This is a genomic window from Neobacillus sp. KR4-4 (assembly GCF_042136325.1).
In the GTDB taxonomy this organism is placed as follows: Bacteria; Bacillota; Bacilli; order Bacillales; family Cytobacillaceae; genus Neobacillus.
In genome coordinates this window covers 57,672-115,342 of sequence record NZ_JBHHJU010000015.1, presented here as the reverse complement: position 1 = coordinate 115,342, position 57,671 = coordinate 57,672, and the positions used below count along the sequence as shown (strand labels likewise).

General features: G+C 40.0%; 51 protein-coding genes (1 of these 51 only partly in view). 37 read left to right on the top strand and 14 right to left on the bottom strand.

The genetic code is table 11. The features are described from left to right. Window positions 1-234 precede the first annotated feature (234 nt). A complete protein-coding gene (locus ACE198_RS16430) occupies window positions 235-1,866 on the top strand; it encodes a M4 family metallopeptidase (protein ID WP_375376268.1) in 1,632 nt (543 codons plus the stop codon). Window positions 1,867-2,324: 458 nt separating this feature from the next. Then, on the top strand, window positions 2,325-2,546 hold the full coding sequence (locus ACE198_RS16425; RefSeq protein WP_098575855.1) for a hypothetical protein: 222 nt from the start codon (window positions 2,325-2,327) through the stop codon (window positions 2,544-2,546). Between the two features lie 57 nt (window positions 2,547-2,603). Here the strand turns inward: ACE198_RS16425 and ACE198_RS16420 are convergent, their stop codons facing one another. Beyond that, window positions 2,604-3,113, bottom strand: a complete 510-nt coding sequence (locus ACE198_RS16420) for a DoxX family membrane protein (protein WP_375376267.1) — start codon at window positions 3,111-3,113, stop codon at window positions 2,604-2,606. A 294-nt stretch (window positions 3,114-3,407) separates the two neighbouring features. Here ACE198_RS16420 and ACE198_RS16415 point away from each other — a divergent pair, with 294 nt between their 5' ends. The 3 genes from ACE198_RS16415 (at window position 3,408) to ACE198_RS16405 (ending at window position 5,481) form a co-directional block, all read left to right on the top strand. Beyond that, window positions 3,408-4,115 carry an MBL fold metallo-hydrolase gene (locus ACE198_RS16415; protein WP_375376266.1) on the top strand — a complete coding sequence of 236 codons (708 nt, stop codon included), beginning with the start codon at window positions 3,408-3,410 and terminating at the stop codon, window positions 4,113-4,115. A gap of 12 nt (window positions 4,116-4,127) precedes the next feature. Beyond that, window positions 4,128-4,700 carry a TetR/AcrR family transcriptional regulator gene (locus tag ACE198_RS16410; RefSeq protein WP_375376265.1) on the top strand — a complete coding sequence of 191 codons (573 nt, stop codon included), beginning with the start codon at window positions 4,128-4,130 and terminating at the stop codon, window positions 4,698-4,700. Window positions 4,701-4,875: 175 nt separating this feature from the next. Continuing rightward, window positions 4,876-5,481, top strand: coding sequence for an exonuclease domain-containing protein (locus ACE198_RS16405; protein ID WP_251461012.1), 606 nt, complete (start codon window positions 4,876-4,878; stop codon window positions 5,479-5,481). A 102-nt stretch (window positions 5,482-5,583) separates the two neighbouring features. Here the strand turns inward: ACE198_RS16405 and ACE198_RS16400 are convergent, their stop codons facing one another. Both ACE198_RS16400 and ACE198_RS16395 read right to left on the bottom strand, forming a co-directional pair. Next, on the bottom strand, window positions 5,584-6,009 hold the full coding sequence (locus tag ACE198_RS16400; RefSeq protein ID WP_375376264.1) for a VOC family protein: 426 nt from the start codon (window positions 6,007-6,009) through the stop codon (window positions 5,584-5,586). A gap of 201 nt (window positions 6,010-6,210) precedes the next feature. Further along, complete coding sequence (locus ACE198_RS16395; protein ID WP_375376263.1) at window positions 6,211-6,735, bottom strand: DinB family protein; 525 nt, start codon at window positions 6,733-6,735, stop codon at window positions 6,211-6,213. 248 nt (window positions 6,736-6,983) lie between these two features. On the opposite strand from ACE198_RS16395, the gene ACE198_RS16390 reads away from it, so the two are divergent. From ACE198_RS16390 to ACE198_RS16375, 4 genes are all read left to right on the top strand, one after another. Continuing rightward, window positions 6,984-7,472, top strand: coding sequence for a hypothetical protein (locus tag ACE198_RS16390; protein ID WP_375376262.1), 489 nt, complete (start codon window positions 6,984-6,986; stop codon window positions 7,470-7,472). 207 nt (window positions 7,473-7,679) lie between these two features. Further along, window positions 7,680-9,080, top strand: a complete 1,401-nt coding sequence (locus ACE198_RS16385) for a hypothetical protein (protein ID WP_375376261.1) — start codon at window positions 7,680-7,682, stop codon at window positions 9,078-9,080. Window positions 9,081-9,101: 21 nt separating this feature from the next. Continuing rightward, window positions 9,102-9,488 (top strand): VOC family protein, encoded by a 387-nt coding sequence (locus ACE198_RS16380; protein ID WP_375376260.1) that lies wholly within the window; start codon window positions 9,102-9,104, stop codon window positions 9,486-9,488. Window positions 9,489-9,632: 144 nt separating this feature from the next. After that, window positions 9,633-10,025 (top strand): globin domain-containing protein, encoded by a 393-nt coding sequence (locus ACE198_RS16375; protein WP_251459401.1) that lies wholly within the window; start codon window positions 9,633-9,635, stop codon window positions 10,023-10,025. Window positions 10,026-10,070: 45 nt separating this feature from the next. Here the strand turns inward: ACE198_RS16375 and ACE198_RS16370 are convergent, their stop codons facing one another. The 3 genes from ACE198_RS16370 to ACE198_RS16360 form a co-directional block, all read right to left on the bottom strand. Beyond that, a complete protein-coding gene (locus ACE198_RS16370) occupies window positions 10,071-11,366 on the bottom strand; it encodes an ABC transporter substrate-binding protein (protein WP_375376259.1) in 1,296 nt (431 codons plus the stop codon). 90 nt (window positions 11,367-11,456) lie between these two features. Beyond that, complete coding sequence (locus tag ACE198_RS16365; protein WP_098575844.1) at window positions 11,457-12,284, bottom strand: carbohydrate ABC transporter permease; 828 nt, start codon at window positions 12,282-12,284, stop codon at window positions 11,457-11,459. Then, a complete protein-coding gene (locus ACE198_RS16360) occupies window positions 12,284-13,252 on the bottom strand; it encodes a carbohydrate ABC transporter permease (protein WP_098575843.1) in 969 nt (322 codons plus the stop codon). Before ACE198_RS16360 ends, ACE198_RS16365 begins: the two co-directional genes overlap by 1 nt. A gap of 198 nt (window positions 13,253-13,450) precedes the next feature. On the opposite strand from ACE198_RS16360, the gene ACE198_RS16355 reads away from it, so the two are divergent. The 6 genes from ACE198_RS16355 to ACE198_RS16330 all read left to right on the top strand — a co-directional run bounded on the left by ACE198_RS16355 (window position 13,451) and on the right by ACE198_RS16330 (window position 22,370). Continuing rightward, window positions 13,451-15,277 (top strand): sensor histidine kinase, encoded by a 1,827-nt coding sequence (locus tag ACE198_RS16355; RefSeq protein ID WP_375376258.1) that lies wholly within the window; start codon window positions 13,451-13,453, stop codon window positions 15,275-15,277. Next, the gene (locus ACE198_RS16350) at window positions 15,274-16,863 is read left to right on the top strand and encodes a response regulator transcription factor (RefSeq protein ID WP_375376257.1); all 1,590 of its coding nucleotides are present in this window, start codon (window positions 15,274-15,276) and stop codon (window positions 16,861-16,863) included. The genes ACE198_RS16355 and ACE198_RS16350 overlap by 4 nt, the downstream gene beginning before the upstream one ends. Before the next feature lie 155 nt (window positions 16,864-17,018). Then, window positions 17,019-18,815 carry a sensor histidine kinase gene (locus ACE198_RS16345; protein ID WP_098575840.1) on the top strand — a complete coding sequence of 599 codons (1,797 nt, stop codon included), beginning with the start codon at window positions 17,019-17,021 and terminating at the stop codon, window positions 18,813-18,815. Continuing rightward, window positions 18,793-20,373: a response regulator transcription factor gene (locus ACE198_RS16340; protein WP_098575839.1), complete on the top strand. Its 1,581-nt coding sequence runs from the start codon at window positions 18,793-18,795 to the stop codon at window positions 20,371-20,373. The genes ACE198_RS16345 and ACE198_RS16340 overlap by 23 nt, the downstream gene beginning before the upstream one ends. 26 nt (window positions 20,374-20,399) lie before the next feature. Next, window positions 20,400-21,725, top strand: a complete 1,326-nt coding sequence (locus ACE198_RS16335) for an ABC transporter substrate-binding protein (protein ID WP_375376256.1) — start codon at window positions 20,400-20,402, stop codon at window positions 21,723-21,725. 108 nt (window positions 21,726-21,833) lie between these two features. Then, window positions 21,834-22,370: a hypothetical protein gene (locus ACE198_RS16330; RefSeq protein ID WP_375376255.1), complete on the top strand. Its 537-nt coding sequence runs from the start codon at window positions 21,834-21,836 to the stop codon at window positions 22,368-22,370. A 38-nt stretch (window positions 22,371-22,408) separates the two neighbouring features. On the opposite strand, the gene ACE198_RS16325 is transcribed toward ACE198_RS16330, so the two are convergent. After that, window positions 22,409-23,314, bottom strand: coding sequence for a nuclease-related domain-containing protein (locus ACE198_RS16325; RefSeq protein ID WP_375376254.1), 906 nt, complete (start codon window positions 23,312-23,314; stop codon window positions 22,409-22,411). A 262-nt stretch (window positions 23,315-23,576) separates the two neighbouring features. Between ACE198_RS16325 and ACE198_RS16320 the strand changes: the two genes are divergently transcribed. The 5 genes from ACE198_RS16320 (at window position 23,577) to ACE198_RS16300 (ending at window position 29,736) form a co-directional block, all read left to right on the top strand. After that, window positions 23,577-24,512: an ABC transporter permease gene (locus ACE198_RS16320; RefSeq protein ID WP_375376283.1), complete on the top strand. Its 936-nt coding sequence runs from the start codon at window positions 23,577-23,579 to the stop codon at window positions 24,510-24,512. An 18-nt stretch (window positions 24,513-24,530) separates the two neighbouring features. Continuing rightward, on the top strand, window positions 24,531-25,412 hold the full coding sequence (locus tag ACE198_RS16315; RefSeq protein WP_098575834.1) for a carbohydrate ABC transporter permease: 882 nt from the start codon (window positions 24,531-24,533) through the stop codon (window positions 25,410-25,412). Between the two features lie 61 nt (window positions 25,413-25,473). Further along, window positions 25,474-27,090 carry an ABC transporter substrate-binding protein gene (locus ACE198_RS16310; RefSeq protein ID WP_375376253.1) on the top strand — a complete coding sequence of 539 codons (1,617 nt, stop codon included), beginning with the start codon at window positions 25,474-25,476 and terminating at the stop codon, window positions 27,088-27,090. Between the two features lie 85 nt (window positions 27,091-27,175). Then, the gene (locus ACE198_RS16305) at window positions 27,176-28,654 is read left to right on the top strand and encodes a glycoside hydrolase family 32 protein (RefSeq protein WP_375376252.1); all 1,479 of its coding nucleotides are present in this window, start codon (window positions 27,176-27,178) and stop codon (window positions 28,652-28,654) included. A 95-nt stretch (window positions 28,655-28,749) separates the two neighbouring features. Beyond that, window positions 28,750-29,736 (top strand): carbohydrate kinase family protein, encoded by a 987-nt coding sequence (locus ACE198_RS16300; protein ID WP_098575831.1) that lies wholly within the window; start codon window positions 28,750-28,752, stop codon window positions 29,734-29,736. A gap of 75 nt (window positions 29,737-29,811) precedes the next feature. On the opposite strand, the gene ACE198_RS16295 is transcribed toward ACE198_RS16300, so the two are convergent. Beyond that, the gene (locus ACE198_RS16295) at window positions 29,812-34,236 is read right to left on the bottom strand and encodes a pullulanase X25 domain-containing protein (RefSeq protein ID WP_375376251.1); all 4,425 of its coding nucleotides are present in this window, start codon (window positions 34,234-34,236) and stop codon (window positions 29,812-29,814) included. A 375-nt stretch (window positions 34,237-34,611) separates the two neighbouring features. Between ACE198_RS16295 and ACE198_RS16290 the strand changes: the two genes are divergently transcribed. Beyond that, the gene (locus ACE198_RS16290) at window positions 34,612-35,679 is read left to right on the top strand and encodes a LacI family DNA-binding transcriptional regulator (protein WP_375376250.1); all 1,068 of its coding nucleotides are present in this window, start codon (window positions 34,612-34,614) and stop codon (window positions 35,677-35,679) included. Between the two features lie 72 nt (window positions 35,680-35,751). On the opposite strand, the gene ACE198_RS16285 is transcribed toward ACE198_RS16290, so the two are convergent. After that, a complete protein-coding gene (locus ACE198_RS16285; RefSeq protein ID WP_098575828.1) occupies window positions 35,752-36,528 on the bottom strand; it encodes an AraC family transcriptional regulator in 777 nt (258 codons plus the stop codon). Between the two features lie 266 nt (window positions 36,529-36,794). On the opposite strand from ACE198_RS16285, the gene ACE198_RS16280 reads away from it, so the two are divergent. The 6 genes from ACE198_RS16280 (at window position 36,795) to ACE198_RS16255 (ending at window position 43,373) form a co-directional block, all read left to right on the top strand. Continuing rightward, complete coding sequence (locus tag ACE198_RS16280) at window positions 36,795-37,520, top strand: ThuA domain-containing protein (RefSeq protein ID WP_098575827.1); 726 nt, start codon at window positions 36,795-36,797, stop codon at window positions 37,518-37,520. Between the two features lie 2 nt (window positions 37,521-37,522). Then, complete coding sequence (locus ACE198_RS16275) at window positions 37,523-38,557, top strand: Gfo/Idh/MocA family protein (RefSeq protein WP_098575826.1); 1,035 nt, start codon at window positions 37,523-37,525, stop codon at window positions 38,555-38,557. Beyond that, a complete protein-coding gene (locus ACE198_RS16270; protein WP_375376249.1) occupies window positions 38,554-39,573 on the top strand; it encodes a Gfo/Idh/MocA family protein in 1,020 nt (339 codons plus the stop codon). The genes ACE198_RS16275 and ACE198_RS16270 overlap by 4 nt, the downstream gene beginning before the upstream one ends. After that, entirely contained in the window at window positions 39,570-40,538 is a 969-nt protein-coding gene (locus ACE198_RS16265) for a sugar phosphate isomerase/epimerase family protein (RefSeq protein ID WP_098575824.1), read from the top strand. Before ACE198_RS16270 ends, ACE198_RS16265 begins: the two co-directional genes overlap by 4 nt. A gap of 64 nt (window positions 40,539-40,602) precedes the next feature. Beyond that, on the top strand, window positions 40,603-42,273 hold the full coding sequence (locus ACE198_RS16260) for a glycoside hydrolase family 13 protein (RefSeq protein ID WP_375376248.1): 1,671 nt from the start codon (window positions 40,603-40,605) through the stop codon (window positions 42,271-42,273). Between the two features lie 272 nt (window positions 42,274-42,545). Further along, entirely contained in the window at window positions 42,546-43,373 is an 828-nt protein-coding gene (locus tag ACE198_RS16255) for a glycerophosphodiester phosphodiesterase (RefSeq protein WP_375376247.1), read from the top strand. 83 nt (window positions 43,374-43,456) lie between these two features. Here ACE198_RS16255 and ACE198_RS28040 read toward each other — a convergent pair whose 3' ends face one another. The 3 genes from ACE198_RS28040 to ACE198_RS16240 all read right to left on the bottom strand — a co-directional run bounded on the left by ACE198_RS28040 (window position 43,457) and on the right by ACE198_RS16240 (window position 45,955). Further along, the gene (locus tag ACE198_RS28040) at window positions 43,457-43,846 is read right to left on the bottom strand and encodes a YuzC family spore coat inner layer protein (protein ID WP_483870352.1); all 390 of its coding nucleotides are present in this window, start codon (window positions 43,844-43,846) and stop codon (window positions 43,457-43,459) included. Between the two features lie 123 nt (window positions 43,847-43,969). Continuing rightward, complete coding sequence (liaG, locus tag ACE198_RS16245; protein ID WP_375376245.1) at window positions 43,970-44,839, bottom strand: LiaG family protein; 870 nt, start codon at window positions 44,837-44,839, stop codon at window positions 43,970-43,972. A gap of 153 nt (window positions 44,840-44,992) precedes the next feature. Further along, window positions 44,993-45,955 (bottom strand): DMT family transporter, encoded by a 963-nt coding sequence (locus tag ACE198_RS16240; RefSeq protein WP_375376244.1) that lies wholly within the window; start codon window positions 45,953-45,955, stop codon window positions 44,993-44,995. Between the two features lie 228 nt (window positions 45,956-46,183). On the opposite strand from ACE198_RS16240, the gene ACE198_RS16235 reads away from it, so the two are divergent. Continuing rightward, window positions 46,184-47,152 (top strand): bile acid:sodium symporter family protein, encoded by a 969-nt coding sequence (locus ACE198_RS16235; protein ID WP_375376243.1) that lies wholly within the window; start codon window positions 46,184-46,186, stop codon window positions 47,150-47,152. A 53-nt stretch (window positions 47,153-47,205) separates the two neighbouring features. Here the strand turns inward: ACE198_RS16235 and ade are convergent, their stop codons facing one another. Together ade and ACE198_RS16225 are read right to left on the bottom strand one after the other, a co-directional pair. After that, complete coding sequence (gene ade / locus ACE198_RS16230) at window positions 47,206-48,951, bottom strand: adenine deaminase (protein WP_375376242.1); 1,746 nt, start codon at window positions 48,949-48,951, stop codon at window positions 47,206-47,208. Between the two features lie 23 nt (window positions 48,952-48,974). Further along, window positions 48,975-49,445, bottom strand: a complete 471-nt coding sequence (locus tag ACE198_RS16225) for a nucleoside deaminase (protein ID WP_375376241.1) — start codon at window positions 49,443-49,445, stop codon at window positions 48,975-48,977. A 429-nt stretch (window positions 49,446-49,874) separates the two neighbouring features. On the opposite strand from ACE198_RS16225, the gene ACE198_RS16220 reads away from it, so the two are divergent. The 9 genes in view from ACE198_RS16220 to ureC are tightly spaced (at most 56 nt apart) and all read left to right on the top strand, a layout consistent with a single transcriptional unit that may run on beyond the window. Then, on the top strand, window positions 49,875-50,933 hold the full coding sequence (locus tag ACE198_RS16220; RefSeq protein WP_375376240.1) for an XdhC family protein: 1,059 nt from the start codon (window positions 49,875-49,877) through the stop codon (window positions 50,931-50,933). A gap of 56 nt (window positions 50,934-50,989) precedes the next feature. Next, window positions 50,990-51,499 carry a 2-oxo-4-hydroxy-4-carboxy-5-ureidoimidazoline decarboxylase gene (gene uraD, locus ACE198_RS16215; RefSeq protein ID WP_375376239.1) on the top strand — a complete coding sequence of 170 codons (510 nt, stop codon included), beginning with the start codon at window positions 50,990-50,992 and terminating at the stop codon, window positions 51,497-51,499. Between the two features lie 13 nt (window positions 51,500-51,512). After that, on the top strand, window positions 51,513-52,466 hold the full coding sequence (pucL, locus tag ACE198_RS16210; protein ID WP_375376238.1) for a factor-independent urate hydroxylase: 954 nt from the start codon (window positions 51,513-51,515) through the stop codon (window positions 52,464-52,466). Next, window positions 52,463-52,822, top strand: a complete 360-nt coding sequence (uraH, locus tag ACE198_RS16205; RefSeq protein WP_375376237.1) for a hydroxyisourate hydrolase — start codon at window positions 52,463-52,465, stop codon at window positions 52,820-52,822. The genes pucL and uraH overlap by 4 nt, the downstream gene beginning before the upstream one ends. 11 nt (window positions 52,823-52,833) lie before the next feature. Then, a complete protein-coding gene (gene allB / locus ACE198_RS16200; protein ID WP_375376236.1) occupies window positions 52,834-54,192 on the top strand; it encodes an allantoinase AllB in 1,359 nt (452 codons plus the stop codon). 17 nt (window positions 54,193-54,209) lie between these two features. Further along, window positions 54,210-55,484, top strand: a complete 1,275-nt coding sequence (locus tag ACE198_RS16195; RefSeq protein ID WP_251459360.1) for an ArgE/DapE family deacylase — start codon at window positions 54,210-54,212, stop codon at window positions 55,482-55,484. Continuing rightward, a complete protein-coding gene (locus tag ACE198_RS16190) occupies window positions 55,465-55,767 on the top strand; it encodes an urease subunit gamma (RefSeq protein WP_251459358.1) in 303 nt (100 codons plus the stop codon). The genes ACE198_RS16195 and ACE198_RS16190 overlap by 20 nt, the downstream gene beginning before the upstream one ends. 32 nt (window positions 55,768-55,799) lie before the next feature. After that, window positions 55,800-56,129: an urease subunit beta gene (locus ACE198_RS16185; protein WP_251459356.1), complete on the top strand. Its 330-nt coding sequence runs from the start codon at window positions 55,800-55,802 to the stop codon at window positions 56,127-56,129. Continuing rightward, window positions 56,126-57,671, top strand: partial view of an urease subunit alpha gene (ureC, locus tag ACE198_RS16180; RefSeq protein WP_251459352.1) — the 5' portion only. The gene runs 167 nt beyond the window's last position; only the first 1,546 of its 1,713 coding nucleotides appear in the window; it begins with the start codon at window positions 56,126-56,128; its stop codon lies off the right edge, out of view. The genes ACE198_RS16185 and ureC overlap by 4 nt, the downstream gene beginning before the upstream one ends.

Genomic DNA, 57,671 nt, shown 5'->3' with positions numbered 1-57,671 from the left:
GGTACAAAAAATAAAATAAAAGTTTAGACCCCCGAAAAAATAAATAATAAAATTTTCCCAACGCTTTTGAGAACCTAGCGTTGGGATTTTTAATAGAATAGGTTATTTTTCGTTAGTACTTTCGTTAGTGCCTGACACCATGTCCCCTATTTTTTCCCAATTATCCTAATAGATTCATCGTGTTATGATTATTTTGAAAATTCTATACAAAGAGAAATTAGGAGGCGGTTGGCGATGAAAAAGAGAACATCACTAGTATTAGCATTGGGATTAACAGTGGGGTCTGTGCTGCCAATAACGGCTGCAGCAAAAACTGAACTGTATAATGTTACGGTTCAGAAAGATGCAATGCAGTTTGGTCAGGATGCAAAGGTTCATTGGAAACAAGGTCAAAAGGTACCATCCTTTGTTCATGGAAAGTTATCTACCAAAGCCTATAAAGATAAAGATGCCATTAAGCAATTTTTAAAAGAAAATAAAGAGCTATATCAATTAGATACAGCTAAAGATTTAACTTTACTAGATGTTCAGACGGACGAACTTGGCAGCAAGCACTATAATTTTGTTCAATCGGTTCAGGGGATTCCGGTGGATGGAGCACAGTTTAAGGTCCATACCGATAAAAATGGAATCGTTACGGCAGTGAATGGAGATGTATTTCCAGAAGCATCTTCCTATTTCAAGGGCGCATTAAAAGCTCAGCTATCGAAGGATGCTGCTCTCGATAAGTCTTGGAAATCTATTACAGTAACAAAAGCAGAAACCCTAACCAATGCCGAGGCTGGTCCTACCGGTAAAAAGGTAGAGGATACCGTTGAAAAGGCTGAATTAGTAGTTTATAAGAATGGCGATCAATTTAATCTGGCTTACAAAACAAATCTCCAATTTATTCAGCCATACCCTGCTAATTGGGTTGTTTATGTGGATGCTGTCAACGGGAATATCTTAAAGTCCTATAATGCGGTGGCTGATGGAACAGGAGTAGGTGTCCTTGGGGATACGAAAACAATAAACACCTACTACTCAAGCGGAACTTACTATTTATATGATATTACTAAGCCGATGACGGGTGTCATTGAAACAAGAACGGCAGCAAATCAATCCCGATTACCTGGTAATTATACAGTGGATGCTGATAATAATTTCAACGCTACCGGACAGCGAGCCGATGTAGATGCACACTACTATGCTGGTGTTGTTTATGATTATTATAAGAATACATTTAATAGAAATAGTTTTGATAATAATGGAGCCACTCTTCGCTCCACTGTCCACTATGGTAGAAATTACAACAACGCCTTCTGGAATGGATCACAAATGGTTTATGGAGATGGGGATGGAAAAACCTTCCGTTCGCTGTCAGGTGCTCTTGATGTTGTAGCCCATGAATTAACCCATGCGGTTACGGAAAGAACAGCTGGGTTACAGTACCAATATCAATCGGGTGCCTTAAATGAGTCCATTTCTGACACATTCGGGGTGTTTCTTGATAAAGGTGATTATTTAATGGGGGAAGATGTTTACACGCCGAATACAGCTGGTGATGCACTTCGCAGCCTGTCCAATCCTAAACTTTATGGACAGCCAGATAATATGAGCGGATACGTAAATACAACATCTGATAATGGCGGCGTTCACACAAACAGCGGAATTCCGAATAAGGCAGCCTATTTAACGATTTCAAGTCTAGGGACAGCTGTGGCTGAAAAAATCTACTATCGTGCACTTACAGTTTATTTGACTCCAACAAGTAATTTTAGTGGGGCACGTGCAGCGCTCCTTGCTGCAACAGCTGACCTTTATGGATCAGGCAGCACACAATACAATGCCGTTAAATCCGCTTGGACACAAGTAGGAGTAAACTAAGAAAAGAAAGAGGTCAGCCATCATAAAAGGGGATGGCTGACTTTTTCTTTGAGCAAAAAAAAGGATTGGTGTCAGGCACCAATCCAATAATGGGAAGTTTTAAGAAATGAGTTCTTCAAACCATTTCCGTATTAACTTGAGTTAATCATATGAAAAACTTATGTAGAATTTAGGTGGAACTTGTGTGGAAGTTGTGAAGATTTTATATGTGCAATGTAGTTAAGATGGCATATACTTATAAAAATTTGAAATCTAAATTTCTCCCCATATTTTTACTCGATACTATTAAACTAGCGAATATTTATAAAAATTGCGCCGTTTGTTGGTGGATAAATTTTTTTCTTACCGGGTGTTGTTATTCCCTTTTTTTGCAATATAATAAAAGTAAGGTGTTCACAAAATTGTCAAAATACATTTATCGAATTTACATACAAAATAATTTTTCAGGGGGAAGACATATGATTAGGGCGGCTATTGCTGGTGTAGTGGGTTTTGTGCTTATTTTTATCGAATCGATGATTGTCATGAATCTCAAAGGCCTTGAAACCATTGAGTTTGGCGGCATAGCTCCATTCATAAATGTCTGGGCTATGAATTTCTTTTTCGTCTTTGCTATTCTTACACAGGTAACCAATTGGTACGTGAACAAGGAAAGTTTAGAAGAGGATAATAGCTATTAATAATAAAGCGACGCAATCTGGCATAATGCCCAAGATTGGCGTCGCTTTTTGTTTGGTTTAAACGTTGTGTTTTACGAATTTATTACCTCCAATAGCTGTTTTACGAATGAATGGGATTACCCAACGATCAAGACCGATGCGGCCGGCATTATAACCGGCGAATAGAATAATTGCTCCAATGAAAAGGTCAGTTGGAATATGAGATACAGTTCCTGCTAAGAAGAAAGAGAAGTTCATCACAAGACCAAAGAACATGGCAGCAGTTGTTAAGCATCCAAGAATTAGTCCAAGTCCAACTAAAAACTCGCCAAGTGGAACGATTGTGTTAAAAATATCAACGTTTGGTAATGCAAAGTGTTGTAAGAAATCAACATACCAGCCATAAACTACGCTGCCGTCAGGTCCTTTTACGGGATTAGCAATGGCTCCTTTTAAGAATCCAGAAGCATCGAAACCACCTGCTAATTTGTGGTACCCAGCTGTTAACCAAGAATAACCGATATATAGGCGGAGGACTGTTAAAATTCCTGCGGCAACTTTGTTTTCTCTTAACCAATTTACTACCATGTGAAACACTCCTTATTTATTAAGTTTGTTAATTGTTTTCTACATTGTTACTATAACAAACTTATTTCGAAATCAGGGCAAATTGTTCACTATTTCACATATTCGTAAAAAAGTTTTGAACAAGTTTTGAACGAACACTCCTTTTTCATGGAGTGCTTCGTTAGTATTTTTTGGTATAGGAGATGAATATAGCTTTAAAGTAAGAGTTGAAATTTTTACCAAAAAGGGTCTTGATAAAACTAATGGTATTAGTTATTATAAAACTAACGATATTAGTTAAAGGGGATATGCCAGTTGAGGATGATTAAAAATGGATATTTATATCAAGTCACTTTCATGGCAAGAGTTTTTCCAGTCAACTGCTATTTGGTGGAGGAAGAGGATGGGTTAACGTTAATTGATGCGGCACTAGGTTTTTGCACGAAGGGAATTATGAAGGCCGCGGAATCGATTGGAAAGCCAATTACCAAAATAGTACTGACACATGCTCATGAAGATCATGTCGGTGCGCTGGATTCAATAAAAGAAATGCTGCCAGCAGTACCGGTGTATATTTCGGTTCGCGACAATAGGCTAATGAATGGTGATCGTTCGCTTGACCCTCATGAGGCACAAACCGCGATTAAAGGCGGTGTACCGAAAAAATTAAAAACGAGACCTAGTATTTTATTGAAGGAAGGCGACTTGATTGGTTCGTTAACCGCGATTGAAACGCCAGGACATACACCCGGCTCGATGTCATTTTTAGATTTACGTACAAAGGCGTTGATTGCTGGGGACGCCTTGCAGACACGGGGTGGAATGGCGGTAGCAGGGGATATAGTCCCATGGTTTCCATTCCCAGCCTTTGGTACTTGGAGTAAAGAAACAGCCATGATTAGCGCACGGAAATTAGTGAGTTACCAACCAGAGTTACTTGCGGTCGGCCATGGGGAGATGGTGATGAATCCTAGGAAAGAAATGGAACAGGCAATCAAACATCTTGAACGAAAAATTGGATAGGGAGTCATGACTATGTCACCAAGACCAAAAATCGGTCTCGAATTATCTTTTATTATTGAAGCGGCAGGAGAACTTGCCGACCAGCAGGGGATCCAGGAAGTTACCTTAGCAAACCTAGCGAAGAAACTAGGTATCCGCTCGCCTTCTTTATATAATCATTTCGACGGACTTCCAGGATTACGAAAGAAATTGGCGATCTATGGAATCAATATGCTTTATAAAGTGATGGCAGATGCAGCAATTGGGGTGTCAGGCACCGAAGCTGTCCTCGCGGTAAGTCAGGCTTATGTAGATTTTGCCCGTAGGCATCCAGGAATTTATGAGGCTACTTTACTTGCACCGAATCCAGAAGATGTGGATGTGCAGCAAGCAGGGGCGAAAATCGTTGACCTTTCTGTCCGGATTTTGCAGGCATATCATTTAGAAGGGGAGCGTGCCCTGCATGCTGTCAGGGGCTTGCGCAGTATTTTACATGGATTTTCAGCCTTAGAGCAAAAAGGCGGGTTCAAGATGTCGTTGGATTTGAATGAAAGTCTAATAATTATTATCAAGGCATTTCTTGCGGGGATGGAAGAGGGGAATTAAGTAATGTCGATAGGAAGGTTCACAGTCCAAAGACATAGAAAAATACCTGTCATGGGCACTCTGGAGCACCTCCTCCCCATGAGTACACACATGAAGGTACATTTTGGAGATAGCAGTTCTCCATTGACCTTTGGTATAATGGGATAAAGTTTAGAATTAAGGGATGATCATGTAAATGAGATCAGAAAAATTGGGATTAGTATTAGATGTTGAGACTACCGGGTTAGGGCCAACCAAAGATGAAGTAATCGAACTTGCCTTAAAGTTATTTTCTTATCGAGCCGACACTGGCGAGGTAATCGATATTATCGAAGAAGATTCCTTTTTACGTGAGCCCCTCTCCCGTACAGCAAGGAATAATTATGACTCAGCGTATCGAGTTCATGGAATCCCATATGAAATGGTTCAAGGGAAAAGCTTTTATGATGTAAAAATAAAAACATACTTCCATCGTGCCGATTCCGTGTTTGCTCATAATGCCTCCTTCGATCGAAGCTTTCTTTATCATATGTATCCAGAAGTTAACGATCTGAAATGGTACTGTACAATGAGAAATATCCCTTGGAAAAATTACGGATTTCCCAATGGGAAATTACTCACGCTATTACAAGCACACAACATTACAGACTACCAAACACATAGAGCACTAGATGATATTACATACTTGTTGGAGCTGCTTAAGAAAACAAGTCCGAATGGAAACTATTATCTTCAAGAAGTGCTAGAAAAGTCCCCAATGAGAAAATATCAGCCAGCCGTTTCGCGATCGAAAATGGGTTAAAAAAACTAATCACGCTTGATTAGTTTTTTTGTTAGAATGGCAAAAAAACCCGGTCACATATTAGACCGGGTTCATCTTAATACAACTTGTGTATGTATGAATTTATTGTCTGCCCTCAGTGAAGATTTGGAAGGTTATACCAAATTTATCGATTACACTGCCATATGCCGGGCTGAAAAAAGTTTCTTGAAGAGGCATGGTTACTTGGCCGCCTTGTTGCAGGGCTTCAAAGAATTTATGCGCTTGGTCTGCATCGTTCGTTGAAATACAGATGGTCACTTGATTACCGCTTTGATGTGGTTGGCCAGGGAAAGTGTCGGAAAACATTAATTCTGTTTCGCCCACTTTAATCGTCGCATGACTTATACGGTCTTTCGCTTCAGCTGGTAGTGGAAAATCAGGATTTTCTGGCATCTCTCCGAAAGATTGTGAAAAAAGAACTTGTGCATCTAAAGCGTTTTCATAGAATTGTATGGCTTCCTTCGCATTTCCATCCATCACAAAATAGGGAATCAAACGTAATGTCATAATTAACCTCTCCTCAGTTAAAAAATTATTTTTTCGAGAACCTCTATCCGATAATAGCTGTTGTGGACATTTTGATTTAAGAGTTCCACTTCTTATTATTACCGATAATTCTATTATAAAACGGAGAACTTATGTTCGCAATAATAAAATTAGCGAAAATTGAGTCCGCAGGATAAATTTTCCCACGGACTCGATATTGGTCTATTTTAATAACGGCAGGTATCGGTCACTAATAATATTCAAATGATGGAGAGCGTGGCCTGCGATAATGTAGGCGATGGCACGGGCAGTGACTTCTGTGTTATTGGCAAATCCAATGTTTGTCCAGGCCTCTTCCGGCATATTTTGAATTAAAGTAAGGGTAGCTTTTCTAGTGGCAATAAAGTCTTCGAGAATACTTTTTATGGGTAATTTATGAATTTGCGAGCCTTGAACATAATCATTCTCATTAAAACCCGCCAAAGAGGTCTGGTCCCCACGTCCAACGCGGAGAAGCCGATAACTCATAATTCTTTCTGTATCCGCCATATGGCACAGTACTTCTTTGATGCTCCATTTATTTTCAGCATAACGAAAGTGGCCAACCCCCTCCGATAGTGACTCGAAAAGTTCGATTGTTTTGACCAAATGCTCCTTCAAAAGTAATAATAGATCACCATCAGGAACTAGAGTTACATACGGTTTATAATATTCTGGGTACTCATTTACTAGTGGGCGTTGTAACATTTCAATTTCTCCCTCCTAATTCTAATGACAAAATTGAATTTTCGGATAATCATCCTACATAATTTTACCATAAATCGTAAATAGTGCGTTAAATCTAAATAGGTGTACGGACAGTTTACTTGCTTTTTATACAAAAAAATAGCTACTATATGAAATTCCAATTTAAAGAAAAAAATATTTTTATAAAATCATAAATAGTTTTTTCCAATTCTGTGCATTCTAAAAAGAAAAAGGATTGGCACACATAGATGAGAAAAAATAAAATGATTTTACTCGTTATCATGATCCTGCCTTGGTTATCGATGCCGTTCATGGGGAAACGAACAATCAAGCGTTTATTTCCAGGGGCTATATTTATGTTCATCTGGGTAGCTGTTGAAAGTATTCTCGCCAAAAAAAGAATGTGGTGGCGGATTTATGAAAGGATAAATCCTAGGGTAATTGGCGAATTGCCATTCATGCTGGGGCCATTTTTTGTCGGTTCATTATGGATTTTAAAATGGACTTTTGGTAATTTTATTCGATACCTATTTTTAAATTTAATTTTTGATACTCTTTTTGCTTATCCAGGGATGTATATTTTAAAAAGACTAGGAATTGCCTCTCTTGTAAGACTAAGACCCTCCCAAATGGTTCTTTTATTTATGAGTAAATCAGTGCTCATGTACGGACTTCAGAGCACGGTGACTAGATTGCGTAAAAAACCTAAATCTCTTCTTCAAAGAATATTCTCATAGGAGACACCTTGTGAAACAGTGGGTAGATACTGTTTTCATAGGGTGTTTCCTTTTCTCGTGATGCTATGTCTTTTTAATTGAATCATAGCAAAGGGGAAAATTCTGACCGATTATAAACAAAAGTGGACCTCAGTAGAAGCGATGTTAACGGCCCGCCAAACCGAAAAATGATACAATTAGAATAAATTATTATCATGGGGGGAAATCATGAGTCCATCTAATCCGAACACTACCTCACAGTCGAGCGAAATCGATTTAATTACCGTCCTATCAAATCAAAACAAAGAAGAACTAATTAAGATTATTCTTGACCTGTCAGAAGATTACCCCGAAATTGAAAAACAGTTACTATTTAAATACACTCCTCATAAAGACGAAGTTTCATCTGCGAAAAAACTTATTTCTGCCTCAATTAATGGGGCAAAAAGAAAAGGGTTTATCGATTGGCGTCATGTTGGTCCTGCATTACAGGGTGCAGAATTGACCCTTCAAAAAGCGCGGCATAAAGTAGAAAACGGTGAATACGAGAGTGCGATTTTATTATCACTTGTTGTCATGCAGCCAGTTGTAAAAATGCTCAATTTTGCTGATGATTCAAATGGTTCGATCGGTGATGTTATGAATTGGGCGATTCGAACAATTGACGATGTGGTGATTGCCAGTCTGCCCGTGTTGAATGAAAAAGAGAAGAAAGGTCTTTTTGAGGCGATCATGAAAGAAGCCGGAAAAGTATATTATGATGGCTGGAGTGATTGGCGATATGCATTATTAAAAATTTGCACCTACTATTCTCCTATGAAAGATTTAAGAAAAAAGTTAGAAAAACAGTTGGAAATCCTCCTTGAGAAGACTGAAGCTTCTTGGAGTGACAGATATGAAAAAACACAAATAAAATTACTTCAGCTTGAAATCATTGAACGATGTGATGGGGCAGCCGCTGCGGGAGAATTTATCTATAAAAATATAAAATCTAGCGAATTCCGTGAAAAGGCAATTGTTAATGAACTAGGAAAAGGTGATTTCAAAAAAGTAATTCAACTTTGTTTGGATGGAGAAGAAGCGGATAAAGAATATCGAGGACTTGTCCATAAGTGGCGGGAATACCGATACCAAGCCTATGAATTGCTTGGAGATATTGAACAACAAAAACAATTGGCGAGCAAACTGTTATTCAAAGGTGAATTTACATATTACATAAAACTAAAAGAACTATATACAACAAGTGAATGGGAGGGCGTTTTGAAAAAAACTGTAGCTGAATTTAAAAAAATGGATTATCAGCCCTCAGCATACCTTTCTATCTTACAAGAGGAGAAATTGACTGATGAACTTTTAATTTATTGCCAAAAAAATATTCGAACTATTACAGAACTGTATCCATATATAATTAAGGATTATTTAGAAGAAGTAATTGCCTTGTTTATTAAGTACATTGAGAATGAAGCTGAAGAGGCTACGGATCGAAAAAAATATCGGAAGGTTTGTTCCATTATAAAAACCTACAAAAATGCTTGTGGAACCATTCAGTCGCATAAGCTAATTGGGGAATTAAGAGAAAAGTATATGCGCCGGCCTGCGTTCATAGAGGAGCTCGGGAAAATTAGATAAGCCGACAAGGAGATTAAAACGATGCTGCACCATATAGAAATTAATGTTTCCAATCTAAGCAAAACGATCGAATTTTGGCAGTGGTTTTTAATGGAGTTAGGATATCAACCATATCAAAAATGGGAGTCGGGTATCAGCTGGAAAGATGGAGAAACCTATCTTGTTTTTGTACAAACTGAAGAACGATTTTTGGATGTCTCGTACCATCGTTCACGAGTTGGGCTTAATCATTTAGCTTTTCATGCGGAATCAAGAAAACAAGTCGATCAAATAACAATGCAATTCAAAGAAAAAGGGGTCCATATTCTTTATCAGGATAAACATCCATTTGCCGGTGGAGATACTCATTATGCTGTTTTTTTCGAAGATCCAGATCGTATTAAAGTGGAATTGGTCGCTCCATTCTAGCAGTTTCGGTCTGACCCTGATGCATTAAGATTGGAAACTTTTGTATTTCGCTATTTATAGTGATTTACATCACAAAACACCATCCTTTTTAACATTATAATAATCAAAAACAGAGGGAAAATTAATAGTGGATGGTGACGAAAAGTGGATTACAATTTTAAGTCGATCTATGATGAAATAGGCGGGCAAGAAACAATAGATAAATTGGTCAATGCTTTTTATCCGCGTGTATATGCCGACCCAGAACTAAGACCATTGTTTGAAGGGGATATGGAAGAAATAAAGCGTAAACAGCGGATGTTTTTGCCGCAATTCTTGGGGGGTCCTGCCCTTTACAGTCAGGAGTTTGGACCGCCTGCCATGAGACATCGACATCTGCCATTTGAAGTAACGCCTAGAAGGGCAAAATGCTGGCTTCGCTGCATGAAAGAAGCATTTGAAGAAATTGGACTTGATCAACAACCTGCCGGGCTTGCGTTTTATGACCGGTTAACGCAAGTGGCTGGAATTATGGTCAATAGCCCGGATCGTGAATAATCAAAAGGCTCTTCTCAGATTGAGAGGAGCCTTTTGAATAAAATTCTATTTTTTTAACTTATCCCATGTCGCATCGAGTGCTTTCTCTGCTTCGGCTTTCGATTTTTGGCCGCCAACATACGCTTGAAGAGTCGCTCCAAATTCTTGGCCTGCACCATCCGGATATTTCATGAACTGCCAAGAGTAGGTTTTGCCTTCTTGTGAATATTTTTGAAGTTCTGCACCTAGAGGTCCAATATCTTCCGCTTTTGCTTCAATTGTTTTAAAAGCAGGGATGTACTTGAACTCCTTAACTAGAGCTGTTTTCCCTTCTTCAGAGGTAACCATCCAGTTTAAGAAATCTTTTGCTGCTTTTTTATCCGCTTCAGGAGCTTTGTTATGAACTACCCAGTTCGTTGGAACGTCAACCATTAATTTATCTGCCTGAGCAGCATCATCCGTAAGTGCCAATGGAATAAAGCCAACTTCCATGCCTGGATTTAGTTTATCAAGCATTGGTTGAATCCAGTTACCTTGCTGAATCATTGCCGTTTCACCGTTGGCAAATTGGGTTACTTCCGTGTTGTAGTCTGTTGTTAAAGGATTTTTGTTGCCATATTTGATCGTTAAGTCAACAAGCTTGAAGTAGTCATTGAAGTATTTATTGCCTTCGATTTTCGCTGACCCTTCGTTTAAACCTTGGATGTAGTTCTCGTCATCTGCTTGTTGGTAAGCAAATGGTACGTTTAGACCATGGTTTGCTAAAACCCACCATTCCGCATAGCCGACAGAGAAAGGAGTAATACCGGCAGCTTTTAATTTTTTCGATGCTGCTTCTAATTCCGTAAATGTTTTTGGCAGTTCTGTAATGCCGGCTTTTGCAAATAGTTTCTTATTGTAAGCAAAGCCATAGCCTTCCATATTAACTGGCTGTCCGTAGATTTTTCCATCAATTGTCATTGGCTTTAAGGCATTTTCATAGGCATCTTTTACCCACGGCTGATCGGATAAATCCTCGAATTTATCTTTCCATGTTTGAGCCTCTTGATAACCGCCATTGCCAAAGATATCAGGAGCCTTGTTGGAAGCAAACTTAGCTTTTAATGCTGCAGATCCATCTGCACCGCCACCGACGGTTTCAATATTAAAAGTAACGTCGGGATGTTCTTTTGTATATTGATCTGTTAACGCTTTCAATTGGTCGGCAATTTCAACCTTGCCATTAAAAAGATCGACCACTACTTTGCCGTCTTTCCCGCCACTTTTTTTATCAGTAGATGCACTGTCGCTAGAACAAGCTGTTGCTAATAGTAGTGAAGCGGATAGAACACCTGCAAGTAAAGAATACTTTTTGATCCCCATTAAAATTCCCTCCTGGTATATAAATCTATTTTATATTTGTCTCTGCTATCTGTCATGCAGACAGCAGAGGTTGTTCCTATGGTATATTTTCTACTTGATAGAGCCACTAGTAATTCCTTTAATAATGTGTTTTTGCATCGCAAAAAAGAAGATTAATAATGGAATAATGCCCATGACTAAGGCAGCTAATGCCAAATCCCATTGCTTTGTATACTGTCCAAAGAAGGAGAACGTTGCTAAAGGAATCGTTTTTAACTCCGGATCCTGAAGCACAAGTGATGGTAATAAGAAGTCATTCCAAATCCATAAGCTATTTAAAATCACAATGGTCACTGTAATTGGTTTTAATAATGGAAAGACAATTCTCCAAAACACGCCAAACCTTGAACAGCCATCGATGATAGCTGCCTCTTCAAGTTCAACTGGAATCCCTTTAATAAATCCGTGATACAAGAAAATGGTCATCCCTGAGCCAAAGCCTAGATACATGATGACAAGGCCCCATACGCTATTTAAAAGTCCAAAAGTACTGGCTGTTTTGATAAGCGGAATCATGATCGATTGAAACGGAATGATCATCGCTGCCACAAATATCATGAAAATCACATGGCTAATTTTCTTCCTTGTTCGAACCAGCATATAGGCTGCCATCGAACAAAAGATGACAAGAACTACATTACTGACAACAGTAACAATTAAAGAGTTTGAAAATACTTTAAGATAGTTCAATTTTTCGAAAGCACTCACATAGTTCTGAAGCTCCAGAACCTTCGGCAAGGCTGAGGTGTTAGATAAAATATCTGCGAAAGGTTTCAAGGAGTTTGAAATCACATAATAGAAAGGGACTAAAAAGGCTAGACCAAGCAGGATGGCAAGAATCTCCATTATAAAAGTTTTTCCTGTATACCTGTTTCCCATTAGGACTCGACCTCCTTTTTCTTCGAATACGTCACTTGAATGATGGAAATGGCTGCGACGACAAGGAAGAATATCAGTGCTTTTGCCTCGCCAATTCCGTAACGGTTATTCACAAAGGCTTCTGTATAAATGTTTAGTGCTAACATTTCAGTAGACTTAAAAGGACCGCCATTTGTCAATGACAGGTTTGCATCAAAGACTTTAAAGGATGAGGCAGTAGTTAAAAATAAACAGATAGTAACCGCCGGTGCAACGAGTGGCATGGTTATGTGGCGAAGAATCTGCCATCTATTAGCTCCGTCTATTTTCGCTGCTTCAATTAATTCTTGAGGAACGTTTTGCAGTGCAGCGATATAGATAATCATAATATAGCCTGCACCTTGCCAAACACTGACAATCACAATTCCCCAGAAGGCGGTATTCGCATCTCCTAACCAAGCCATTTCAAAAAGGGGAATCTTTGTTAACTGTCCAATCGAAGCAAAACCCTTTACAAAAATGAATTGCCAGATAAAACCTAATAAAAGGCCGCCGATCAAGTTTGGCATGAAGAAAACGGTTCGTAAGATATTTCTTGTCTTTAGCATTTGTGTGACAAGTAATGCTAATCCAAACCCAATTACATTTGTTAAAAGGATCGCAACAACCGTATATTTCGTGGTGAGTTTGAAGGAATCTTGGAATTGCTTGTCCTCGGTAAAGATGTACTTAAAGTTGTCCAAGCCCACCCATTTGACCGCTCCCGTGATCCCGTTCCAGTCTGTAAAGGCATAATAAATACCTGTAAAAAAAGGAATCAGAACAATCAGGGTAAAAGCTAGCAAAACTGGTCCCACAAATAGTGCAAATAATCCTGCATCTTTCAGTTTCTTGTGTTTATTTAAGGAAACTGACTTCGAAACCGCTGCGCTTCTGTGAACTTCTAAGACGGGGGTTTCTACTTTTTCCAACTTACTTTGGCTATTCATAACCTGCACCTCCATAATTACATTTTAGAGAATCTAGAAAATTATGAAACGGCTTACATTGACCAGTAGGGTGGAATATATTGAACAGTCCAAATAGATGACAAGTCAATAAATGCCATAGGAATGGATAGAAAATGTTGTTACAATAGAGAAAATTCATTAAGTGGAGGAAAGTTAGTTCTTTGGTAACTAACCAAGATGTCTATGCAATGGGGTATACGTAAAAAGCTGATTATATTTTTAATGCTTGTAACAGTCCTGCCTTTTGGAAGCTCAATCGCGATTACATATTATCAAACAACCACCTCTCTCAATGAACGTTTTGTTTCGACCAATCATGACCTAATTGTAAAAGGGGAGGAAGAACTTACGGTTTATCTAGAAGATGTCGCTCAGATGTCGTCCGTACTTTATCGATATACACCCTTTATGAATGTGATGAGGGATGGTCTTTCAGACAATTTAAATAACAAACAGGAAGAAGTTCGCCGTGCTCTTGCCTATTTATTTAATACCCGGCCAGAGATTGAACAAATGCATCTCTATATTGATATAGGAAAAGATTCGTATACGAATTATCATTCAAGAATAAGCGGAAGAGGTAAATATGAAAGTATTTTGTCGCATCCCTATTATTCCAAGCTAACTCGCTATGACGGCTTTTCACTCATCGAACCACCACATGAAATGTACAGCTATAACAATATTTCCGTCATACCAAACTCGGAAAAGAAAAATGTCCTTAGCTTTCATAACATCCTTCGTGACGTTCCTTCTGATAAGATGTTAGGATTTTTGTCGATTGATATTAATCTTTCAAAAATAAGTGCGATTGCTGGTCGATTATTTACAAAGAATATGGAAGACTTGTATATTATGGATGAAAATGGGGCGATTATCTATTCCTCCAATGAAACGATGATTGGCAAGGAAAATAAGGAAAAGTGGTTTGAGTTTGTAAAGAAGGAGCCTGTCTCTAGTAAAAGTACGGAATGGAAGGATCAGCAATTCAATGGTGTGATTGTCTATGATAAGTTCTCCGCTCCTTATAAGAATTGGTATATTGTTAAACGGATTCCCTACCGTGTTCTCTATCAAAGTGCTAGGGAAACAGCCCTAATTAATATTGTCATTGGGATTGTGACGCTCGTATTTGTATTCATCGCTACGATGTTTGTTTCTTTTAAGATTACAGCACCGATTAAAGTATTAATAGATAACATGAAAAAGGTTGAACAAGGTATATTTGAGGCGGACTTTGACTCGTTAGGTAACGATGAAATGGGGATGTTGGGAAGACATTTCAAATTAATGATCGCTAAAATCAATGATTTAATCGAGAGAGAATACAAACTCGCAATTGAAAACAAAGAATCACAACTGAGAGTATTACGCTCGCAGATTAACCCGCATTTCTTATATAATGCCCTTCAATCGATTGGGACCTTAGCGTTAAAATCTAAGGCTGCTCCTGTTTATTCATTACTCACTTCATTATCGAAAATCATGCGATACAGCATGGATATGAAGGAAGATATTGTCCCGGTTCATTCGGAGGTAATGCATGTAAAAGCATATTTATTATTACAAAAACAACGTTTTGATGAGCAGTTTGAATTTGATTTAACTATTTCAAAGGAAGTCCAAGAAATACACATTCCGAAAATGATCTTGCAGCCTATTGTAGAAAATTCCTTTAAGCATGGATTTGACCAGCAAATCGATAACGCATCCATTCAAATTGACGGTCAGCTGCAAGAGGACGGGATGGTTTGCATTACGGTAAGAGACAATGGAATAGGCGTAAATGGTCAACAGTTGGAAAAAATCAGGCAGGAATTATTAAATGGTGCATTAAGAGAAGGCGAGCAAAGAGAAACGATTGGGTTAAAAAATATTTATGACCGCTTACAAATTTATTACAATAATCAAGCACATATGTCGATTCATAGTATTGAAGGATGCGGATTTACGGTTACTGTTCAGTTTCCAAAGGCTATCCAAAAAGAGGTGGAGCATTCATGAAAGCATTAATCGTTGATGATGAAAAGCACGTTCGTGAAGGAATTAAGATACTGGGTGAGTGGGAACAAAATGGGATTAGTGAAATTTATGAAGCAGGAAATGGTGAGGAAGCCATCCTTCTCATCCAGAAATATAAGCCAGAGATTATTTTTTCAGATATGAAAATGCCAAAAATGGATGGCGTCTTGCTGCTAGAATGGATCAAAGAAAATCAGTCTACCAGCAAAACCATCGTTGTGACAGGTTATGATGATTATCATTACATGCGTAAAGCGATTCATTTCGGCAGTTCTGACTACCTCCTAAAGCCGATTGATCCCGAAATCTTAAATCATACCTTGGAAACCGCCGTGCATGAATGGAAAAAAGAAGCCCTAGAGCGTGCCCGAAAAGAAAGCAGCACACAATTAATCAATGAAATGAAGCCTGTTTATCGAGACCGAAAGCTTACCAAACTGATGAATAGTGATAATCTGAATGGCGATTTATATGAGGGTTTCGGAATTCAACCGTCTGAAAACTATCAAGTGGCTCTTGTCAGGATTAATGGCAAGACCATGGAGGTATTTCAAGGAGATCGTGATTTAGCGTACTATACGATTCTCAATGTCATAAATGAAATCATGCTGGAAAATGAATCAGGAATTGGATTTCGATATTTATCCAGTAAAGGCGAAGTGTTAATTATCTTCTGGAAAAAGTTTGCGGAAATTGGAAAAATATTAAATCGAATCTATAAGACTCTTAAAAGTACGATGAATATCTCTTGTCCGATTACTTTAGGGAAACTAGTGAGTAAGAACGCCAGATTAATGGATTCCTATCTTCATGCTAAACAGATATTTTCTTATTCAAATATTTTAGATAAGATAGAAAATCGAATCTATGTGAACGAAACCCCGGCTAACCATGCATTAAGGAATCTTATGGACTATTCTTCCAGTATCGATTTGGCTGTACAAGTCGGTAAAATGGAGGCATTCGATGAAGTAATTCATCAAATAACCACGGATTTTACTGAAAAAAACTATCTATCCATAAAACAGCTGCTCCATGTTGAAAATGAATATTTAGTCATCAGCAATAGATGGTTTAAATATTATCATCTTCCTAATGTAGCAATAGAGGATATCCAAAAAAGGCTGGATTTATTTTTCAATGAAAACGGTTCCTTCATGTTAGAAGAATATATAAAGAGAAAGAAACGAGAGATTGCTATCTTTTTGAAAAAGGTTAATAAAAGCACCCTTCAGAAAAATAGCAACATCATTTATGAAATTGAAAAATACCTGCAGGCAAACTTCGATCGCGAGGTAAAACTGCAAGAGATTTCCGATCATTTTTATATTAGCCGAGAGTATATCTCGAGAAAATTTAAACAAGAATTTAATGTGAATATCTCCGATTATATTGTTAAATTTCGAATGAAAAAGGCGAAATCTTTATTAAAAAACAGCCAGCTAAAAATCTATGAAATAGCGAATATGATCGGCTATCAAGACGACAAATATTTTCGAAAAGTATTTAAAAAGGTTGAGGGGATTACCCCCAATGAATATCGTGAATCCTATATAAAACAGAAATAAGCAGATCCGAATTCCGGTTTCTGCTTTTTTGTTGGAATGAAATCACCCGTGGTAAGTTGATGGGGGATATGTTAAATTGAATAAATAATAATAGCCAAATCTTATTAATTGAGAAATAGATTGTAAGGGTTTTCTTTTTTGTTTGGGGGGATAGCATGTTTTTTTCCTTACGGAATCGCTTATTCATAATATTTACGTGTTTGTTAACGATTCCCTTAATCATTTTATCGATTATTATCCCACGATGGTTTACATCTATTATTGAAGACCAGACGCAGGATCTAACCATAGAAGCGATGGATCAGTACTCGCTGTATACGGACTCGATTACAACCCAGGCGGAGGATTTAGGTAAACAGGTCCTAGTCAATCAAACCACACAGCAGTGGCTAAGGTTAGAAAAAAAAGATGAAGAGATACCACGAGAACAGAGCTTGTTACAGAAGAATCAACTGAAAATGCTGCTTTCTTCGATGATGGTGAACAATTCAAATGGGATGTCTATCTCCGTCGTTTTAAATAACGGTGAAGGAGCATGGGGAAATAATTCCAATTTACGCAACCTAGATTGGTTTCAAGACTTTACTATTAATGAACAGCGATTTGTTAAATCACATATTGATCCATATATGCCGGCACAAGGAACTAGTAATAGTTATATGTTGCCCCTCGTTGATTTAAATACAGTTGTTTCCTACGGATTTATAAAGGTTAATTTCCCTTCAACATTGCTAGAAACAGCCTTAGGTAAAATCTCGATTGGTAAAAATGGACATGCATATTTATTAGATCAACAGGGAGCAAATGTGTTAGAGGGGAAGATTGATACCCCTAAATCGGTATTGAAAAGTAGTTTAAATAAAATAAAAACTAGTCAGAAGGAAAAGGGTTTATTAGAAACGGATTATCAAGGCGAAAAATACTTTGTGTTTTTTCAAAAGTTAGCAGTAGGTGATTGGATTCTAGTCAGTGAAGTGACTAAGTCTGACTTATTCTCTAAAGTAAATATTCTGCAACGTAACCTATTTTTAATTAGCGCCCTCGTTTTTTTATTAACGATTGTGGCTTCTTTCGTGCTTTCTTCTAATATCGTCAGCCCGTTAGGAAAACTAGCAAAAGCAATGAAATTTATCGAACGTGGCGATTTTTCAGGAGCCAAACACTTTATGCCAACGATTAAATCGTCAAACGATGAAGTTGGTTACGTAGTAAAAGTGTTCGACCATACTGTCGACCAATTGAAGAATTTAATTGAAACTGAATATGAAGCGAACATTCGTAGGAAAGATGCGGAATACAAAGCTTTATTACTGCAAATCAATCCTCACTTTTTAAATAATACACTTGAAATTATTGGCGGATTAGCCGTACAAGGAAAAAGTAAAGAAGTTATGAACGTAAGTATCTACTTAGGCCGGATGATGAGGTACTCCTTGAATACACAAAATGATGTGGTGAGATTGGGTGAAGAGATCAGCTATATCCGCAGCTATACAGATATTTTAAAGGTGAGATATGAGGATGCAATTACGATTGATCTTGTAGAGGATCCGGAGACAAAAAATCTTCCTATTATTAAATTCATTCTCCAACCGCTTGTTGAAAATGCCGTTAAATATAGTTTTATAGAAAAAACTACGGCTGATATTTTTATAAAAACCGAAAAAATTAACAATCAAGTATTGATAATTTTAGAAGACAAAGGGATTGGCATGTCTGAAGAAGTGATATCTGATTTAATGAATGAAGAAATAAAGAATGGAGCAATTAGTGTCTTAGAGAGCAAAGGAAACAGTATTGGGCTAAAAAATGTGCTTGGCCGATTAAAGCTTTACTACGGTCAAGATTTCTCGTATAAGATTGAATCTGAAAAAAATGTAGGCACGAGGATTACATTGTGTATTAATTTTGACCGAGGTGATATACATGATGAAGGTCATCATAGCGGATGATGAGATTCAAATACGTAAAGGCTTGCGGATGAAAGTGGATTGGGAAGAGGAAGGGTTTCAAATCGCTGGCGAGGCTTCCAATGGGAAAGAAGCACTCGAATTGCTTGGGGAAATGGATATTGATCTAGTCCTTACAGATATGAGAATGCCCATTATGGATGGCCTTGAATTGGCTAAACGCTGTCAGCAGGAATTTCCAAACGTTAAAGTAATCGTATTATCGGGTTATTCCGATTTTGAATTGGTCCGTGGTTCCATGAAGGAAGGGGTTAAGGACTATCTATTAAAGCCCGTTGCCCCGGATGAACTAGTGGAATCCTTACAAAAAATCCGTAAAGAAATAGAGACGGAGAGGCAAAAACAGGTTGAAACGGCGCAGATGCGTCAGCTTGTTCTATCTCAACTGCAAGAAGTGCAGGAACAATACTTGCTTTATTTGGTGAAAGAGGAATGGCTGGAGCTTAATTTAGTCATCGAGAGACTACGTCAGCTTCAATTAGAGCAACTCGTCAATAAGAACGCTGTTGTCCAATTTGTTACTGTGGAAATTCGAGAGAGTTTTGGTAATCCCAATCGATTAAAAGAACTCTGGCTTCCTTTTCAAATGCTATGTAAGGAAATCTCAAAAGAGCATATAGGAACTTATTCCTTTTACGACCCAAGCTATGCTAATATGGTTCATTTTTTAATACGAATTGATTTAAATAATCCTTCTAATTTAGTTGAAAGTTTACAACGGAATGTGAAAAGGTTGTTGAATTTAGAAACAGTTATTGGAATTGGCAATGTTGTCACGGGTCTAGCAAACTTTAAGACAGGTTATATTTCCAGTTTGCTTGCTTGGAGCCAAAGTCAGCTAGGCTCCCAATCGCAGGTGATTGATGCGGCGATAACGAAAGAGGAAGCGTTTGAATTTTCACCTGATTTTGAGAGAAAGTTAACTAATGCGATTGAAAATGCTAGTTTCGAAGCGTTTAGAGAAAATATTCACTCCTTATTACAAGGAGATGGGAACCAATCGATATTATCGTTTTCGTTTGCTGCCAATCGAGTGTTATTTCTTTTAGGGTCACTTGCCAAAAAATATGATATTGAAACAAATGATATTCAAAAAAATATTTGGAATTGCCAACAAAGTATTTGGGAGCTTAATTCGCAGAGTAAAGTGCTTGAAAACCTCCTTCACTTAGCCCAATTAATAATTGAAAAGGTGCGTTTGGCACGATTTTCAAATGGGAAGTTAATCGTCGATAGTGTTCGAAATTATCTGGATCAGCATTATGCCAGTGAGATTTCACTGACCTTATTATCGGAACTATTTCATATCAATAGTGCTCATTTATCGGAAACCTTTAAGAATTATGTTGGTCAGAATTTTAGTGATTATCTGGTGAAAATACGAATGGATAAAGCCCAGCAATTTCTGAGAGACAAGCAGCTTAAAATCATTGATGTAGCAAATTTAGTTGGCTTTTCTAACTCCGGCTATTTTAGTACAGTTTTTAAAAAACATGTGGGACAAACACCGGTTGAATTTCGTAATGCTATAGATTCCTAAGTTTTCAGGAAAGAAAGGGAATGTAGATGAAGAAATGGTTCACTATTTTTGCAGTGATTCTTATGGGTATTTTAGTGTATGCATTGTCCTTTTTTGATACATTCTCAGGCAGCGGCCAAAAAGAGAAAGGGGACACGGTAAAGGATTCCGAACAAATCCAGTTGACGTTCTGGCGAAATGGCGGGAATGTGGCAGAAAATAAAGCATATGAAGAATTAGTTGCTTCTTTTGAAGCAGCTAACCCTAATATTTTGGTGAATATGAAGTCGATTCCCTATAGTGATTATGAAATCAGGTTGCGAACGGAACTTGCCGCGGGGAACCCTCCGGATATTTTGACCATTGACAGTCCTACGCTCGGTCTGTATGCAAATACGGGTTCGTTATTATCAATCGACCCTTTCATGAGAAAAGAGGGGAAGATCGATGATATCCCTGACTCTACTTTAAAAGGATTAAGTTATAAGGGACAAATTTATCTCGCCCCGATTGTCGAGTCAAGTATTGCATTATATTACAATCGACATTTACTAAAGGCGGCTGGAATCCCAGATCCACCAACAAATCCCAATAACCCTTTAACATGGGATGAGGTATTGGAGATTGCTAAGAAAGTAAATAATCCTGCTAAAGGAGTAATTGGAATAGACCCAGCTCAGGGATTTAATGATGGAGAATCTCCTGCTTATTTTAAAACACCACTCCTTTGGCAGTTTGGGGCTAATGTTTTAAGTCCTGATGGAACTACTGCAAGCAGCTTTTTAGATTCAAAAGAAGCAATAGATGCTCTGCGATTTTACCAGAACTTGTATCATAAATATGGTGTTGCTTCGATAGAAATACCTGGTGGTGCCTTTGAAGAAGGGAAGCTGGCAATGACTGTGCTTGGCTCTTGGACACTGACAGATTTGGAAAAAAATCATCCTGAGTTCAAACTGGGAGAAGATTTTGGAGTAACTCCCCTGCCAAAGGGTAAGTATCAGTTTGTTCCCAATGGCGGATGGGCGCTTGGCATCACATCAAAGTCAAAACACCCACAGGAGGCATGGAAGTTTATCAAATATGTCACTGGATATCAAGGTGTGAAAAAGTATGTAACCATTACCGGTGATATCCCTGCCCGATACTCTGTCGCAAAAGATTTCCCAGAGTTGAACGAATATCCTAAAAACATATTTGTACAGCAAAGCCAAAAATATTCAAAGAACCGCCCGGTTACTCCTGCTTATCCGGTTGTCAGTGATGCCATCAGAAGATTATTTGAGGATGTTGGAATCGGCGGAAAAGATGTAAAGGTTGCGGCGAAAGAGGCCGTTGAAAAAATCAATACAGGTCTTAAAGAAATCAAATAAATCCAGGATAATGGCAATTAGTAGTAAGAATCTCCTCTAGTTAAGGTACTAGAGGAGATTTTTTTATTATAAGATATCCCTATTGGCTCAGGTGGTTTTTAGGATCCGATGGACAAAACCACACAAGAGAACAGGAAAAATGTCTATTGGGAGGGTTCCGATGGACAAATCGGCCAAAGAGAACAGGCAAAATGTCTATCGGGAGGGGTGCGATGGACAAAACGGCCAAGAGAACAGGCAAAATATCTATCGGAAGGGGGTCCGATGGACAAAACGGGCCAAGAGAACAGGAAAAATGTCTATCGGGAGGGTTCCGATGGACAAAACCACACAAGAGAACAGGCAAAATGTCTATCGGAAGGGTTCTATGGACAAAACCACACAAGGGAACAGGCAAAATGTCTATCGGGAGGGATCCGATGGACAAAACCACACAAGAGAACAGGCAAAATGTCTATCGGAAGGATTCCGATAGACAAAACGGGCCAAGAGAACCGGCAAAATGTCTATCGGGAGGGTTCCGATGGACAAAACCACACAAGGGAACAGGCAAAAGGTCTATCGGAAGGATTCCGATGGACAAAACGGCCCAAGAGAACAGGAAAAATGTCTATCGCAAAGGGCCCGATGGACAAACCCACATAAAAAACCAGGAAATATGTCTTTCACAGAGATTCCTAGGATTACTCGTAATAAGTCCAATTACGTACCCCTACCGTTTTAAAATTTCTCTCTAGAATTCTGCTTATTCTTTTCTTAGACTTAACCACCATACACCATTCGTGCACAACCTTGGTCGTTATTTTCAGATTAGGAAAAAGGAGCTTAATTTCATTCACATTACGTAAAACAGCAGCTTCAACTATCTCTTTGCATCCACAATCATTACACACAACATTCTTTCCCAAGACAGTGATCATAAATGAACCACAATCTCTGCAAGTAATCCCCTTCTTCAGTTGCTCATAGTCATATGGAGGTACCTTAATAAATGAGGAGTCCCTTTCATGTAACGAAACTAGTTTTTCAGCTAGCTTCTTATTCTGGTTGGTTAATTTCGAAGGAGCTGTATTTAATTCTTCCATTAATGTGTCTAACTGCGTTGGATAAATGATAGGTTCGTTAAGAGGAGCTTGGTATAAGGTAAACCGGGGGTTAATAAAAACAACCTTTCCCTCAATTAATAGATTATATCCGTGCTTTTGGAGGAATTGGCGGAATAAGGATTTGCTGCGCTTCAACTGATCGAGCGGATTCTTAATTTCCTTTTCAGCGAGCGTTTCAAAGACGCCGTTGCGAAAACAATAATCGCCTTCGGAATTTTTTACATCAAAAAGGCTAATTGTCTTTTGAAAAATGATCGTGGTATCCAGTTGGAATGTTGTGTCATTAATCTTCAGCACCAAATCATTTAAAATATAACACTCACTCCTAATCTTCTCTGTTAACAAATCAAACTGAACTTCACCCGCAAAACCTTTTTCTTGGTATAAATAATACCGCTTCTCCTCGTGTGAAAGATTCATTCGGTTGTGTAAAATTCGTAGTTTGATTAAATCAACTGGGACTGTTCGGGCTTTAAAAGGCATTTCCCACATCCTCTCTCATTTTCAAAACTCCATATTCATCATACAAAAATTAACAGACGAAATGCGTGAATACTTTGTTAATTTTTCCTCTGACCTAATGCAATCGTTTTCAACTGCCGAAAATTTTAAACCTCCGTTTCCAAAGATATTAAACTCTTCCCTTTTTCAAATTTGTTAAAGTTAGAACCAGATAAACCAATATAGATAGGAGGTTAAAAGATTGCAAGAATTAGTAAATACCCAAAAAGAAACCGCTTTAAAAATCCCATCTGAAAAGAAAGCAGTATCGAAATTGAAAAGCAAAATCGATTATATCATCAAAAACTACCATCTTTATTTGCTTATCGCACCAGCTGTTATTCTAACTATCATCTTTAAATACATCCCCATGTATGGAGCCGTTATTGCCTTTAAAGATTTTAGTACGATCAAAGGGATATTAGGAAGCGATTGGGTGGGAGTAGAAAATTTCACCAAATTCTTATCTTCACCAAATTTTGCTGACATTTTTATGAATACGCTTAAACTTAGTTTTTTTGGACTAATTATAGGATTTCCAGTCCCAATCATCCTTGCGTTAATGCTAAATCAACTACGCAGGGCAGCTGTTAAAAAGAATATTCAACTTGTGCTCTATGCACCAAACTTTATTTCGGTAGTTGTAATCGTGGGTATGGTGTTCATTTTCCTATCACCAACAGGTCCCATCAATCACCTTGTTAGTTTCATAACAGGAAAACCGCTAATGTTCATGTCAAATCCAGATTACTTCCGGTCAATCTATATCATCTCTGGCATTTGGCAGGCTGCAGGCTGGTCATCGATTATCTACGTTGCCGCTTTAGCCAATGTGGACCCTGAATTGCACAATGCAGCAACAATTGATGGAGCAAATATTCTTCAAAGAATGATCCATATCGATTTGCCGACACTGAAGCCATTAATGGCCGTGACCTTTATTTTGGCAGCGGGAGGGATTATGTCGATTGGCTTTGAAAAGGCATATTTGATGCAAACCTCAATGAATTTACCTTCATCAGAAATCCTGCCTACGTATGTCTATAAGGTAGGGTTGCAGTCAGGTGATTATGCTTATTCGACAGCAGTTGGCCTATTTAATTCAGTCATAAACGTCATTCTATTATTTGTTGTAAATAAAATCGTGAAGAAATTAAACGAAGGAGAAGGTTTATATTAACGAAAAAGGAGTCTTGATATGAATATTAAGCACACCCGCATAGACCGAATCATATTAGGCTTTAATAATATCTTTCTATGCATCGCTGTATTAGTCGTGTTAGTGCCCTTGGTTTATGTCGTCCTTGCCTCATTCATGGATCCAACGGTTCTATTAAATAAAGGGATTTCATTCAATTTTTCAGAATGGAGTTTTAAAGGGTATCAGCTGATTTTATCCAATGATGCAATGGTACGAGGCTTTATCAATTCGATTCTATATTCGGTAGGATTTGCGATTGTCACTGTTGTGGTCTGCATTTTCGCGGCCTACCCGTTATCGGTAAATGGTTTTGTCGGAAAAAACTTCTTCATGACACTATTTATGATCACTATGTTTTTCGGTGGCGGGCTTATCCCTACTTACCTAGTTGTAAAAGACCTCGGGATGTTAAACACCCCCTGGGCGATTTTACTACCTGGGGCTGTTAATGTTTGGAATATTATCCTGGCAAGGACGTATTTCAAAGGAATTCCATACGAATTGCATGAAGCAGCAAAAGTGGATGGAGCCTCAGATCTATTAATTTTCTTTAAAATTGTTTTGCCGCTTTCAAAACCAATCATCTTCGTCTTGGCGATGTATGCGTTTGTTGGTCAATGGAACTCTTACTTTGATGCAATGATATATCTCGAAGATCCAAATTTACACCCATTACAATTAGTTTTGAGATCGATATTAATCCAAAATCAAGCGGGGCCGGGAATGATTAGTGATCAGCAGGCAATGGCTGAACTTAAAAAGCTCTCAGAAATGATTAAATACTCATCCATTGTCATTTCCAGTCTGCCGCTAATGGTCATGTATCCATTCTTCCAAAAATATTTTGAAAAAGGTGTAATGGCGGGCTCATTGAAATAATGAGCCAATTTAATAGATTTACTTGTAAATGCTTACACATAACATTTAGGAGGATAAGTATATGAAAAATGTAAAAAAAGTTATGGCTGCCTCACTTGCTACGATCTTACTAGTTTCGGGTTGCAGTAACAACAGCAAAAGTGAAACAGCATCATCCAAAGAATACAAACTAAAGGATATTTCTTTTCCTTTAAAGGAAAAAGTGACATTGAATTTTATGACCCAAAGCTCGCCATTAGCGCCGGCTGACCCTAATAAAAAATTGATTTATAAGCGTTTAGAAGATCAATCTGGAGTTCATATTAAGTGGAAAAACTACACCTCAGATGCTTTTATTGAAAAAAGGAACCTCGTAATGGCGAGCGGTGATTTACCGGATGCGATCTTAGATGCAGGTTTTAATGACCATGATCTATTAAAACTAGCAAAAGATGGGGCGATTATTCCAGTAGAAGATTTAATTGAGAAGTACATGCCTAACTTACAAAAGGTCCTCGAGGCTGCACCTGAATATAAGGCGATGATGACGGCTCCGGATGGACATATTTATTCCTTTCCATGGATTGAGGAGTTAGGTTCAGGGAAAGAAAGTATTCACTCCGTCGATGATTTCCCATGGATCAATGTCGAATGGTTAAACAAATTAGGTTTGAAAATGCCGACAACAACTGAAGAATTAAAGCAAGTATTGATCGCTTTTAAAACAAAAGATCCAAATGGTAATGGAAAAGCTGATGAAATCCCAATGTCGTTTATTGGTAAGCAAGCAGGCGGGGAAGATTTAGCGTTCTTATTTGGTTCATTTGGCCTTGGGGAAAACTGGGACCATACGGTTGTAAGCAATGATGGGAAAGTCACCTTTACTGCCTCAGACAAAGGCTATAAAGAGGGGATAAAATTCCTCAATGAGTTATATAAAGAAGGCCTACTCGATGTGGAAGCGTTTGAACAAGATTGGAATACGTATCTAGCAAAAGGTAAAGATAATCGTTATGGTTTATATTTTACTTGGGATAAAGCTAATATTACCGGAATGAATGACAAGTATGACTTAATGAAGCCACTGGCTGGTCCTGATGGTCATGTGAATGTAGCTAGAACCAATGGAATGGGCTTTGATCGAGGTCGAATGGTTATTACAAGTGCAGATAAAAATATTGAATTGACAGCAAAATGGATCGATCAATTATATGAACCAAAACAATCTGTACAAAACAACTGGGGAACATATGGCGATAAAACGCAGCAAAACATCTTTGAATTGGATGAAGCGGCAGGAATGCTAAAACATTTACCATTAGAAGGTTCTGCGCCAGTAGAATTAAGACAAAAAACAAATGTCGGCGGGCCATTAGCGATTTTAGATGAGTATTATGGAAAAGTTACCACGAAGCCAGATGATGCAGCATGGAGATTAGGGCTAATGAAGGATGTTATGGTACCGCATATGACTGCAGAAAATATTTATCCAAGAGTATTCTTCTCATTAGAGGATAGTGACAAACTTACTACCATTGAAACAGATATGTTTGCTTTTGTGATGAGAAAACGTGCGGAATGGATTCAAAATGGCAAAGTGGAAAAAGAGTGGGATGGATATGTGAAAGAATTAGACCGCTTGGGGTTACAAGATTGGATAAAAATCAAACAAGCAGGATACGATAGAGCAACGAAATAATAGATTAAAGTTTTGGCTGAGGCTGTACAGTGCAAGCATTCGTACAGCCTTATTCGAATGTAAAATAACAAAGGAGTGAAACCGAATGAAACAACGATATATTGAAAAACATCGGCCGCAATTTCATTTTTCACCTGAAGAAAAATGGATGAACGACCCGAACGGAATGGTCTTTTTTAATGATGAATATCACCTTTTTTACCAGTACCATCCGTTTGGTACAACTTGGGGACCCATGCACTGGGGCCATGCCGTTAGTAAGGATTTAATTCATTGGGAACAGCTGCCCATCGCACTTTATCCAGATGAGCATGGAGCTATTTTCTCAGGAAGTGCAGTCGTTGATTGGAATAACACATCAGGTTTTTTTCAGGATGAACTAGGGTTAGTTGCCATTTATACAAGTGCCGATACCTATCCAAACTCCGAACGGCCGCGTCAGCGTCAAAGTCTCGCCTATAGTGACGACAATGGCAGGACATGGACGAAATACGAAGGAAATCCAGTCCTGTCTGATGTCAACATAACCGATTACCGTGATCCAAAAGTATTTTGGCATGATGAAACGAATAAATGGGTGATGGTTTTATCAACGGGGCAAACCGTAACCATCTATACATCTGCTAACCTAAAAGAATGGGAGTTTGCTAGTGAATTTGGCCATCAGGCTGGTTCACATGATGGCGTTTGGGAATGTCCCGACCTGTTTCGTTTGCCAGTAGATGGTGACGAAAACAAGCAAAAGTGGGTCATGTTTGTCAGCATTGGTGATAACCCGGAATTTAAAGAAGGGTCAAGAACCCAGTATTTTATTGGTGATTTTGATGGTTCCACATTTGTAAATGATCATCACGATGAAACGGTCCTTTGGGTAGATTATGGGCGGGATAATTATGCTGGTGTCAGCTGGTCAGATATCCCTTCACACGATGGCAGAAGAATTTATATTGGCTGGATGAGTAACTGGCGCTATGCAAACCAAGTACCAACGGAAGAATGGCGCAGTGCGATGACTTTACCTCGTACATTATCGTTAACCGCGAGTGACGATGGGGTGCGCTTAGTTCAAAAAGTGGTTTCAGAAATTGATTCAATTCGAAAAGATTCTAAGGTTTATCAAAATCTAACGATTGAGTCAAACAAACCTATTACTTTTCATATGATGAGTTCATTATTGGAAGTGAATCTAGAGTTTGAAAAACAAACGTCTAATTCCTTTGGTCTTGTATTACAAGGTTCTGAGGACGAAAGGACAGTGATTCGTTATGATGCCGAAAAGGAACTAGTAGCAGTCGACAGAACCAGCGCGGGCGATAATACTTTTTCAGAATCATTCCCAGCTATCCAAGAAGCTCCTGTTAAAATGGAGAATAACAGACTCAATTTTCAAATCATGATCGATGCTTCATCGGTAGAGGTACTGGTCAATGATGGAAAGGTTGCTTTGACGAGCTTAATCTTTCCGAATCAACTATTTGAGCAGCTTGTTTTATTTTCAGAGGAAGGAAACACCTGGGTATCCTCATTGAAATTAACAGAACTAGAATCCATTTGGGAGAAGTAATTAAACTATTCAACAAAGCTCTAATCGAATATATCGAGTTAGAGTTTTGTTTTTGCAAGAAGAATGATTTTAGAAGAAAGGAAGAGTGAGAGGAAATGAAGACCAATACATCCGTCATTTGTATCGGCGAATTATTAATTGATTTTTTCTGCACAGATGTAGACATCGATTTAGTTACAGGGCAACATTTTGAAAAACAGGCAGGGGGAGCTCCCGCCAATGTGTGTGCAACGATTGTGAAACTAGGGGGCAGTGCCCTCTTCAGTGGGAAAGTTGGCAAAGATCCGTTCGGGTATTTTTTAAAAAATACTTTAGACGAAGTGAATGTTGATACCTCGATGCTGGTTCTCGATGATGAGCATCCAACCACGCTAGCATTTGTGTCATTAAAAGCAAATGGCGAAAGAGATTTTGTCTTTAATCGTGGGGCCGATGCCTTCTTAACGGAAAATGATCTTGATAAAAATAGAATCATGGATGCGGGTATTCTTCACTTTGGATCAGCGACTGCTTTATTAACGGATCCCTTTCAATCTACTTATCTAAGTGTTATGGAAGCGGCAAAGGAAGAAGGTAAATTTATCTCATTTGACCCTAACTATCGAATTGACCTTTGGAAAGGGGGAAGAGACCAATTTGTAGAGTTAGCGCAAAAGGGAATCGCTATCGCTGATTTTGTAAAAGTAAGCGATGAGGAATTAGAAATTATCTCTGGCATGAAAGAGTTGAGTGATGGAATCGAAGTTCTACATCAACTGGGAGCATTAGTCGTTGCGGTTACTTTAGGAAAAGAAGGAACGATGATTTCTAATGGGCAAAATATGGAGCTGGTTCCAAGTATAAAAGTAGATTCTATCGATTCTACCGGTGCGGGTGATGCATTCGTAGGCGCAACACTTTACCAGTTGGCTAGAACAACAGAACCAAAGAGAGTTTTAAAAGACTTCGAACAACTGAAACAAATCATTTTCTTTAGTAATAAAGTGGGAGCAATGGTTTGTACGAAAGTAGGCGCCATTTCTTCCATACCGACCCATGAGGAAGTAATCGGTTTTAAGGATAAGTTGATAAAAAGTTATTAAATTCGTCATGTATGTAGAAAAAGTTAATTGGAAAAAAGGTCTGCCATGATCCCGGCAAACCTTTTAAATTCCAACTTATTTGGTCTCGCTTATCGTTTTTGTAAGGACATCGATTACATAATTCTTTGTATTCTTGTTGATGGAACCGCCGTCCCCTTTAAAGATGTTGGACTTGGTTGTATCATTTGGTTCAATGTGAACAGGTACTTGTGTCTGATCTGCTTGAAGGGTAAAGGATTGAGTGAAATTCATATCATTTCCGACTGTCACTTTTTCCCCATTGATAGTGAGGTCAGCTCCCTTAATGGCATTCCCCTTTATAGTCATAGTTGATCCATTGACATCGATTTGGCTGACTGTCAGCGGCATATCAATCCAGCGCAGAATGGTATCCTGTACAACCATTTTGTTGTTCCCTTGGTTGGTGACCACAATTTTCATATCGGTTCCTTCGGCACCATAGCCGTATTTACTGATATCGTCATCCGAATGATCTGATGGCGTATGATCTGCTAACCCTTCATGATCCCAAGTATTATCCCTCGTATATTTATACGTTAGCTCAGTTCCTTCTTCAAGCTCCACTGTGTATTCCCAATCAGGTGTCACAGCGCCATTACGGCTCATAGACCAGGCACTAGTATTCCAACCATTCAAGCTGCCAGGTATATTTACCTGCGCTGCTAAAGCTGTATAATCCGGTGCATGAACCTTAAAGGTTACTTGTACCATAACAATTTCAGGGGTTACACGTACCTTGTTAGATTCTACATGGTTTCCAGCCTGGTCATAGACACGCACTTGATATTGGTAGGCAGTTCCATTTGCCACCTGATAATCACGGAAGGTGGCGGCGCTGCCGTCCAATGTTGAAAGAATTTGGCCGTCACGGTAAATGACCGTTTTAAATGGCTGATCCGGCTGCGTGAGTTTCCAATTCAAGTTGACCTGACCGGATTCCTTGATCGGAGTGTCCAAAGTTACATCATTAGCAGGCGGGGTAGTATCAGACGTGCTGTGTGAAAAGGTCACTTCACCAGTAATTGAGTAAACCCATGTATTCCCTAAATCCGGCGTAAAGGCCATTCGGTACTCATATTTGCCCGCCTCATACGCTGTAAAGCCTCCCTGAAACTCATTTGCCTGGTCTCCCTGAGCCTGGCCATTATACAAAGCTTGGTAAGATGTCCAAGCGGTTTGGCCTTTCATTCTTACTTGGAGAACGGCCGTGATTCCTTCTGCTGCACCAGTTTCTGTCGCGCCTGGCAGGTAAAAAGCTGCTTTAACATTGGAGGTCTGTACCAGATTCAGTTCCCCGTTATCTAATGTAGTCAGGTCCTTAATACTAGCCTTTGCAGCATCGTAATGAGGCACAAGGCCGGATGGGGCTGCAGGTACAGATTCATTACCACTTTCATTTACGGCCGTTACAGTAAAATAGTAGGTACGACCATTATTTAAATCGGAAATGTTCACAGATGTACCTGTAGTTTCCTTCACTTTTGTCCATAATCCACCTGAAACTGTAGATTGATAGACATTGTATTTTGTACCTGTTCCTGTCCAGCTTAAAGTAACCTCCTTAGAACCAGCTGTGCCGGTAACTTCTTTAACAGGCTGTGGTTGTTTAACATCATTAACCGTTATTAACATTCTTCCGGACTCAGCTGGAACTGTTAATGACAGCTTGCCATCCTTCGTTGTAGTCACATATTTAGGGTCCAATTGGTCCACAAAACGAAGACCATTCGCGAGCAGCACTTTTGTATCGATATCAACCGTTTGTGTGGTTTTCCCTCTGTTAATAATGACAAGGCCGGATTTTGTTTCTTTTGTCCGGACATAGGCTAACACATCACCCTTTGCGTATATATGGTGCAGATCGCCATGAGCGAATAGGTCAGCATTTTCCTTGCGGATTTGACCAATCTTTTGATAGTGTGCAATGAGGTCTTTGTTTTCGTTCCCCCACGGATATGTGCGTCTGTCATCTGGGTCTTTAGATCCTGTTTGACCCGCTTCATCTCCGTAATAAATGGTTGGTGCTCCAGGGTAACCCATTTGCAGGATAGAAGCCAGCTTCAATCGCTTCACACCTTCATCGTATTTGTAGTTCGGATCTTGTTCCGCTCTGAAATACGTATCCGTTCCATTGCCTAACAGGAAGATTGCCCGAGCTGTATCATGGGATCCCATCAGGTTCATGAGGGCATAAAAAGCTTCCTTTGGATAGTCCTCCTGTATAGCGAGAAGTGTGTTTTGTGCATTAGCGGCATTACCGTTCTTTAAGTAATCCAAAATGGCTCCGCGGAAACGATAGTTCATGACTGAGTCATATTGATCCCCTAAGAAGTACTTGGATGCATCATCCCAAATTTCACCTAGAATAAGTGGCTCTTCTTCTTTTTGAAGTGTTTTTCCAGCTCCTATCATAGTCTTGGACTTCATTTGTTTGCGGAATTCCTGCCAGAAGGAACTGTCCACTTCATTAGCGACATCCAGGCGCCAGCCAGATGAACCTCGATTAATCCAAGTTTTTCCTACTGAGTCCTTGTCATAAAAGATATAATTAGCCAATGCTGTGTTGTTAAGTTCACTTGGATGTTCAACCTTTGTGCCGTTAACGGATTCGAATACAGGAAGACTGTCGTATCCCCACCAGCCTTCATACTTATAATGCTCACCCGTCGAAACACCGTTGACTTTTTCATTTGGAACTTTAACATTTTCAATATGGAACCAGTTTTCAAAGCCGTATGGGCTAAAGGTTTGTCCTTCAGTCATGAGTTGCTGTTTGGCCTTATCCTTTGCTGCAGTTTCAGACAATTTTTCGTCATTCATTAAATCGTAAATACGAGACCAGTATTCATAGGCACCCACTGTTTTATATTTGTGGTAGCGGTCAAAATAGATGGAATCATCAGCCACATGATTAAATACCCCGTCTAAAATCAGGTGCATGTTCCGTTTAGACAATTCCTTGGAGAAATCCTCGAATTCTTTTTCCGAGCCAAACATCGGATCCACCTGTTTATAGTCTGTTGCATCATATTTATGGTTGGACGGTGCAAGTGCAATTGGGTTTAAATATAGGGTATTGACGCCAAGTGATTGAAGGTAATCAAGCTTCGCCTTAATACCAGCAATGTCGCCGCCAAAGAAGTCGTTTGTAAATTCACCGTCCCCTGTGTAGGAGCCAGTGCCTTGTTCATATGGATTATCAGGCAAGGATGACCAGGAGTCGGGATGTTCTATTGGCTGGCTGCCTCGGGCTCCAATCTGATCCTTTACATGGTCATTTGCTTTGTTGCCGTTATAAAAACGATCAGGATAGATTTGATAAACAACAGCTTCCTTCATCCAATCCGGTGTTTGATAGCCCGGGTCGAAAACAGTCAATTGGAAGAGTCCTGCATTTTTATCCTCCGCTTTACCGGTATGTCCATCCTGTGTGTCTTCTCCGTATTCCACTGTTGTATCCTGATCCCCGGCAATGAATTTATAGCCGTGAACTCCTTTGTCAGACGGTGTAAAGGTGGCTTCCCAGAACTCAATGGCACCTTTGTCCTTTGTGTCTGTCCAGCCTGCATTTTTCATTGAAAGCACCTTTATTGTGCCTGTATTATAGTTTTTCACATACAGGCTGGCACTTGTTAGGTCACCCTTTTTTGCCGATACTCGTAATGTGACGGGTTTCCCTGCAGGAATTGCCCCAAACGGCGTCCGGTATACTTGGTCCCATGAATCATGATAAAGAGCATTCTTATCTATCATGCCATCAGATCCAATAGTTTTATAATCTGAATAAACTTCTTTTGTTTGGTTGTTATAGAAAAATGTGATTGTCGTATCAGAGAGTACATTTATCTTCTCATTTGAAGCAGGGTAGGATTCCGTCCAGTCCTTTCCCAATACAATCTTGTATTCGTAGCTGCCTCTAGGTACCTTTGCAGTAAAGGAATAGATGTTGTCAAAATGGGTGTCCTCCATTAACGCTGTTGAGTCTGCCGGACTCCAGGCAGACCCTGCCTTAATGGCAGGTTGAATGCTTCCAACTAAACGAGGCATCTTGTCTTCTGCCAAAAGTGTATAATGGGTACTGTCAGCAATGGCATGGGTAGTGTCATTGTAGTAGAAGGTGACTTCTTTTTGTTCGGTCAGAGTTAGTTTAATGTTGTTTCCGCCAGGCGCGCCGCCGTCTCCGTAATTTTCATTCCAGCTTCCTCCAATGGCGATTTTGTACTCGTATGCTCCTGCCGGCAGTGTGCCGGTAAAGCTATACAAACCATTTCCTTGGTAAGCCATTTGCGTTTTGGAAGAGGATGGATCCCAATCTCCTGAATTCCCTAAAACTGCCTGCAGACTGCCAACAAGTACAACCTGCTTTGGTTCTGTTTCTGCCGCTTTGGCTGTTTGACTTGTCACAAGTCCAGAAAATAATTGAAGAATTAGTCCAACTACTGTAACAAGTGACAGAAGTGATTTCTGCTTTCTCTTCATGAAAAATCTCCTTTCCCTTACCTAGTAATCTAGGAAACCGTTTGCATGAAATTGCACAAAAATCGTATGTAAAATGCATAGGAGGCTGTTGTATTGTGCAAACGTTTGCGCAATCGTTTTCAAAACTTATTATATCTATTTCTCAGCGCAATTCAATAGAAAATTGGAAATAAAATCTTAATTTTCTGATATATGGTTATTGAAATCGAGAGGTCTCTTATTTTTTAGCTGTATAACTGATTATAAAGCCTTTATAATAAAGAGTGGAATGTGCAATCGTTTTCGCAAATGTTGGAATATGCAAAAATAAGCGTCTCTATTATTCTAAAATTAGTAGTAAGAATCAATGAACTTTGAATGAGAGGGGAGAAGAAAATGGCTGTTACCATTAAGGATGTGGCAAAGCTTGCAGATGTCGCCCCATCAACTGTTTCAAGAGTAATTGCCAATAATTCGCGAATCAGCGAAGCAACGAAACGAAAAGTTAAAAAGGCAATGGAGCAGCTAGGGTATCATCCTAACCAAAATGCCAGAAGCCTTGCCATTCAATCTACCCAAACAATCGGGCTTGTCATGCCGAGCTCTGGTGATGTGGTGTTTCAGAATCCTTTTTTTTCAATGGTGTTACAGGGAATCAGTGAAAGTGCCCATAATAAAAAATATGCCATGCATATGACGACTGGAAAATCAGACGAGGAAATATTTGAAGCAGTCATCCACATGGTTCAGGGAAAACGAGTAGATGGAATGATTCTTCTTAATTCCAAGGTGGAGGATAAAGCCATTTCGTATTTAAGAGAAAGGGATTTTCCTTTTGTTGTAATTGGAAAACCTTCTAAAGATGCAGAAGAAATTACACATGTTGATAATGATAATGTTCGTGCAATGAGAGAGGCTACTGAATACTTAATTGACCATGGACATCGGAAAATCGCTTTTATTGGCGGAAGTCTAGAGCTAATGGTTACAGTTGACCGTTTGAATGGGTATAAGCAGGCTTTAAAAAAGGCAAACATTCCCATAAAAAATGAATACATCCTTCATGAAGAATTTCTTCGGGAAGGTGGTCAAGAAGCGGTGAGTGAATTAATGGCGCTTGAACAACGCCCCACTTCGCTCGCAGTGGTTGACGACTTAATGGCACTAGGTGTACTGAGCACATTAGATGAGCTGGGAATCAGGGTTCCAGAAGAAATCTCTGTCGTTAGCTTTAATAATGTCCTTTTATCAGAAATGTCAAAACCACCCTTAACTTCCATTGATATTAATATTTTTGAACTAGGATATCAAGCATCCAGGAGTTTAATTCAAAAAATCGAAAATAGAACAGAACCGACCAAGCGCATTATCATTCCACATAAATTGGTTGAACGTCAATCATGTAGTCACCAAATTCCTATAACAATAGATGAACAAAATGCAGATGGTAACGAGAATCTATAAAAGATTCCCGCTATACCGTCTGCTTTTAATAACTCATTCAATTACTATTTACTGTTCTTGAATTCTAGTATTCTAGTATTCCAGACGCCTATACGCCCCAGGGGCCATGCCATATTTCTTATGAAATACCCTGTGAAAATATGGATAGCTGCCGAAGCCGCAATCTTCGGCAATTTGTTCAAGTGTCATGGATGTGTATTTCATTCGCTCGACTGCAGCGGATAAACGGATTTCTAAGGCATATTCAATCATCGTTTTCCCGACACTGCTTTTAAAAAGATGAACGGAACGCGAAACGCTAAGGCCAGCATGGCGTGCCACATCCTCCACTCTAAATGGTGTTAGGGCATGCTCTTCAATGTACCTCATTATCCGTGTGACGGTATACGGGTGATTGAAGGTAGGAACCGTTTCGTTGACACCTCGTTCCAGGTATAAACAGAGTGCTCGCAGCAAATAAACGGTGAGTTCTTCGTTTTGGCTCGAGGATGGACGGCGTTTTTCGTTTATGATTTGACGCCATAAGGAGAGCAGTTTTTCATCAAGATCGATTCGGGAGACAGGCGGCTTAGCGGAACGGCTCCACCACTCGTCCACCCAAGCTCCTTCACAGACTATGTGATAATCCCCGCTGTTTTGTCCCGCTTTAACCAGCAGTTCATAGTGATCCCCTGGTTTAATGAGGAGAAGGTCTCCTTTCTCGAGTTCCATCTTACTGCCCTTTACCACTACTTCACAGACACCTTCTGATTGCAGGCGAAAAAGATACGCAGGGTATCCGGATTTATGTTGGGCATGATATCCATTTGTGTGAAAGGAATAGCCGCAGAATAATATATTTGTCATCATATGCCCACCTTTAGAAAAAATAAAATAGCAAAATAGTAGATGTTTCAATTATATCATCTATGTTTATTTGTAGAGACAAAGTTTAAGATGGAATCAAATAAGTAATGTTATAGAATTGGAGGATTAAGATGACGGAAATTTCCTTTCAAATAGATAACGATGGAGTTCAATATTTTCCACCCTATCTGTCAATGTAAGCCGTTTCATTAATTTCTTTATTCTCTAAAATAAAAGGTAAATAAAAGATAAAAAGGAGTAGGTTGATCATGTTGAAAGTAACTGTATGGAATGAAAACCGTCACGAGCAAAAAAATCCGGTTGTAAGGGATATATATCCGAACGGCATCCACGGGACAATCGCTGATTTCCTTCAGATTGAAGGTATCCAAGCAGGAACAGCTACTCTTGATGAGCCGGAGCATGGCTTAACGGATGAAGTACTAGCGAATACTGATGTATTAGTATGGTGGGGACATCTGGCACATGGTGAGGTAAAAGATGAAATTGTGCAGAAAGTTCAGCAGCGTGTCCTTGATGGAATGGGACTAATTGTTCTTCACTCCGGCCATTTTTCGAAAATCTTTAAAACATTAATGGGAACAAGCTGTGATTTAAAGTGGCGTGAAGCGGATGAAAAAGAGCGTCTTTGGGTTGTAAGTCCAAGCCACCCGATTACAGAAGGAATCTCTGAATATATTGAGTTAGAAAAAGAAGAAATGTATGGCGAGCATTTTGATATCCCTCAGCCTGATGAGTTGATTTTTACAAGCTGGTTTGAAGGCGGCGAAGTTTTCCGGAGTGGCTGTACATACAAACGCGGGAATGGAAAAGTGTTTTACTTCAGACCTGGACATGAAACCTATCCAACCTATCATAACGAACACATTCAACGCGTCATTATTAATGCGGTGAAATGGGCGCAGCCAGTAAAACGTGAGCGTCCAGTTTATGGAAATGCAAAACCGCTAGAAGCAATTAAAGGAGGCAAATAACAATGGGAAAATTAAGAGTCGGAGTAATCGGATGCGGCAGTATTGCTCAGCACCGTCATTTACTAGAATATAAAGCAAATAATCAGGTAGAGCTTGTAGCTGTTTGTGATATTAACGAAGAGCGGGCAAATCAAGTAGCTGAAAAATTCGGAGCAGCAGCATATACAAGCTATGAAGAATTATTGAAAAATGCTGAAGTGGACGTCGTCAGCGTTTGTACACCGAACTATCTTCATGCGCCAATCTCGATTGCGGCATTAAATGCAGGTGTACATGTTCTTTGTGAAAAACCAATGGCGACTTCGAAGCAAGAAGCAAAAGCGATGATTGCCGCAGCGAAAGAGAGCGGCAAAAAGTTAATGATTGCCCATAATCAACGTTTCGTTCCGTCTCATCAAAAAGCACGTCAGTTAATAGCAAGCGGGGAAATTGGCAAAATTTATAGCTTCCGTACGGCATTCGGACATGGCGGTCCAGAAGGCTGGAGTGTCGAAGGCAAAGAAGGATGGTTTTTCCAAAAGGAAAAAGCATTCGTTGGGGCGATGGGCGATTTAGGTGTTCATAAGACCGATTTGCTTCGCTATGTGCTAGGAGAAGAAATTGTTGAAGTAGGTGCTTTTGTTGAAACGAGCGCTAAGGAATTTGCCGATGTTGATGACAATGCCGTTTGTGTGTTAAAAACAGAAAGCGGGATTATCGGAACACTTGCTGCAAGCTGGGCTTATGTAAGTAAAGAAGATAATTCTACTATTATATATGGTGAAAAAGCGATTTTACGATTAGAGGATGATCCAACCAATTCACTTGTTGTTCAATATTCGAACGGAGAAGTGGTTAATTATCAGCTAGGGAAAATCCAGTCCAATGACGCGGGTGGACAAAGAACCTCTCATGTTATCAATCATTTTGTAGATTCCGTGCTTCACGATCAGGAGCCGCTTGTACCCGGTGAAGAAGGGATGAAATCACTAGAGGTTATTTTAGCAGCGCTTGAGTCAAATGAAACAAAACAAATTGTAAGAGTGAGAGAACAATGATAAAACTTCGCATAGGAATTATCGGGGTTGGCGGTATTGCACAGGGCCGCCATATCCCGGCTTTTTTACAGTTAAGTGATATTTGTGAAATAACGGCCTTAAGCGATGTGAATATCCACCGAGCGAGAGAGACAGCTGAGAAGTATAACATCCCTAATGCGTTTGAGGATTATCTAGATCTTTTTCCAGAAGTGGATGCGGTTTGTATTTGTACGCCAAATAAATTTCACGCTGAGATTACCATCGCCGCATTTAATGCTGGGGTTCATGTTCTATGTGAGAAGCCGATGGCACTTAGCTTCGAAGAATGCGAGGCAATGGTCGCTGCTTCCAAACAAGCGGACAAAGTTCTGGCGATCGCCTACCATTACCGTTTTATGAAAGAAGCACAGGCGGCTAAGAAGGTAATGGATGAAGTAGGGTTGCCGCTAGTCGTGAGAGTCCAAGCATTAAGGCGCCGCAAGGTACCAGGCTGGGGGGTTTTTACCAATAAAGACCTTCAAGGAGGCGGCAGCCTGATTGATTTTGGCTGTCACCTTCTCGACTTAGCGCTTTGGCTGATGGGAAATCCAAAACATACCGCGGTGTCAGGCACCACATATAACACATTAAGTAAACAGCCGAATCAGGTGAACCAATGGGGTAGGTTTGATCATGAAACCTTTAATGTCGATGATCATGTCACCGCCTATATGAAATTTGAAAATGGCGCATCGATGCTATTTGAAACTTCTTGGGCGGCGAATATCAAGGACGACCAGGCGAATGTCAGCATTTCCGGAGCGGACGGCGGTTTAAGCGTCTTTCCATTTGAACTTTTTACAACGAAACACGGAATGCTTTTAAATAGTGAGGCCGCCTGGCTTCCTGGCAAGGAAGATCCGGGTGTGCCGCAAGCGAAAAATTTTATCGATGCCTGTCTTGGAATTGCAGAACTAGTGGTAAAGCCTGAAGAGGCACTTCAAGTTTCACAAATCATTGATCGTATTTATGAGAGTGAGGGAAATTCATTATGAAACTAGGCGTTTTTACCGTTTTATTTGCTGAAAAATCATTCGAGGAAATGCTTGATACAGTTAAAGGTGCAGGACTACATGCGGTTGAAATCGGAACTGGATGCTATCCTGGTAATAGCCATTGTGATTTAGACACGTTATTGGAGAGTGAAGCGGCGCGCCAAGAGTATATTCAAAAAGTAGAAGAGCGTGGACTAACGATTAGTGCCTTCAGCTGCCATGGAAATCCAATTTCTCCTGAAAAAGAATTTGCTAAAAACTCGCACGAAACACTCGTAAAAACAATTCAACTTGCTTCATTGCTGAAAGTTCCGGTTGTTAACTGTTTTTCTGGTACAGCAGGCGACCATGAAGGAGCTAAATACCCAAACTGGCCAGTTACGCCTTGGCCGAATGAGTATGGCGATGTATTAAAGTGGCAATGGGAAGAAAAACTGATTCCTTATTGGAAGGAAGTTGGTCAATTTGCTAAAGACCACAATGTAAAAATAGGGCTTGAACTTCACGGAGGATTTTTAGTTCACACTCCATATACACTTTTAAAGCTTCGTGAGGAGACCTGTGATGCCATTGGCGCTAATTTAGACCCAAGTCACTTATGGTGGCAAGGCATTGACCCGGTGGCAGCGATTAAAATTTTGGCAAAGGAAAATGCGATTCATCATTTCCATGCCAAAGACACGTACATTGATCAGGAAAATGTGAATATGTATGGATTAACGGATATGCAGCCGTATGGAGAAGTGAAAACGAGGGCATGGTCGTTCCGTTCGGTTGGCTGTGGACATAGCCTAAAAGAATGGTCTGATATGATGAGTGCACTCCGAACCTACGGATATGATTATGTGGTCAGTATCGAACATGAAGATCCAATTATGTCGATTAATGAAGGTTTCAATCGGGCAGTAACCAATTTGAAATCGGTCTTAATTGAGGAATCGGTTTCGCAAATGTGGTGGGTTTAGATTGAGAGGCATACAAGAATTTTTAAGCTAATAAATGAATTCGGTCTAGAACTGAGGTGCCCAAGTGAACAAAAAATGGTGGAAAGAAAGTGTCGCTTATCAAGTGTATCCCCGTAGTTTTATGGATAGCAATGGCGATGGGATTGGTGATCTAAAAGGGGTGACTACCAAACTAGATTACCTACAAGAGTTGGGCGTTGATGTCATTTGGCTCTCTCCGATGTACAAATCACCAAATGACGACAATGGTTATGATATTTCCGATTACCAGGATATTATGGATGAATTCGGGACGATGGCTGATTTTGACGAACTGCTGGAAGGCGTTCATCAGCGTGGGATGAAATTAATCCTAGATTTGGTCATCAATCATACGAGCGACGAACATCCATGGTTTATCGAGTCACGCTCCTCAAAAGACAACCCTAAACGTGATTGGTACATTTGGAGTGATGGTAAAGATGGAAAGGCGCCGAACAATTGGGAGTCGATTTTCAGTGGGCCCGCTTGGAGATATGATAAAGAAACAGAACAATACTTCATGCACATCTTCTCCGCACGTCAGCCTGATTTGAATTGGGAAAACCCTGAGGTAAGGGATGCTTTATACGAAATGGTAAACTGGTGGCTGGAAAAAGGGATTGACGGCTTCCGTGTCGATGCCATCTCACATATAAAAAAAGAACCAGGATTCCCTGATATGCCAAACCCTGATCACTTAGATTACGTACCTTGTTTTCCTAAAATGATGAATGTGGATGGAATTGATGAGTTCCTCACAGAGTTTTCGCAAAAAACCATAAAAAACTATGACATCATGACCGTTGGGGAAGCAAATGGTGTGGGATTAAATGAGGCAGATCAATGGGTAGGCGAAGAAAAAGGCTATTTTAATATGATATTTCAATTCGAATTTTTAGATCTGTGGGATAAGGATGCAGAAGGGTCTATTGACGTTCGTAAGTTGAAAAAGGTTTTAACCAAATGGCAGACAGGTTTGGAAGGCAGAGGCTGGAATGCCCTATTTATTGAAAACCATGATCAGCCGCGCCGGGTTTCTAGCTGGGGAAATGACAAGGAGTATTGGAAAGAGAGTGCCAAAATGCTTGGAGCCCTTTATTTTCTAATGAAGGGTACCCCGTTTATTTACCAAGGCCAGGAAATTGGGATGACGAATGTCCAGTTCCCTTCCATTGAAGAATACAATGATGTTGGTATGATTAATTACTATCATGTTGAAACGGCAAAAGGACGTTCCCATGACGAAATTATGAAAGTTATTTGGGAAAAGGGACGGGATAATGCGCGGACACCGATGCAATGGGATGCAACCAACAAAGGTGGATTTACAACTGCGGAGCAATCATGGCTTGGGGTCAATCCGAATTACACAGAGATTAACGTCGAGGCACAAGTAAATGATTCAGACTCAATCCTATCTTTTTATAAAAAATTAATTCGCTTGAGAAAAGAGAATCCAGTGTTTGTTTATGGCACCTACGATTTGTTAGCAGCGAATCATCCGAAGTTGTTTGTGTACACGCGCAAATTAGGCAATCAACATGCGATTGTTATTAACAATTTCAGTGGAAAAACGACCAGGTATCGTATCCCGGGAAGTTTATCTTTTTCTACGTCTAAACTTGTTCTTCATAATTATGACGGTGTGGATAAGAAATTACGGAAAAATTTCACTCTTAAACCCTATGAAACAAGAATATATTTATTGAAGTGATGGATCAGAGTGAAAAAGGCTGAGGGACTGCCCTGAATTATTATCGTACAGCATTTATTAACTAGAATTTAGAGCAGGGCCGTATACGGTTTCTGCTTCTTTTAATTTAACAAAAAGAAAAAGAATGTCTTTTTTGTAAAATAAGGAATGAACAAGTACCTATACTTTTTTACATAATATTAATAATGACTATATGAGATTACCATAGTGACTTAACATTTTTCTCATACAATTTTCTATGTAGTACACATATAAAAGGGAGATGAGGAAAAATGAAAAAATCTATTTTATTGGGGACGGGCCTTGCTTTTACTTTATTATTTAGTCCGTTTCAACAGGCATTTGCTGCAGAAACAACTGGGGAGCTGCGGCAAATGGATACCGTTGCCCATCGCGGAGCATCAGGTTATGCGCCTGAAAACACCATTGCTGCTTTTGATAAAGGGGTAGACATGAAAGCAGATTATATTGAAATTGATGTTCAAAGAAGCAAGGATGGGAAATTGGTCATCATTCATGATACAAAGGTTGATAGAACAACAGATGGTACAGGGTATGTTAAAGACTTAACATTTGACCAGATCAGAAGTCTTGATGCAGGCAGCTGGAAAGGGGAACAATTTAAAGGGGAAAAGATTCCTGCATTTGATGAAATTCTTGACCGCTATCATGGGAAGATTGGTATTTTAATAGAATTGAAGGCACCTGAACTCTATCCTGGAATTGAAGAAATGGTAGCCCAAGAATTAAAAGATCGTAACTTGAATAAACCGCAAAATGAAAAAATCATTATTCAATCCTTTAATTTTGAATCCATGAAAAAAATAAATAGCCTGTTGCCTAAAGTACCGATTGGTGTCCTTACGTCGAATAGAGCGGACACATCTGAACAATCATTAAAGGAATTTGCTGCATATGCTGATTACTTTAACCCAAGCTACGGAATTGTAACGAAAGAATTAGTCAAGCAAGTACACGCAAACGGCATGAAAATTCAATCCTGGACTGTGCGCAGTCTTGAAGCAGCAGAATTTCTCTTAACTATGGATGTAGATGGAATTATTACGGATTATCCTGAATTTGTGGATCCAAGGAAATAAGTAAAGATATCTTTTTTCTAGATATGAAAAAATTAGTGGTATCCGCGTGTGCTGGGGATACCACTTTTTTAATAAATATTTCTTTACTTCCCCCATTTCATTGACACTTTTAATGTGCAGCAGCTCTCAGGATTGTTTTGTTGCGGTGAAGTGTAGAGTTCGAATTGGACGCCAGATGGTGTAAAGTTAGTTTCGACAGGTACTTTTAATCCAAGGGAACGAATTAAACGGTCAACTTCTGCTTTTTTCCCTTGTTGAGCTGCACTCATCATTTTCCGAGCAAAGCCAACATCGGCTAAACGATCTAACAAAATACTCCCCTGGTCCATTAATAGCCGAAAAGACTTTATAGAGCCCTCGAAAATTTTTACATCTACGGGCGGATAACTCCTTGGATACGGTTGGAATACGATGTGAGGTGGATAGGCAGACAATGGAGGGTAGACTGGATATTGGCATGGATAGTAATACATGGTAATTCTCCTTCCATATTTAAAACGCAAGCCAGGATAAAATATGATTCTTTTTGGATTATGGTTCCATTAAGGAATAAAATAAAAAAACGCTGGATTAGCACATCCACGCGCTTTTAAAACTTAACGGATTGTAATATCTCCGCTGGACACATCTAGGTCTATTTTGTATTTACCAGATCCATGAATGCCTTCGATGCTTCTTTTCTTAATATTTTTTGATGTCAATGGGAGTTCACAAATGATATCTCCACTGGATACATCTCCGTCTAATGTGAAATCCGCATTGTTAGGAAGGTCTAGTTTTACATCTCCAGAACTTACATCAATTTCAATCGAATCTGTCAGTTGATCTACTTGAAAATCAAGTTCCCCTGAGGAAACATTTGCATGAATAGCACCAGTGTATTCCTTCACATCAAGGCTGCCAGAACTTACATCAAACGAGCCAGTTTCTGTTTGTAGTGATTTAATATCAACATTTCCTGACCCTACATTTTGTTCAAAATGGTTGATGTTCATGTTCTTTAGGTCCATATTGCCTGAACCAATATCAACCGTTAATTCATCAAGATTAATCGGGTTATTTTTGGATTTCCCTGAAAAACTTACATTACCCGAACCTAAACTGATGTGCATGTCACGGTGATAATCTTCTGGGATATAGATTGTTAATTTCTTCCTTTTTGAGAAAGGAGACCAATCAAACCAACCAAATCCCTTATGTTTAACTGAAACCTCAATGGCGTCGCCGTGCTCTCGAACGGTTAGTTTATCTTTGCCGTTGTAGATGGCTTTCACATCTTTCCGATCCTCTGGAATAATTGTGGTACTTACACTGGAAATATTCACTTCAATGACATCAATATCCTCTGTCACTGTTGCTTGGGTAGTATTCTTCCCTGAATTACTAAACCAATCGAATGTAGCTGATTGATTGTAGATAATATATAATCCAGTGATGACTAATAACAGAATGACAATTCTTTTCATTTTTTCCATCCCCTTTTCTTACTTCTTCTAGTTAAGAATAAGAAATTCTCTCGCTATCCTCAATGAACCAGAGATTTATTTATGTCTAAGACTTGAGATGTATTGGGATTGAGCTTTTTGAGGGCAAAAAAAGTGACTCAAGCTTGAGCCACATTAATGCAAGTCCTTTACTTTATTCAAATATAATTGATTCTTTTTGTGCTTGGATTGAGATAGGAACTCCTCAAACGCACCAGATCCAAATAAAACACCTGCAAGTATGAAGATAAAACCAAATATTTGCGATGCTGTAATCTGCTCGTCGAGAAAAATAACGGCACCAATCAAGGCGAAGAACGGGTTGAAATTGATAAAAATAGCCGATTCAGCTACACCCACTTTACCGATGGCATTATTGTAAATCATATGACCAAGAGCCGTGGCAATAATAGCGGAAGCAAAAAATATCATCCAAACGCTGACAGAACCATGAGAAATTTCTTTCAGCCCATTTGGTTCTGTAAAACGGCTAATGATAAATAAGATAACGGAACCAATCACTAGCATATAACCTGTCATCAAACGTGGATCCAGAGTTTCGGAACATTTTTTAATTAAACTAAAACTAAATGCTTGAGCGAATATTGCCAAGAACACATAAATATCTCCACTGGAAACTGTACTTACTTCATCATTTCCAAATAACACAATAAACGTAACACCCATAAAACCCATTATGATTCCCAACAATCGAATCAGCGTGATCCTAGTTCCTAATAAGAAAAAGGCAACAATTGTCGTGAGCAAGGGACCAAGTCCTAAAATAAGACCCCCGTTTGTTGCAGAAGTCTTTAATAACCCAAGTGACAAAAAGAAATGGTGGCATACCACGTTAAAAAGGCATGCGAAAAAAATATACCGAAACTCTTTTCTGGAGGGCAGCCTGACTTTCTTTAGAAAACCAAGGATGATAAATACACAGATGCCCGCTGTGAATACCCTTAGTGCAGTAATGGTCTCCGGCATGAAGGCCGTAACAATGATTTTCGTCGCAATGACATTCAGCCCCCATGTGGCCATTACAAATACTAATAGCATGTATATCTGATATTTTTGCGCTTTTGCCAACTGTTTCACTTCTTTCTCATTTCAATTACAATGTAAATAGATTGCAATTATTATACATCTTTAGTAGATATTTGACATGTATATTTTTTCGTATTTCGAAAGAATTTAAGACAACTTGATTTAGGATGAAGAGAAATTGTGGTATTCTTTATAATTATATAGTAACTGTTCTAGAGGGACTTACTGCTTGGAAGGCAAATGTAAGTTGCTTCACAAATAAATAGGGAGACTCTCAACATGTTGCAAAAGATTAATAAACAACTAGAAAGAATTATGCCATTAATCACTCCGGTTAGTGTATTGACTGGAGTAATATTCAGTATCTATCTAAAGGACTTTTCTTACTTAATTCCATGGATTTTTGCATTTATGACCTTCGCAGGAAGTTTAAGTTCCAATTTCCATTCGTTAAAAGAGGTAATTATTCATCCATTCCCCATTTTTATTGCGATGCTAATCCTCCATATTCTTATGCCGATATGGGCTTGGAGTGTAGGTCATTTCGTTTTTTCTGGTGATATATATACGATTACAGGACTAATTTTAGGAATGGTAATCCCGACAGGGGTCACAAGCTTCATTTGGGTGGCCATTTACAAAGGGAATATTCCGCTGGTCTTATCGATTATTTTAATCGATACCTTGCTTTCACCCATTATTGTTCCTTATTCGCTATCGTTATTTATGGGTGAAACCATTGAGATGGACTATATCAGTATTATGAAGGGACTATTGGGAATGGTCGTTATCCCCTCGCTGATAGGTATGTATTTAAACCAAGTGACCAAGGGGAAAATTAAAGACCAATTGGGAACACGCCTTGCTCCCTTTTCAAAAATATGCCTGGGTTTTGTAGTCATGCTTAATGGAGCAGTTGTAGCACCATACTTAAAAAATATTAATCTTAAATTAGTTAGCATTACGTTGACCGTCTTTTTGATTGCATTGACTGGATACTTGTTTTCGTTTTTAATAGGGAAATTTTTTAAAGGTGGACGCGCCAACATTATTTCGCTAACTTTCACTGGCGGAATGAGAAATATAAGTGCAGGTGCAGTGATCGCTGTTTCCTACTTTCCAGCCGCAGTAGCGGTGCCAGTGGTTGTCGGCATGCTATTTCAGCAGATCCTTGCTTCCTTAAATGGTCACTTTCTCAATAGGTATTATAATAGAAAAATTGAAAATCAGGATTCTGTTGCTTTATAAGGGCAAATACACCAAAACATCCTCTCAGCCCAAATGGCAAGAGGATGTTTTTATTACACTTCATTTGCATCAAGATCGATATGTTTAAATTTACTGACTAGAAACAACCCCTTATCTGTAAGTTTTAATTCTGGTATGACCGGGAGTGCTAAAAAAGATAAGGTTAGAAACGGGTTAAAGTGATGATTTGCTCCCAGTTTTTGAAGAGCAAGATTGATTTCTTTAAGACCAGAATACACCTCTTGATATGGCCGATCGGACATTAAACCCGCAATGGATAGTTCCAATGAAGCAATGACCTCTCCTTGGTTGACAACGACCAGACCGCCTTGCATTTCTTTGATCGCCTTTGTGGCCATTACCATATCATCATCTGTCGTTCCTGCAATAATAAGATTATGAGAATCATGGGCGATGGTTGTGGCAATGGCACCGGATTTTAGCCCCAATCCTTTAACAATACCTAAACCGATTTGATTTTTTAGGTGATGGCGTTCAATTACGGCTAGCTTTAATTGGTCATTGGTTATAGAAGTTTGAAAGAACCCGCCATCATTCTTTTCAACCTTTTCAATCAGATGACGAGTTACTAGACTATTTGGAATAATTTCAATGATATTTGCTTTGTTCGTTCTTAAAGGAATATGGAAATGCTTTTCTGTTAGCTCATGGTAACGAACTGAATTTCTCAATCGCTCTGTTTCAACGAAAGTTTGGGTGTTTAAATCCATAGTCAGTTGACCATTATTGACAACAGCCTTCCCATCTTTAAAAACAGTTCTAATATTAATTTTATTCATGTCATCAAACAGGAAGAAATCAGCTTTGTATCCGGGGGCAATCGCTCCTTTATTTTCGAGTCCAAAGCATTCGGCTGCATTGATGGTGGCCATTTGAAAGGCGGTAATAGGTGAGAGGCCTGTGGCGATAGCAAGTCTCACGTTGTAATCGATGCTTCCATCATGAACAAGATCGTCTAAATGTTTATCATCGGTGACAAATAAGCATCTTCTGGCATTACGCTCATTGACGATTGTTATCAATTGTTGCAAGTCCTTAGCCACTGTCCCTTCGCGAATCATTAAATACATTCCTCTTTGGAGACGTTCTTTTGCTTCCGCGGCTGTTGTACTTTCATGATCGGTTCGAATCCCAGCAGCCATATAAACATTAATATCATTGGCTGATAAGCCTGCCGCATGGCCGTCAATTTTTTTACCGAATTGTTTAGCTTGTAAGATTTTTTCAAGCATTTCCTGTTCTGCCTTTAAGACTGCCGGGAAATTCATGACTTCAGCTAGTCCTAGTACGCGCAACTCGAGATAAAACGGTTTAAGGTCCGCGGCATTGAGAGTAGCACCGGAAGTTTCAAATTCGGTTGCTGGAACACAGGAAGGAAGCATAAAGAAAAAGTCAAACGGTAGATGTTCCGAGGAATCAAGCATGTACTGTATTCCGTCCGTTCCTAATACGTTGGCAATTTCATGGGGGTCGGCAACAACTGTAGTCACCCCGTGCGGAAGGAGAACCTTTGCAAACTCCTTTGGCGTGATCATTGAGGATTCAATGTGTACATGACCATCGATAAAAGCAGGGGAAATATATAGCCCCTTCGCATCAATCATCTTTTTTCCCTCATATTCACCGATTCCAGCAAAATATCCATCCACGATCGCAAGGTCCCCTTCAATAATCTCCCCTGTAAAAACGTCAATAATTTTTCCGTTTTTAATAACAGTATCAGCTGGCTCTCTTTTGGAGGATACAGAGATTCGTTTAATTAATTGTTTTCTCTCCATAGGACAACATCCTTTTTGTCAAATTAATATTCCACTTTATCTTGTGCATTCTCCCATGTTCTAAAAGGTAAGTCTCCATCTGTTGGAAAGATTTTTTTCATTGGTATTTTTCGATTTTCGACGGGCAGGGATAGTTGTTCATAAATAAATTGATCATCAAATCCAATCTTTGCTGCCTCTTGTTTCGTGCAGGCATAATAAACAGCCTTAGGCCTAGCCCAGTAAATGGCACCGATACACATCGGACAAGGCTCACAGCTGGTATAAATCTCACAGTCGTTCAACTGAAAGTCATTTAAATTACGGCAGGCATCTCGAATCGCTTGTACTTCTGCATGGGCAGTAGGGTCATTTGTCCCTGTCACTTGATTTCGGCCCACACCAACAATCTTTCCATCCTTGACGACGACCGCCCCGAATGGCCCCCCTTGTTTCGTCAATACATTATTTAAGGCGAGCTCAATCGCCTTTTCCATAAAGAGAGTATCCGTCATACTAACACTCCATTCTATTTTTCAATTGGTCTATTAAATTACTTCCACATGTGATGCATTACCAGCAGATTAGGAGGAAGTTGCGAGTACTAAAATGATAACTGTGAAATGAGTGAATTTACTTAACATACATTATTCACTATGGTGCTCACAAATGCTCCATTGTTGAAAGGATTTCTGACATGATTTTTAAATAATATGGTGCACAAACCATAAAATTTCCATGTGAGATTTTATAACATCAGTGTAGATACTAGATCCCCTTTTGGATATTATGGTGAAAAAAGATGACATAGACTTTGTTCTTTATGTTCGTCAATCTACATAAAACTACCTGGTCAGTAGAAAATTGAAAAAGAACATGGGTGTATTTTGGGAGGTCTATCAATATATATAGTGTTAGAAACTAGGAAAGAATAGGGGGCCAAGATGGAAGGGATTCATGAAATCTTAAACGCCTTATTTTCTGATTCTTATCATGAAGGCGATTGTTTAGCAACCATCATTCATGTAAAAGGATCCGCCTATCGTAAAGAAGGTACATCCATGTTGTTACGAAGTGACGGGACAAAGGTTGGTATGTTAAGTGCTGGCTGTTTAGAAACAGACTTATCCTATCGCGCTCAAGAAGCAAGGGATGAAGGGAAAGTAAAATCTGTCATTTATGATATGCGGGAGGAGGACGATTTATCGTGGGGCCAGGGTGCAGGCTGTAACGGGGTCATCCATGTGCTTCTTGAACCTGTCGATGCCTTTCTACGTGACCACCTTTATAAGCTAAAGTTCCATTTGGACAATGGCCATCGAGTCACGATGATGAAAAAAATGACCGAGGAAAATTCGGTTTCTGACTATTTATTTTTGTCAGATGATCAACATTATTTTGGAAAATGGCATGGAAGGGTACTAAATGAGGCTAAAAGTCTATTAAACGAAATTCATCAAAACTTTCCGAAAAGCGGGATCAGATATTTTGCGGAACTATCATCAAATGTTTATATTCATTCGTTTGAACCGAAACCTCGACTAGTTGTTTTTGGTGCTGGCGCTGATGCCGTGCCATTGGTAAAAGTGGCCTCGCAGACAGGATTTTCAGTAATTGTTTCCGATTGGCGTTCTGCTTTGTGTAATGTAGATTACTTTCCAGATGCGGATGGATGGCTAGTTGGAAATCCTCATGAGACGATTCCACTGCTTCATTTGACTCGTTCTGATTCAGTCTTGGTCCTTACGCATCAATTTCAAAAGGATCAGGAGATATTGGATCATTTAAAAGGGAAGGACTTAATGTATTTAGGCGTTCTTGGACCAAGGATAAGAACACAACGTCTTCTTGAGGGACTGACAATCCCTCAGGAAATTAACAGTCCTGCCGGTCTTTCTATTGGAGCAGAGGGGGCGGAGGAGATTGCTGTCAGTATCGTTGCTGAACTAATACAAAAGCAACGGAGTAAGAGGAAGCAAAAGGCGATTACCTTTGAAAGATAACGGGGTCATCGCAGTCTGTCAGGACTATGAAATTCTGAAGGGGGTGGGCATGAGTAGTGAATAACAAGCCGCGGCTTTCAATCGACGACGTAAATCAAATGAACAAAGAAGAGTTTGTGAGTGTAGTAGGATGGGTGTTTGAGCACTCTCCATGGGTGGCAAGGGTGGCATGGGAAAGTCTGCCCTGCAATTCTCGTGAGGAACTTTTACAAAGAATGGTGACGGTTGTAAAAAATGCAGAAGAAGCTGTGCAATTGGCACTGCTACGGGCCCATCCGGATCTCGGGACTAAATTGATCATTTCAGAGGTTTCACAAAAGGAGCAAGCAGGCGTCGGGCTAGACCGGTTAACTAAGGACGAATATAAGGAGTTTATGTCACTAAATCAAAGGTATGTCGAACAATTTGGCTTTCCGTTTATCATGGCGGTAAAGGGCCAAAACAAGGATACCATCCTTGCAGCAATGAAAGTACGTGTTGCTAATGCCTATGAGCAAGAATTCCTGACAGCCTTAAACGAGGTCTATAAAATTGTTGGTTTCCGCTTAACTGATCTTATTGAATAAAGGGGATGATGCTATGCAAAGAACGATGCGTTATGGAAAAGCAGATGTTTGGGTTTATCGTACTTACGCAGCCCCGCTTACAGCCGTCCGTCCGATTCCTGAATCAGCCTTTACGGGCCGAAGCAATATTTTGTTTGGAATGAACGTGAAGGTGGCAGTTGAGGGTGATGCTTTCTTATCATCATTTAAAGATGGCGATAATTCATTAGTGGTCGCAACTGATTCGATGAAAAATTTTATTCTAAAACATGCTGGCGATTATAAAGGTTCCACCCAAGAAGGGTTCCTAGAATTTGTCGCCCGTCGTTTCCTTGAAACGTATTCACATATGAGTGCAGTCGATATTTCAAGTGAACAAATCCCATTTGACGAACTTCCAGTGCCGACGAAGGATAGTTTTGAGCCGAGTCCATTAGTATTCCGCTATTCATTAAATGAGCAGTCTTTGGCGCAAGTGGAAGTGAAACGCTCTGGAGAAGGAATTATCACAACTGACCATCTCAGCAGTTTAAAGGGTCTTAAGCTTTTAAAGGTACGCGGCAGTTCCTTTTATGGATTTGTGCAAGATGAATATACAACACTTCCAGAATCCTTTGATCGACCGCTGTTTATCTTTTTGAATATTGGGTGGCGGTATAACGATTTTGAAGAAGCGAAGGGCACTAAAGCAAATGGATATGTCGCCGCTGAGCAGGTAAGGGATATTGCTTATACGGTTTTTCATGAAGAAAATTCTCCCTCCATACAAAATCTTATCTATCGCATTGGCTTTCGTGTATTAGAGCGTTTTCCACAGTTAGTTGAGGTTCGCTTTGAATCCAACAATCGGACGTGGGAAACCGTTTTAGATGAAATTCCAGCCTCACAAGATGGAAAGGTATTTACCGAACCTCGTCCTCCATACGGGTTTCAATGTTTCTCAATGACACGTGATGATTTAGAAAATCCAGGGGATCTACCGAAATGACAGGAAAGTTAACTACTCACGTTCTGGATTTAAGTATTGGTAAGCCAGCAAATGGAGTGGTAGTGGAGTTATGGCAAGTTGATTCAAATAACCGATTTCAATTCATTTTGACATGCAACACAAATGAGGATGGGCGGGTTAACCAACCTCTCCTCGAAGGGAAAAATATGAAAAGAGGAATCTATGAACTTCGTTTTCATGTGGAAGATTATTTCCGTAGTCGCGGTACCTTACTCGGAGACCCTTCATTCCTAGATTGCGTTCCCGTTCGCTTTGGCATTTCTGATCCCGAATCCCACTATCATGTTCCATTGCTGATATCACCTGGCGGCTACAGTACGTATCGAGGGAGTTAAGGGGGCCTAAGATGAGAGAAATTTGGGTGAAGAATGGGCTTGTTTTTATCGAGGAGGGCTTTCGAGAGGTAAACATTCGAGTGGTTAATGGGCAGATTGATTCTTTTGTAAAAAGTGAAGCAGAACCATTGAAAGAGGAAGCGGATACGGTGATCGATGCAGGCGGCTGTCTAGTTGTTCCTGGTTTTATTGATGCCCATGTCCATTTCAATGATCCGGGAAGAACGGATTGGGAAGGGATCGAGACAGGCAGCCATGCTGCAGCAATCGGTGGTACTACGACGATTTTTGATATGCCGTTAAATTGTGCCCCCTCCATCATTAATAGTAAGAATTTACAAGATAAAAAGGACTACTTAACTTCTAAGTCATATGTTGATTATGCACTGTGGGGGGGATTAACAGAAACGAACATCACTGACCGAAAAGAGCTCTCTCAAATGAGTGCGGGGATTATTGCTTGGAAGGCATTTATGAGTGAGAGCGGGATTGAAGATTTCCCATTCATATCTCCGGATGGGTTGAAACAAGCCATGCAAGCAGCAAAAGAACATAACAAAATCCTCGCCCTCCATGCAGAATGGAATGAGGAGATTCATAAGTTGACAGATTTTTATAAACAAAGAGTGGGAATGAATGAACGAAGGGCCTTTCTCGCGAGCAGACCGGTATCAGCGGAAGAAAAAGCCGTTAATTATGCGCTAGAACTTGCTGCCAAATATGGAACCGCCCTTCATTTTGTGCATATTAGTTCGGCGAAAGTAATCGGACTGATCGAGCAGGCCAAAAGAAGCGGAATAGACGTCACCGTTGAAACCTGCCCGCATTATTTAATTTTTGATGAGGAGGATTTTCTAAAAAGTGGTGCCATCCTTAAATGTGCGCCGCCATTAAGACCGCGTGAAGAAGTAGAGGGACTTTGGGAATGCCTTGAAAGAGGGTGGATTGACACAATAGGGTCCGATCATTCGCCATGTCTTTATTCGATGAAAGCAACGGATTCCATTTGGGATGCGTGGGGAGGAATTCAGGGCGTTCAATTTACATGGCTTTCACTGCTTGATGAAGCCCTTAAACGGAAAATCAGCCTCAAACAAATTTTGCCATTAGGGACGTCGAATGTGGCAGAGAGGTTTGGAATTGCTGAACGAAAAGGGAGGATTCGGCCCGGCTCCGATGCGGACTTAGTGTTGATCCGTTTGGATGAATCAACGATTGTTGATAAACAGTCATTGGCCTTTAGAAATGCTTATTCACCCTATGAGGATAAGGAGTTTTTACTCAAAGTGAAGAAAACAATTTTACGAGGGAAAGTCATTTATGATGACCAATTAGGGGTGAGTAAAGGGAAGTTTGGTGTTTGTCTTTAGTAGAGGGGAGGAATTTGATGAATCAGGATAAGGAACGGTTAGTCCAATGGGTGGAGGAACACCAAGTAGAAATGATTGATTTTCTACAAAAGATCGTGCAAGTTCCTTCGGATAATCCTGCAGGCGACTGTTATCCAATTGCGGCCTTTTTATATCATCAGCTTCAAGAACTCGGATTTGAGGATGTTTCCCTTATAGATGTGGAGGAAGAGGCAGTGAAGGCGGCTGGAATGATCAGTCTGGCCAATGTTCTCAGCCGCACGAAGTTTGGAAATGGAGAGGGAACAAATATAGCCTTAAATGCACATGGTGATGTTGTGCCGCCAGGGTTGGGCTGGAGTGTTGACCCCTATGGAGGGGAGATTATTAACGGTAAGATGTATGGCCGGGGTGTGGCTGTCTCCAAATCAGATATTGCGGCCTATTCCTATGCTGTTTTGGCCTTGAAACAGGCAAAAATCAGTCAGCAGCTGCACGGGGAAGTCAACCTTGCCTTTACTTTTGATGAAGAGACGGGCGGCGAATTAGGTCCGAAAAGGCTGCTTGACCAAGGGGATATTAAACCAGACCAAGCGATCGCCGCGGGCTTTACCTATTCAGCGGTGAATGCCCACAATGGCTGTTTGCATTTTGAAGTAAAAATAGTTGGAAAGTCTGCCCATGCTGCTTTGCCTCATACAGGAATTGATGCGCTTGAGGCGACGACTGAGATTTTGAAGCGTTTATATGAATACCGAAAGACTCTCGCTGCGAAAAAATCTACTGTACCCGGTATTGACCATCCTACCTTAGTTGTTGGTCTCATTTCGGGAGGCATTAACACGAATGTTGTCCCTGATGAATGTACGATTAGAGTCGACCGGAGATTGATTCCTGGCGAAGACGGCGCACAAGCGGAAGCGGAATTTAGAGGTGTGGTGGAAGAAGCTGTAAAGACGGTCCCGGGAATAAAAATTGAGATTCGGAAAATTCTCCATGCGGAAAGTTTCGGACCTGTTCCGGAAGATTCCCCACTGATTTCAGCTCTGTCTTCGAATTGGCAGTCCATTATGAAGGGCAAGGGTGAATTAGCCATTAACGGAGTACCGATTTATGCAGATGCCCGTCATTTTTATGAAAAAGGGATCCCAACGATCATGTTTGGTGTTGGACCTAAAGTGTTAGAAGAGGCCAACGGGCACCGGGCCGATGAACATATCCGCATCGAAGATTTGATTGATGCTGCGAAGATTATTGCCTGCACACTTTATGATTTACTGGGGGAGGAAAGCGATGAAATTAACTCAGCGTGAACAGGAAAAATTAATGATTGTTGTTGCTGCAGACCTGGCAAGGCGCCGCAAAGACCGAGGCTTAAAATTAAACTATCCTGAGGCGGTTGCCCTGATCACCTACGAAATTATCGAAGGGGCTAGAGATGGAAAATCGGTGGCAGAACTGATGAGTGAGGGGGCAAACATATTATCAAGTGAGGATGTGATGGATGGAATCGCGGAGATGATTCACGATATTCAGGTAGAGGCAACGTTTCCAGATGGAACCAAGCTTGTCACTGTACATGAACCGATTCGCTAGATTTAGAGTGGTTTGGTTGGGGAGGAGAAGAAATGATTCCAGGAGAATATCGATTAAGACAAGAGCCGATTATCTGTAACAAAGGGAGAACAGCTGTTACGGTCATGGTCCTCAATCAGGGCGACCGGCCGATTCAAATCGGCTCCCATTTTCATTTTTATGAAGTAAATAGTGCGCTCAAGTTTGACCGAGACCAAGCATTTGGCAAACATCTAAATATCCCTGCTGGCACGGCTGTCCGCTTTGAACCTGGCGATGCGAAAGAAATAGATCTCGTCCCCTTCGCTGGTCAGCGTGAAGTTTATGGCCTGAATAATAAAACGGATGGCCCATTGGACCAAGGAAGGAAGAACCCGTTATGAGCTTTCGAATGTCGAGAAAACAATATGCAGACATGTTTGGTCCTACAGCAGGCGACGCCATCCGGCTTGCGGACACTGATTTATTTATCGAAATAGAAAAGGATTTTACCGTTTATGGGGATGAAGTGAAATTTGGAGGTGGAAAAGTAATCCGTGATGGGATGGGGCAGCACCCGCTTGTGACACGAACACAAGGAGCACTGGATACCGTCATTACCAATGCCGTTATTTTGGATTATAGCGGGATCTATAAAGCTGATATTGGAATTCGTGATGGAAGAATCACTGGAATTGGAAAAAGTGGCAATCCTCTCTTAATGGAAGGCGTAGATCTCATCATCGGCGCTTCCACAGAAGTCATTGCAGGTGAAGGAATGATTGTAACCGCAGGAGGGATTGATGCCCATATTCATTTTATTAGTCCCCAGCAAATCGAAACAGCTCTGTCATCAGGGATAACCACCATGATTGGCGGCGGCACGGGTCCTGCAACAGGAACAAATGCAACCACTTGTACGCCGGGTGAATGGAATATTCACCGGATGCTGGAGGCGGCGGAAGAGTTCCCTATGAACCTGGGATTCTTAGGGAAGGGTAATTCGTCTGCTGAGGATCCGTTAATTGAACAGATCAATGCGGGTGTGATTGGTCTTAAATTGCATGAAGATTGGGGGACGACCGCCTCAGCTATTGACCACTGCCTCAGAGTCGCGGACCAGTATGATATACAAGTTGCCATTCATACCGATACCTTAAATGAAGGCGGGTTTGTCGAGGATACTCTGGCAGCAATTAATGGCCGGGTCATCCATACATACCATACGGAAGGGGCAGGCGGCGGTCATGCTCCTGATATTATTAAGGTCGCGAGTTTCCCGTATATCCTTCCGTCATCCACCAATCCAACACGACCCTACACCAAAAATACCTTAGATGAGCATTTAGATATGCTAATGGTTTGTCATCACTTAGACCCCGAGGTGCCTGAAGATATTGCTTTTGCTGATTCGCGCATCAGAAAAGAAACGATTGCAGCAGAAGACATTCTCCACGATTTAGGCGTATTCAGCATGATTAGTTCCGATTCCCAGGCGATGGGCCGAGTAGGCGAAGTGATCACTCGTACCTGGCAAACAGCTGATAAAATGCGGAAGCAGCGCGGCAAGCTACCGGAAGACAAAGGAGCCTGCGACAACTTCCGTGCTAAGCGATACATTGCCAAATATACAATTAATCCAGCGATAACACACGGGATTGCAGAGGAAGTGGGGTCGGTGGAGGTGGGGAAATTGGCAGATCTCGTCATTTGGGATCCGGCATTTTTTGGCGTTAAACCAGAGATCGTTATCAAAGGCGGCATGATTGCGCATAGTTTGATGGGAGATCCCAATGCCTCCATTCCTACGCCGCAGCCTGTTCTGTATCGGCCCATGTTTGCTTCTTTCGGTAAAGCCAAGTACACCACATCAGTTACTTTCATGTCAAAAGCAGCGATTGAACTTGGGGTGCCTGAAAAGTTGGGACTAAAAAAACAAATCAAAC

Bases quoted from the DNA above. Each gene is read 5' to 3' on its own strand.
- ACE198_RS16430 (WP_375376268.1), top strand. From the start codon at position 235: ATGAAAAAGAGAACATCACTAGTATTAGCATTGGGATTAACAGTGGGG.
- ACE198_RS16425 (WP_098575855.1), top strand. From the start codon at position 2,325: ATGATTAGGGCGGCTATTGCTGGTGTAGTGGGTTTTGTGCTTATTTTT.
- ACE198_RS16420 (WP_375376267.1), bottom strand. From the start codon at position 3,113: ATGGTAGTAAATTGGTTAAGAGAAAACAAAGTTGCCGCAGGAATTTTA.
- ACE198_RS16410 (WP_375376265.1), top strand. From the start codon at position 4,128: ATGTCACCAAGACCAAAAATCGGTCTCGAATTATCTTTTATTATTGAA.
- ACE198_RS16405 (WP_251461012.1), top strand. From the start codon at position 4,876: ATGAGATCAGAAAAATTGGGATTAGTATTAGATGTTGAGACTACCGGG.
- ACE198_RS16400 (WP_375376264.1), bottom strand. From the start codon at position 6,009: ATGACATTACGTTTGATTCCCTATTTTGTGATGGATGGAAATGCGAAG.
- ACE198_RS16395 (WP_375376263.1), bottom strand. From the start codon at position 6,735: ATGTTACAACGCCCACTAGTAAATGAGTACCCAGAATATTATAAACCG.
- ACE198_RS16390 (WP_375376262.1), top strand. From the start codon at position 6,984: ATGAGAAAAAATAAAATGATTTTACTCGTTATCATGATCCTGCCTTGG.
- ACE198_RS16385 (WP_375376261.1), top strand. From the start codon at position 7,680: ATGAGTCCATCTAATCCGAACACTACCTCACAGTCGAGCGAAATCGAT.
- ACE198_RS16380 (WP_375376260.1), top strand. From the start codon at position 9,102: ATGCTGCACCATATAGAAATTAATGTTTCCAATCTAAGCAAAACGATC.
- ACE198_RS16370 (WP_375376259.1), bottom strand. From the start codon at position 11,366: ATGGGGATCAAAAAGTATTCTTTACTTGCAGGTGTTCTATCCGCTTCA.
- ACE198_RS16365 (WP_098575844.1), bottom strand. From the start codon at position 12,284: ATGGGAAACAGGTATACAGGAAAAACTTTTATAATGGAGATTCTTGCC.
- ACE198_RS16360 (WP_098575843.1), bottom strand. From the start codon at position 13,252: ATGAATAGCCAAAGTAAGTTGGAAAAAGTAGAAACCCCCGTCTTAGAA.
- ACE198_RS16355 (WP_375376258.1), top strand. From the start codon at position 13,451: ATGTCTATGCAATGGGGTATACGTAAAAAGCTGATTATATTTTTAATG.
- ACE198_RS16350 (WP_375376257.1), top strand. From the start codon at position 15,274: ATGAAAGCATTAATCGTTGATGATGAAAAGCACGTTCGTGAAGGAATT.
- ACE198_RS16345 (WP_098575840.1), top strand. From the start codon at position 17,019: ATGTTTTTTTCCTTACGGAATCGCTTATTCATAATATTTACGTGTTTG.
- ACE198_RS16340 (WP_098575839.1), top strand. From the start codon at position 18,793: ATGAAGGTCATCATAGCGGATGATGAGATTCAAATACGTAAAGGCTTG.
- ACE198_RS16335 (WP_375376256.1), top strand. From the start codon at position 20,400: ATGAAGAAATGGTTCACTATTTTTGCAGTGATTCTTATGGGTATTTTA.
- ACE198_RS16330 (WP_375376255.1), top strand. From the start codon at position 21,834: ATGGACAAAACCACACAAGAGAACAGGAAAAATGTCTATTGGGAGGGT.
- ACE198_RS16325 (WP_375376254.1), bottom strand. From the start codon at position 23,314: ATGCCTTTTAAAGCCCGAACAGTCCCAGTTGATTTAATCAAACTACGA.
- ACE198_RS16315 (WP_098575834.1), top strand. From the start codon at position 24,531: ATGAATATTAAGCACACCCGCATAGACCGAATCATATTAGGCTTTAAT.
- ACE198_RS16310 (WP_375376253.1), top strand. From the start codon at position 25,474: ATGAAAAATGTAAAAAAAGTTATGGCTGCCTCACTTGCTACGATCTTA.
- ACE198_RS16305 (WP_375376252.1), top strand. From the start codon at position 27,176: ATGAAACAACGATATATTGAAAAACATCGGCCGCAATTTCATTTTTCA.
- ACE198_RS16300 (WP_098575831.1), top strand. From the start codon at position 28,750: ATGAAGACCAATACATCCGTCATTTGTATCGGCGAATTATTAATTGAT.
- ACE198_RS16295 (WP_375376251.1), bottom strand. From the start codon at position 34,236: ATGAAGAGAAAGCAGAAATCACTTCTGTCACTTGTTACAGTAGTTGGA.
- ACE198_RS16290 (WP_375376250.1), top strand. From the start codon at position 34,612: ATGGCTGTTACCATTAAGGATGTGGCAAAGCTTGCAGATGTCGCCCCA.
- ACE198_RS16285 (WP_098575828.1), bottom strand. From the start codon at position 36,528: ATGATGACAAATATATTATTCTGCGGCTATTCCTTTCACACAAATGGA.
- ACE198_RS16280 (WP_098575827.1), top strand. From the start codon at position 36,795: ATGTTGAAAGTAACTGTATGGAATGAAAACCGTCACGAGCAAAAAAAT.
- ACE198_RS16275 (WP_098575826.1), top strand. From the start codon at position 37,523: ATGGGAAAATTAAGAGTCGGAGTAATCGGATGCGGCAGTATTGCTCAG.
- ACE198_RS16270 (WP_375376249.1), top strand. From the start codon at position 38,554: ATGATAAAACTTCGCATAGGAATTATCGGGGTTGGCGGTATTGCACAG.
- ACE198_RS16265 (WP_098575824.1), top strand. From the start codon at position 39,570: ATGAAACTAGGCGTTTTTACCGTTTTATTTGCTGAAAAATCATTCGAG.
- ACE198_RS16255 (WP_375376247.1), top strand. From the start codon at position 42,546: ATGAAAAAATCTATTTTATTGGGGACGGGCCTTGCTTTTACTTTATTA.
- ACE198_RS28040 (WP_483870352.1), bottom strand. From the start codon at position 43,846: ATGTATTACTATCCATGCCAATATCCAGTCTACCCTCCATTGTCTGCC.
- liaG (WP_375376245.1), bottom strand. From the start codon at position 44,839: ATGAAAAGAATTGTCATTCTGTTATTAGTCATCACTGGATTATATATT.
- ACE198_RS16235 (WP_375376243.1), top strand. From the start codon at position 46,184: ATGTTGCAAAAGATTAATAAACAACTAGAAAGAATTATGCCATTAATC.
- ade (WP_375376242.1), bottom strand. From the start codon at position 48,951: ATGGAGAGAAAACAATTAATTAAACGAATCTCTGTATCCTCCAAAAGA.
- ACE198_RS16225 (WP_375376241.1), bottom strand. From the start codon at position 49,445: ATGACGGATACTCTCTTTATGGAAAAGGCGATTGAGCTCGCCTTAAAT.
- ACE198_RS16220 (WP_375376240.1), top strand. From the start codon at position 49,875: ATGGAAGGGATTCATGAAATCTTAAACGCCTTATTTTCTGATTCTTAT.
- pucL (WP_375376238.1), top strand. From the start codon at position 51,513: ATGCAAAGAACGATGCGTTATGGAAAAGCAGATGTTTGGGTTTATCGT.
- uraH (WP_375376237.1), top strand. From the start codon at position 52,463: ATGACAGGAAAGTTAACTACTCACGTTCTGGATTTAAGTATTGGTAAG.
- allB (WP_375376236.1), top strand. From the start codon at position 52,834: ATGAGAGAAATTTGGGTGAAGAATGGGCTTGTTTTTATCGAGGAGGGC.
- ACE198_RS16195 (WP_251459360.1), top strand. From the start codon at position 54,210: ATGAATCAGGATAAGGAACGGTTAGTCCAATGGGTGGAGGAACACCAA.
- ACE198_RS16190 (WP_251459358.1), top strand. From the start codon at position 55,465: ATGAAATTAACTCAGCGTGAACAGGAAAAATTAATGATTGTTGTTGCT.
- ACE198_RS16185 (WP_251459356.1), top strand. From the start codon at position 55,800: ATGATTCCAGGAGAATATCGATTAAGACAAGAGCCGATTATCTGTAAC.